This is a genomic window from Vibrio sp. 05-20-BW147 (assembly GCF_013369385.1).
GTDB classification, from domain to species: domain Bacteria; phylum Pseudomonadota; class Gammaproteobacteria; order Enterobacterales; family Vibrionaceae; genus Vibrio; species Vibrio floridensis.
Genome location: NZ_SZTO01000003.1, coordinates 1 through 57671 on the forward strand (window position 1 = coordinate 1; position 57671 = coordinate 57671).

Annotated in this window: 58 protein-coding genes (1 of these 58 running past the window's edge); 36 read left to right on the forward strand and 22 right to left on the reverse strand. The window is 47.1% G+C overall.

Translation table 11 applies throughout. The features are described 5' to 3' along the window. Positions 1–183, forward strand: a 183-nt coding sequence (locus FC652_RS20405) for a hypothetical protein (RefSeq protein WP_217904503.1), incomplete at its 5' end; no start/stop codon positions are given. A gap of 36 nt (positions 184–219) precedes the next feature. On the opposite strand, the gene csdA is transcribed toward FC652_RS20405, so the two are convergent. The 4 genes from csdA to FC652_RS02795 form a co-directional block, all read right to left on the reverse strand. Next, positions 220–1431, reverse strand: coding sequence for a cysteine desulfurase CsdA (gene csdA / locus FC652_RS02780; RefSeq protein ID WP_176297401.1), 1212 nt, complete (start codon positions 1429–1431; stop codon positions 220–222). Beyond that, complete coding sequence (locus FC652_RS02785; RefSeq protein ID WP_118893415.1) at positions 1431–2030, reverse strand: DJ-1 family glyoxalase III; 600 nt, start codon at positions 2028–2030, stop codon at positions 1431–1433. Before FC652_RS02785 ends, csdA begins: the two co-directional genes overlap by 1 nt. Then, positions 2027–2917 (reverse strand): 2-dehydropantoate 2-reductase, encoded by an 891-nt coding sequence (gene panE / locus FC652_RS02790; protein WP_176297402.1) that lies wholly within the window; start codon positions 2915–2917, stop codon positions 2027–2029. The genes FC652_RS02785 and panE overlap by 4 nt, the downstream gene beginning before the upstream one ends. Before the next feature lie 155 nt (positions 2918–3072). Continuing rightward, the gene (locus tag FC652_RS02795) at positions 3073–4287 is read right to left on the reverse strand and encodes a diguanylate cyclase (RefSeq protein WP_176297403.1); all 1215 of its coding nucleotides are present in this window, start codon (positions 4285–4287) and stop codon (positions 3073–3075) included. Between the two features lie 214 nt (positions 4288–4501). Here FC652_RS02795 and dinB point away from each other — a divergent pair, with 214 nt between their 5' ends. Beyond that, entirely contained in the window at positions 4502–5566 is a 1065-nt protein-coding gene (gene dinB / locus FC652_RS02800) for a DNA polymerase IV (protein ID WP_176297404.1), read from the forward strand. A 17-nt stretch (positions 5567–5583) separates the two neighbouring features. Here the strand turns inward: dinB and FC652_RS02805 are convergent, their stop codons facing one another. Then, entirely contained in the window at positions 5584–7521 is a 1938-nt protein-coding gene (locus FC652_RS02805) for an ATP-dependent DNA helicase RecQ (protein ID WP_176297619.1), read from the reverse strand. Between the two features lie 211 nt (positions 7522–7732). On the opposite strand from FC652_RS02805, the gene FC652_RS02810 reads away from it, so the two are divergent. Next, complete coding sequence (locus FC652_RS02810; protein WP_176297405.1) at positions 7733–8476, forward strand: YggN family protein; 744 nt, start codon at positions 7733–7735, stop codon at positions 8474–8476. A 212-nt stretch (positions 8477–8688) separates the two neighbouring features. Continuing rightward, positions 8689–10053, forward strand: a complete 1365-nt coding sequence (locus tag FC652_RS02815; protein WP_045596775.1) for a sodium-dependent transporter — start codon at positions 8689–8691, stop codon at positions 10051–10053. Positions 10054–10180: 127 nt separating this feature from the next. On the opposite strand, the gene FC652_RS02820 is transcribed toward FC652_RS02815, so the two are convergent. The 5 genes from FC652_RS02820 to tsaA all read right to left on the reverse strand — a co-directional run bounded on the left by FC652_RS02820 (position 10181) and on the right by tsaA (position 13993). Continuing rightward, complete coding sequence (locus tag FC652_RS02820; protein WP_013571245.1) at positions 10181–10372, reverse strand: DUF4250 domain-containing protein; 192 nt, start codon at positions 10370–10372, stop codon at positions 10181–10183. 3 nt (positions 10373–10375) lie between these two features. Then, positions 10376–10579 (reverse strand): YaeP family protein, encoded by a 204-nt coding sequence (locus FC652_RS02825; protein ID WP_011079742.1) that lies wholly within the window; start codon positions 10577–10579, stop codon positions 10376–10378. A 120-nt stretch (positions 10580–10699) separates the two neighbouring features. Then, a complete protein-coding gene (locus tag FC652_RS02830) occupies positions 10700–11368 on the reverse strand; it encodes a tellurite resistance TerB family protein (protein WP_176297406.1) in 669 nt (222 codons plus the stop codon). Between the two features lie 122 nt (positions 11369–11490). Continuing rightward, entirely contained in the window at positions 11491–13206 is a 1716-nt protein-coding gene (locus tag FC652_RS02835; protein WP_176297407.1) for a proline--tRNA ligase, read from the reverse strand. A gap of 91 nt (positions 13207–13297) precedes the next feature. Then, complete coding sequence (gene tsaA / locus FC652_RS02840; RefSeq protein WP_072603374.1) at positions 13298–13993, reverse strand: tRNA (N6-threonylcarbamoyladenosine(37)-N6)-methyltransferase TrmO; 696 nt, start codon at positions 13991–13993, stop codon at positions 13298–13300. 120 nt (positions 13994–14113) lie between these two features. On the opposite strand from tsaA, the gene FC652_RS02845 reads away from it, so the two are divergent. The 3 genes from FC652_RS02845 (at position 14114) to FC652_RS02855 (ending at position 16350) form a co-directional block, all read left to right on the forward strand. Beyond that, positions 14114–14374, forward strand: a complete 261-nt coding sequence (locus tag FC652_RS02845) for a type B 50S ribosomal protein L31 (RefSeq protein ID WP_072603376.1) — start codon at positions 14114–14116, stop codon at positions 14372–14374. 3 nt (positions 14375–14377) lie between these two features. Next, positions 14378–14503 carry a type B 50S ribosomal protein L36 gene (ykgO, locus tag FC652_RS02850; RefSeq protein WP_072603378.1) on the forward strand — a complete coding sequence of 42 codons (126 nt, stop codon included), beginning with the start codon at positions 14378–14380 and terminating at the stop codon, positions 14501–14503. A 260-nt stretch (positions 14504–14763) separates the two neighbouring features. Next, positions 14764–16350, forward strand: coding sequence for an AbgT family transporter (locus FC652_RS02855; RefSeq protein ID WP_072603380.1), 1587 nt, complete (start codon positions 14764–14766; stop codon positions 16348–16350). A 96-nt stretch (positions 16351–16446) separates the two neighbouring features. Here FC652_RS02855 and FC652_RS02860 read toward each other — a convergent pair whose 3' ends face one another. Together FC652_RS02860 and FC652_RS02865 are read right to left on the reverse strand one after the other, a co-directional pair. Next, positions 16447–16890 (reverse strand): YaiI/YqxD family protein, encoded by a 444-nt coding sequence (locus FC652_RS02860; RefSeq protein ID WP_017420210.1) that lies wholly within the window; start codon positions 16888–16890, stop codon positions 16447–16449. Then, the gene (locus FC652_RS02865) at positions 16887–17180 is read right to left on the reverse strand and encodes a hypothetical protein (protein ID WP_013571256.1); all 294 of its coding nucleotides are present in this window, start codon (positions 17178–17180) and stop codon (positions 16887–16889) included. Before FC652_RS02865 ends, FC652_RS02860 begins: the two co-directional genes overlap by 4 nt. An 834-nt stretch (positions 17181–18014) precedes the next feature. Here FC652_RS02865 and FC652_RS02870 point away from each other — a divergent pair. Then, positions 18015–18518, forward strand: coding sequence for a GNAT family N-acetyltransferase (locus tag FC652_RS02870; RefSeq protein ID WP_011079755.1), 504 nt, complete (start codon positions 18015–18017; stop codon positions 18516–18518). Here the strand turns inward: FC652_RS02870 and FC652_RS02875 are convergent. Together FC652_RS02875 and FC652_RS02880 are read right to left on the reverse strand one after the other, a co-directional pair. Continuing rightward, positions 18478–18777 carry a DUF3301 domain-containing protein gene (locus FC652_RS02875; protein WP_017420206.1) on the reverse strand — a complete coding sequence of 100 codons (300 nt, stop codon included), beginning with the start codon at positions 18775–18777 and terminating at the stop codon, positions 18478–18480. The genes FC652_RS02870 and FC652_RS02875 overlap by 41 nt on opposite strands. Positions 18778–18780: 3 nt before the next feature. Then, a complete protein-coding gene (locus FC652_RS02880) occupies positions 18781–19818 on the reverse strand; it encodes a DUF3549 family protein (RefSeq protein ID WP_176297408.1) in 1038 nt (345 codons plus the stop codon). Positions 19819–19897: 79 nt separating this feature from the next. Here FC652_RS02880 and FC652_RS02885 point away from each other — a divergent pair, with 79 nt between their 5' ends. After that, the gene (locus FC652_RS02885) at positions 19898–20212 is read left to right on the forward strand and encodes a YqcC family protein (RefSeq protein ID WP_103277366.1); all 315 of its coding nucleotides are present in this window, start codon (positions 19898–19900) and stop codon (positions 20210–20212) included. Then, positions 20212–20949, forward strand: coding sequence for a tRNA pseudouridine(65) synthase TruC (truC, locus tag FC652_RS02890; protein WP_176297409.1), 738 nt, complete (start codon positions 20212–20214; stop codon positions 20947–20949). The genes FC652_RS02885 and truC overlap by 1 nt, the downstream gene beginning before the upstream one ends. Before the next feature lie 94 nt (positions 20950–21043). Here the strand turns inward: truC and FC652_RS02895 are convergent, their stop codons facing one another. The 3 genes from FC652_RS02895 to map form a co-directional block, all read right to left on the reverse strand. After that, positions 21044–21427, reverse strand: a complete 384-nt coding sequence (locus FC652_RS02895) for a DUF3461 family protein (protein WP_011079759.1) — start codon at positions 21425–21427, stop codon at positions 21044–21046. A 183-nt stretch (positions 21428–21610) separates the two neighbouring features. After that, positions 21611–24232: a bifunctional uridylyltransferase/uridylyl-removing protein GlnD gene (gene glnD, locus FC652_RS02900; protein WP_176297410.1), complete on the reverse strand. Its 2622-nt coding sequence runs from the start codon at positions 24230–24232 to the stop codon at positions 21611–21613. A gap of 112 nt (positions 24233–24344) precedes the next feature. Next, a complete protein-coding gene (gene map, locus FC652_RS02905) occupies positions 24345–25223 on the reverse strand; it encodes a type I methionyl aminopeptidase (protein WP_176297411.1) in 879 nt (292 codons plus the stop codon). A 374-nt stretch (positions 25224–25597) separates the two neighbouring features. Here map and rpsB point away from each other — a divergent pair, with 374 nt between their 5' ends. The 21 genes from rpsB to FC652_RS03010 all read left to right on the forward strand — a co-directional run bounded on the left by rpsB (position 25598) and on the right by FC652_RS03010 (position 48166). Further along, positions 25598–26326 carry a 30S ribosomal protein S2 gene (rpsB, locus tag FC652_RS02910; protein WP_176297412.1) on the forward strand — a complete coding sequence of 243 codons (729 nt, stop codon included), beginning with the start codon at positions 25598–25600 and terminating at the stop codon, positions 26324–26326. Positions 26327–26456: 130 nt separating this feature from the next. Further along, complete coding sequence (gene tsf / locus FC652_RS02915; protein WP_176297413.1) at positions 26457–27299, forward strand: translation elongation factor Ts; 843 nt, start codon at positions 26457–26459, stop codon at positions 27297–27299. 162 nt (positions 27300–27461) lie between these two features. Then, entirely contained in the window at positions 27462–28187 is a 726-nt protein-coding gene (gene pyrH / locus FC652_RS02920) for a UMP kinase (protein ID WP_176297414.1), read from the forward strand. 91 nt (positions 28188–28278) lie between these two features. Further along, positions 28279–28836: a ribosome recycling factor gene (gene frr / locus FC652_RS02925; protein WP_176297415.1), complete on the forward strand. Its 558-nt coding sequence runs from the start codon at positions 28279–28281 to the stop codon at positions 28834–28836. A gap of 96 nt (positions 28837–28932) precedes the next feature. After that, complete coding sequence (locus FC652_RS02930; protein ID WP_176297416.1) at positions 28933–29688, forward strand: isoprenyl transferase; 756 nt, start codon at positions 28933–28935, stop codon at positions 29686–29688. A 12-nt stretch (positions 29689–29700) separates the two neighbouring features. Then, positions 29701–30543: a phosphatidate cytidylyltransferase gene (locus FC652_RS02935; RefSeq protein ID WP_176297417.1), complete on the forward strand. Its 843-nt coding sequence runs from the start codon at positions 29701–29703 to the stop codon at positions 30541–30543. A 56-nt stretch (positions 30544–30599) separates the two neighbouring features. After that, on the forward strand, positions 30600–31808 hold the full coding sequence (ispC, locus tag FC652_RS02940) for a 1-deoxy-D-xylulose-5-phosphate reductoisomerase (protein ID WP_176297418.1): 1209 nt from the start codon (positions 30600–30602) through the stop codon (positions 31806–31808). Further along, complete coding sequence (gene rseP / locus FC652_RS02945) at positions 31805–33163, forward strand: sigma E protease regulator RseP (protein WP_176297419.1); 1359 nt, start codon at positions 31805–31807, stop codon at positions 33161–33163. Before ispC ends, rseP begins: the two co-directional genes overlap by 4 nt. Before the next feature lie 46 nt (positions 33164–33209). Then, positions 33210–35624: an outer membrane protein assembly factor BamA gene (gene bamA, locus FC652_RS02950; protein ID WP_176297420.1), complete on the forward strand. Its 2415-nt coding sequence runs from the start codon at positions 33210–33212 to the stop codon at positions 35622–35624. Between the two features lie 26 nt (positions 35625–35650). Then, on the forward strand, positions 35651–36151 hold the full coding sequence (locus tag FC652_RS02955; protein WP_011079771.1) for an OmpH family outer membrane protein: 501 nt from the start codon (positions 35651–35653) through the stop codon (positions 36149–36151). A gap of 8 nt (positions 36152–36159) precedes the next feature. Then, positions 36160–37191 (forward strand): UDP-3-O-(3-hydroxymyristoyl)glucosamine N-acyltransferase, encoded by a 1032-nt coding sequence (lpxD, locus tag FC652_RS02960; RefSeq protein WP_176297421.1) that lies wholly within the window; start codon positions 36160–36162, stop codon positions 37189–37191. Positions 37192–37283: 92 nt separating this feature from the next. Then, complete coding sequence (gene fabZ, locus FC652_RS02965) at positions 37284–37736, forward strand: 3-hydroxyacyl-ACP dehydratase FabZ (RefSeq protein ID WP_176297422.1); 453 nt, start codon at positions 37284–37286, stop codon at positions 37734–37736. 1 nt (position 37737) lies between these two features. Continuing rightward, the gene (lpxA, locus tag FC652_RS02970) at positions 37738–38526 is read left to right on the forward strand and encodes an acyl-ACP--UDP-N-acetylglucosamine O-acyltransferase (protein ID WP_176297423.1); all 789 of its coding nucleotides are present in this window, start codon (positions 37738–37740) and stop codon (positions 38524–38526) included. A gap of 92 nt (positions 38527–38618) precedes the next feature. Then, positions 38619–39761 (forward strand): lipid-A-disaccharide synthase, encoded by a 1143-nt coding sequence (gene lpxB / locus FC652_RS02975; RefSeq protein ID WP_017790041.1) that lies wholly within the window; start codon positions 38619–38621, stop codon positions 39759–39761. A gap of 3 nt (positions 39762–39764) precedes the next feature. After that, positions 39765–40388: a ribonuclease HII gene (rnhB, locus tag FC652_RS02980; RefSeq protein ID WP_158105026.1), complete on the forward strand. Its 624-nt coding sequence runs from the start codon at positions 39765–39767 to the stop codon at positions 40386–40388. A gap of 111 nt (positions 40389–40499) precedes the next feature. Further along, positions 40500–43979, forward strand: coding sequence for a DNA polymerase III subunit alpha (gene dnaE / locus FC652_RS02985; RefSeq protein WP_176297424.1), 3480 nt, complete (start codon positions 40500–40502; stop codon positions 43977–43979). Between the two features lie 37 nt (positions 43980–44016). Next, positions 44017–44976, forward strand: a complete 960-nt coding sequence (accA, locus tag FC652_RS02990) for an acetyl-CoA carboxylase carboxyl transferase subunit alpha (RefSeq protein ID WP_176297425.1) — start codon at positions 44017–44019, stop codon at positions 44974–44976. An 84-nt stretch (positions 44977–45060) separates the two neighbouring features. Further along, the gene (gene tilS, locus FC652_RS02995; protein ID WP_176297426.1) at positions 45061–46371 is read left to right on the forward strand and encodes a tRNA lysidine(34) synthetase TilS; all 1311 of its coding nucleotides are present in this window, start codon (positions 45061–45063) and stop codon (positions 46369–46371) included. Positions 46372–46434: 63 nt separating this feature from the next. Next, positions 46435–46749 (forward strand): cytochrome c, encoded by a 315-nt coding sequence (locus FC652_RS03000; RefSeq protein ID WP_176297427.1) that lies wholly within the window; start codon positions 46435–46437, stop codon positions 46747–46749. A 151-nt stretch (positions 46750–46900) separates the two neighbouring features. Beyond that, the gene (glnB, locus tag FC652_RS03005; protein WP_176297428.1) at positions 46901–47239 is read left to right on the forward strand and encodes a nitrogen regulatory protein P-II; all 339 of its coding nucleotides are present in this window, start codon (positions 46901–46903) and stop codon (positions 47237–47239) included. A gap of 72 nt (positions 47240–47311) precedes the next feature. Continuing rightward, complete coding sequence (locus FC652_RS03010) at positions 47312–48166, forward strand: endonuclease/exonuclease/phosphatase family protein (RefSeq protein ID WP_176297429.1); 855 nt, start codon at positions 47312–47314, stop codon at positions 48164–48166. Here FC652_RS03010 and FC652_RS03015 read toward each other — a convergent pair. From FC652_RS03015 to gloB, 3 genes are all read right to left on the reverse strand, one after another. Next, a complete protein-coding gene (locus FC652_RS03015; RefSeq protein ID WP_072609127.1) occupies positions 48144–48833 on the reverse strand; it encodes a YIP1 family protein in 690 nt (229 codons plus the stop codon). The genes FC652_RS03010 and FC652_RS03015 overlap by 23 nt on opposite strands. Next, the gene (locus FC652_RS03020) at positions 48830–50413 is read right to left on the reverse strand and encodes a LysM peptidoglycan-binding domain-containing protein (protein ID WP_255199124.1); all 1584 of its coding nucleotides are present in this window, start codon (positions 50411–50413) and stop codon (positions 48830–48832) included. The genes FC652_RS03015 and FC652_RS03020 overlap by 4 nt, the downstream gene beginning before the upstream one ends. 71 nt (positions 50414–50484) lie before the next feature. Further along, positions 50485–51243 (reverse strand): hydroxyacylglutathione hydrolase, encoded by a 759-nt coding sequence (gene gloB, locus FC652_RS03025; protein WP_176297431.1) that lies wholly within the window; start codon positions 51241–51243, stop codon positions 50485–50487. Between the two features lie 38 nt (positions 51244–51281). Between gloB and FC652_RS03030 the strand changes: the two genes are divergently transcribed. Next, positions 51282–52049: a class I SAM-dependent methyltransferase gene (locus FC652_RS03030; protein ID WP_072615481.1), complete on the forward strand. Its 768-nt coding sequence runs from the start codon at positions 51282–51284 to the stop codon at positions 52047–52049. A gap of 1 nt (position 52050) precedes the next feature. Here FC652_RS03030 and rnhA read toward each other — a convergent pair whose 3' ends face one another. Next, positions 52051–52518, reverse strand: a complete 468-nt coding sequence (gene rnhA, locus FC652_RS03035; protein WP_011079787.1) for a ribonuclease HI — start codon at positions 52516–52518, stop codon at positions 52051–52053. A 68-nt stretch (positions 52519–52586) separates the two neighbouring features. Between rnhA and dnaQ the strand changes: the two genes are divergently transcribed. The 4 genes from dnaQ (at position 52587) to FC652_RS03055 (ending at position 57221) form a co-directional block, all read left to right on the forward strand. Continuing rightward, positions 52587–53318 (forward strand): DNA polymerase III subunit epsilon, encoded by a 732-nt coding sequence (gene dnaQ, locus FC652_RS03040; protein WP_011079788.1) that lies wholly within the window; start codon positions 52587–52589, stop codon positions 53316–53318. 8 nt (positions 53319–53326) lie between these two features. Then, positions 53327–54580, forward strand: coding sequence for a TIGR03503 family protein (locus FC652_RS03045; RefSeq protein WP_176297432.1), 1254 nt, complete (start codon positions 53327–53329; stop codon positions 54578–54580). Between the two features lie 83 nt (positions 54581–54663). After that, positions 54664–55275: an NAD(P)H-dependent oxidoreductase gene (locus tag FC652_RS03050; protein ID WP_176297433.1), complete on the forward strand. Its 612-nt coding sequence runs from the start codon at positions 54664–54666 to the stop codon at positions 55273–55275. Beyond that, positions 55275–57221 (forward strand): monovalent cation:proton antiporter-2 (CPA2) family protein, encoded by a 1947-nt coding sequence (locus tag FC652_RS03055; protein ID WP_176297434.1) that lies wholly within the window; start codon positions 55275–55277, stop codon positions 57219–57221. Before FC652_RS03050 ends, FC652_RS03055 begins: the two co-directional genes overlap by 1 nt. A 79-nt stretch (positions 57222–57300) precedes the next feature. Here the strand turns inward: FC652_RS03055 and FC652_RS03060 are convergent, their stop codons facing one another. Further along, positions 57301–57671: the 3' portion of an NfeD family protein gene (locus FC652_RS03060; RefSeq protein ID WP_176297435.1), read on the reverse strand. It continues 91 nt past the right edge of the window; only the last 371 of its 462 coding nucleotides appear in the window; the start codon falls outside the window, past its right edge — the gene reads right to left on this strand; the stop codon is at positions 57301–57303.

A 57671-nucleotide genomic window follows, 5' to 3' on the forward strand; every position in this document is an offset into this window, starting at 1 on the left:
GTGTGCTCAGCGCTTGCTGAGAAATGGATTCCCGCCTGCGCGGGAATGACGGATATAGAAAGTAACGAGATTTCTTATCGCCCTCGCTTTTGCTTGTCATCTTCGCGAACGCGGGGACCCATTTTAAAGCGAATGGCGGCGGTGGAGAGTGATCAACATGAGTTGAAATACTTCGGTGAATAAAGATGGGCTAAGACGCTGAAGAACTCAGCCCTTTTTTTAAAGCATATCCACCGCTTTCTCTAACGCTGCAATCAATTTCTCGACGTCTTGCATGGTGTTGTAAATGGCGAAAGAGACTCGGACGGTGCCTTTGACACCTAACGCATCCATGAGCGGATGAGCACAGTGATGGCCCGCTCGCACGGCGATACCTTGCTGATCGAGCAGCGTTGCAATGTCTTGATGGTGAACGCCATCCATGACAAAAGTAATCACCGATGCATTGTTTTGATATCCGATCACACGGATATCCTCCATCTCGCGCAGTGCACGGTATGTTGCCGATTGCAATTGGTGCAGGTGAGATTCCACTTCGTCTCGAGCAAAACCTTGATACCACTCTATTGCTTTAGCAAGCGCAATGGCACCCGCGACATTGGGTGTCCCTGCTTCGAATTTCCCCGGTAGAGCCGAAAAGGTGGTTTTCTCAAACGACACTTTTTCCACCATCTTACCGCCCCCATGCCATGGCGGCATGGCTTCGAGCAGCGCCAGTTTGCCGTAAAGCACGCCAATTCCTGCCGGCGCATAGATCTTGTGGCCGGAGAATACATAGAAATCGGCGTCCAATGTACGCATATCGACAGGTTCGTGAACGATGCCTTGAGCGCCGTCCACCACCACAATGGCACCGTGTTGATGGGCCAACTCGATGATGGACTCGATGGGTTGACGAGTGGCCGTGACGTTGGTGGTTTGAGCGACCGCAACAATCTTAACTCGCTCATTCATCAATGTTTTAAACGATTCGATGTCCAACTGACAGTCGGCGGTCATGGGGATTTTGACCACTTTGGCGCCGGTCTGCTCTGCCACCATTTGCCAAGGCACAATATTGGCGTGATGCTCCATTTCACCAACGAGAATTTCATCGCCAACTTGAAGGGTACTTCGGGCGTAAGTTTGAGCAATCAAATTGAGCGCTTCGGTTGCGCCACGTGTCCAAATAATCTCTTTACTGCTTTGCGCGCCAATAAAATGAGCGACGCAGTCGCGTGCGGCTTCAAATTGACTGGTCGCACTGGCGGTCAAACTATGGCTGCCACGGTGAACGTTCGCATTTTGGCTGCTGTAATACAGGGTGATTGCGTCAATCACACACTGCGGCTTTTGTGTTGTCGCGGCACTATCTAGATAAACCAGTTCGTTTTGATTGACTTGCTGCGCCAAGGCGGGAAATTGTTGGCGAATGGCTTGAACGTCAAACATTACTCTTCACCCAGTTTGTGGTAGTTGAGTACAGGTACCGTCACCATAGGCTCTGCTACTTGGCGCGCGTGCTGTTTGCCAGACAGTAAAATAATCATTTCCATCGCAAATTCCAGCGCGGTGCCTGGCCCTTGGCTGGTAAGGAGATTGTGGTTCACATCGTAAGTAACACGCTTAGGACGCCAGTTTTGCTCGGCAATATGAGACATGAAGTTTGGATGGCAAGTCATGATGGCTTTAGGGTAGAGATTGTGATGTTGCAAAACCAGTGCAGGGGCGGCGCAAATGGCAGCGACCAGTTTTCCTTCATACATATGCTGTTTTACCATCTCAATCAGTATCGGGCTATCGCGGAAGGTTTCCGCTCCCGCGACACCGCCTGAGAGAACAATAACGTCGAACTGTTCGTCGGCCACATCCACCAAACGACATTGTGCGCCGAGGATGACGCCACGAGAGGCTGTTAGGGTTAGCTTGCCATCAAAATCGGCACTGGCGACCGTGACGTCGTAGCCAGCACGAGCCATCATATCGATGACTGTTACCGCTTCCATCTCCTCGGTACCGCAAGCAATAGGCACTAAGATTTTTTTCTTCATTGTTCTGTCCAGCTTTGTTCAATCTGTTTGATGTGTTGATAAAGTTTAGCGTTTTCCGCTGCATCAATCTGGTGTTTATGCGCCGCTTGCAACAAATATCCAGTGATATAGTCGATTTCAGTGCGGCGTTGATGGAAAACATCTTGTCGCATCGAGGAATAGTTTTCCGCCGTCGCATGAATCACGTTCATGATGGTTTGCTGCAAGGTATCGAAAGTAACCTCGATCCCTTCTTCGACCATAACCTCGACCAACTCTTGAGTGATGCGCTCAAGTCGTTGATGAAACTTTTCATCGGCCAGCTCGCCATTTTTACATTGATGAATCGCTGTTAACGGGTTGATGGCGCAGTTGATGGCCAGTTTGGTCCATAGCGCTTGTTGGATATTGGGATTCCATGTGACAGCCGGTAAGGCGTGATCGAGCACCGCTTGCAGGAACTCACATTGCGCACCTTGTGCATTAAAGCCACCCAACTGTGTGATGCCTTGTCCGGTGTGCAAGACCTGCTGCGAATGAGGCTTATACGCGCCATGTGTGGTGGTTGCCACAACGATTGGATTGTGTGCGAGTTTTTCTGCAACCTGAGATGCGGTTCCCATACCGTTGTGCATCAGCAGAATGATGGTATCTGAGTGGATGTGTGGCAATAAAGGCTCAATCGCCGCCATCACCTGCCATGCTTTCACTGTGACCAAAATGAGATCAGCGCTTTGCAAAGAGGGTAGGTGACGATGTTTAAACGTCATGGCTGATGAGTCATCAAGTTGCAACGGTTGCTCAGATGCATCGCTTCTTCCCCACAATGTGACATTGTGCCCTGCGAGTTTGAGTTTTGTCGCCCAAAGTGAGCCCACGGCCCCCGGACCTAAAATGAGGATATTCACCAAACACTCTCAGTAAAAAGGTTTGCTGCAAGGATAATGAGGGAAATAAGGAAAGCAAATAAAAAAGCATCAACAAGTAGAACGAGGAGTTGTTCAGCGCAATGCCGAGGTGCAAACACAGTTCTCATTCAGTGAATCAGGTTGCGAAGTTTTTTCTATTGGCTAACAAGTTGGTTTCGGCCGTTTGCTTTTGCTTGATACAGGCAACTATCTGCTTCACGGATCTGCCTTTCAAGCTCATCACTCATAGAAGATACCCCAATACTGATGGTGATGTGAATTTTGTGCTCTTTGTGAGTGATAGTGGTTTTCTCGATTCGCTGCCTCATTTGCTCTAAGCGAGTGACAAAATCGTCGTAGCTTTGACAGGATTGGATACAAAACTCCTCACCACCAAATCGCGCCACCACGTCATTGGGGAAGTAAATTTTTAGAATGTTAGCGACAGTCTTTAAGGCGATATCGCCACCATCATGGCCATAGGTATCATTCACTTTTTTGAAGTGGTCGATATCTAGCATCGCAATGTGGCGGAAATCACAGCCTTTGCACTCTTGTCCAAAGAGATAGCGCCGATTCCAAAGACCAGTGAGTGCATCTTGGTTGGCCATGCGATACAGTTCGTTGGTCGCTTCTTTCATCTCCATAATTTGGTGGACTCGACAAAAGAACTCCTCTTGATTGAACGGTTTGTAGAGAAAATCGTTTGCTCCGGCTTTAAGAAAGCGAGCCGTCATCGTGCGGTCATCACTGCCGGAAAGCCCCAAAATGGCGAGCTTGTTCTTATCCGTACTTACCCTAATCTCACGAATCATGGTGATGCCGTCCTTCTTAGGCATATCGTGATCGGTAATGACAAAGGTAATTTCTGGGTGCAGTTCGAGCATTTTTAGCGCTTCTTCACCGTTTTCAGCTTCGATCGTATCAATGTATTGGTGCTCTAATAACTGTGTGATGTGTTTTCTTACGACTCTAGAATCATCGACAACGAGTGCTTTGTGTCGGCGATTGTTAGTGAGGCGCTTGACCAAGGGCAAAAGGTAAGAGACCGATGCCATACTGTCTTTCAATATGTAATCGAGCACCCCTTTGGCGAGCACTTTTGCGCGAATTTCTTCGCTAAACATGGCAGTCAAAACAATCACTTTTTGATTGTTTTTCAGTGCGAGATCAATGACCTCACCATCTTGACCATCTGGCAAACAGTAATCGAGTACGGCACATAGGAAGTTATGATGCTGATTGAGATGTGTTTGCGCTTCGGCAACGCTTTCTACGGCAAACACCTCATACCCAGCTTGTGAAAGCTGTTGTTGGAGGTAATTGCGAAAGGCTCGACTATCTTCGACCACCAGTATTTTATTACTCAAGAAGGAGCCTCCGGAGTTCTATTAACTACTAACATAAATATTAAGTAGGACTAACAAAAACGCCACCAACAAGCGATGAATTTGTCTAGAAATTGGGCTGCTTATCAAAATAACGCCATGCATACGGATCGCTCTGCCACGAAAGCCGCCAGTTGAGAAAGTGGAATATCTCTGTATACTGTTTTTTTATCCAGTTGTGTTTTGGCGTGCTTGTATGTCAGCGGAAACGAGAAAAATTATCCATATTGATATGGACTGCTTTTATGCCGCGGTTGAAATGCGTGATAACCCTAGTTTTCGCGGGCGTCCTTTAGCTGTGGGGGGGCATGAGAAACAGCGTGGGGTGATCAGTACCTGTAATTATGAAGCGCGTAAGTTTGGCGTGAGAAGTGCGATGCCGACCGCGCAAGCGCTGAAACTCTGTCCAGGTTTATTGGTGGTGCCAGGACGAATGCAAGTTTACAAAGAGGTGTCGAAACACATTCGAGGCATTTTCTCACGATATACCCACCTTATTGAGCCTCTCTCACTCGATGAAGCCTACTTAGATGTGACGCACGCGACGCAATATCATGGTTCCGCTACTCTGATTGCAGAAGCGATTCGGCGAGACATTTGGAATGAACTGCAACTCACCGCGTCGGCAGGCGTTGCTCCGATTAAATTTCTTGCCAAAGTGGCTTCAGATATGAATAAGCCGAATGGGCAGTTTGTCATTCCACCAGAGCAAGTTCAGGGGGTAATCGATACTCTCCCTCTTGAAAAAATTCCCGGCGTAGGCAAAGTCAGTCTAGAAAAGCTCCATCAAGCTGGTTTTTATTGTTGTGAAGATATAAAAAACAGCGATTATCGTGAGCTGCTGCGGCGCTTTGGACGTTTAGGTGCATCCTTATGGAAGCGTAGCCATGGTATCGATGAAAGGGAGGTGGTGGTAGAGAGGGAACGGAAATCTGTTGGGGTCGAGCGAACCTTTAGCCAGAATATTTCCACCTACCAGCAATGCTGGCAGGTGATTGAGGAGAAGCTCTTTCCTGAGTTAGAGAAGCGTTTAGAAAAAGCCAGCCCTGAAAAAGCGATTATTAAGCAGGGTATCAAAATGAAGTTTGCTGATTTCCAACTAACGACCATAGAACATGTTCATGGTGAGTTGGACCTCGTCTATTTCCGAACCTTGCTGCAAGATATTTTACAGCGCCAGAGAGGTCGTGAAATTCGTCTACTCGGACTGAGTGTGATGTTAAAGCCCGAAGAACAGGCAAGGCAATTGAGTTTTTTTTGACCTTGGTGTTCAACGTATTATTGTTCCCGTTGCCCCATAATGGAGGCAACGTGATCAAAGACTTGTCCGTATGGTGCTTGCTCTAAGCGTCCAAAACCGCTGAGCTTTTTCGCTTTGAACTGAGTCAGTTTCGGTGTCGAAATTCCGCACAGGAAGCGTGTGATCAGCGCGGCAGTCAGCGGTTGTGAGCTTTGTTGTTGTAGCTGTTCGATCCAAATTTGCAGTTGGGGGATCTCGATTGCTAAAAGACGCTCGTTCGGCAGCGATGCCACTTGGCCACGACACACTGAACAATGGCCACAAGATGATGGTGCCTGATGATCAGAAAAATAACTCGCCAGTCGGTAACTCAAACATCGGTCAGATTCAAAGAAGCCCAGCATTTGATGGACCCGCTGAACATCACTGTGCTCTTTTTCTTTAAACAATTGGTACATCGCATCGGCCAGTTGAGAGGAAGACTGATGTACTGTTTTCACCGCATAAACATCAGTCATCTGTTTGCTTTCCAGCTCAATCCAACCTTGTTGATGAAGATATTCGAGTGCGGCAACGCAGCGCGAACGCTCGGCATGATGGGTGATCCACAGTGCTTCGAAATCCGTTTGGCACCAAATGCGAGCCTGCGGTGAGCAGGCAAATAGCGTTTGTAAAAACAGTCGTCGCTCACCGTCAAAGCGTTGAAGAATCTGATTCGCGGGTTGAATGAACTTAAAACGATATTCGGCAAAGTAGGCGTATTGTGGCTCGATTAACCCCGACATCTCTAGGTAAACGAGCAACGTTTTGAGCGGCAGTTGGCGAATGTTGGCGTCGTTTGAGAGGCGCGTAATGATGGTTTCCCATTTGCCTCCTGCGTCGATAATCTGTTTGATGACAAAACGGATATCGTCGCGCTCGGGTGTATCGCCATAGATGAAGTTTTCCAGCACACTTAGCCCATTTTGGTTTGCCAGCAATACACAATCGGATGGTTTACCATCACGTCCAGCACGGCCTATTTCTTGGGCGTAGTTCTCGATGGACTTGGGTAAATCAAAGTGAATAACACGGCGTATATTGGCTTTGTCGACGCCCATACCAAAGGCGATAGTGGCCACAATACAGTCCAACTCATTTTGCATAAATTGGTTTTGAATTGTGTGGCGAATGTCGCTTTCTAACCCCGCATGATATGCTGCAGCGCGGATGCCCTCATCTTGTAACATTGCAGCCACTTGGCTGGCGGTGTGTTGCAACGTGACGTAGACAATGGTGGGAGCGGTTGGGTTTTGTTTGATCAGCGCGGTAAGGGCTTCGCCTTTCTCCGATTCTCGACAGGGTGCCACCGTAATGTCTAAATTAGCACGATAAAAACCAGTCACGACAACGTTGGGTGATTGGATAGCAAACTTACGCTGCATGTCCTCGATGACGTTTGCTGTTGCCGTTGCGGTAAGAAGCAACACTTGCGGTATGTTTAGTGCCGTTTGATAGCTGGGCAACTTTAGATAGTCAGGACGGAAATTGTGTCCCCACTCAGAAATACAGTGCGCCTCGTCGACTACAAGCAGTGAAATTGGTACCTGTGAGATGAACTGTCGGAAGCGTTCGTTTTTGAGTCGCTCAACGGAGATCATCAGAATTTTAAGCTCGCCACTGCTAACGGCCTTCATGATTGCTTGAGACTCTTGTTTGCTCTGACCTGATTCAATCGCCGCTGCAGGAATTCCTTTGCTATGAAGAAAGGATAACTGATCTTTCATCAAGGCAATCAAGGGAGAAACCACCAAGGTTAAATGATGCAGATGTAAAGCGGATAATTGATAGCAGAGAGATTTCCCAGATCCTGTCGGGAAAATTGCAGCCGCCGATTGACCAGAGAGAATAGCCTCTACGACTTGTTGCTGCCCATTACGTAGGGTGTTGAAGCCGAACACATTTTGAAGGGTTAGGTAAGGATCATTCTGATGCATTGAGAAGCTCGGTTTGGCGAAATCAATGTGCATCATACCGATAAATGGTTTCTTTCTCATCTCCAAGCACTGTTGAAAAACGAGACTATCAGTGTTTGCGTGAAAATAGACGGAATGGGTTATGATTTTCTTAAAATCGTTGTGACAATTTACTGACAAAACACACATCACCGGCTGTTATAGTTTGGTGAAAAATACCAAAGGGAAAGTCATGAAAAAGCTAGCCATTTTTATTCCACTGTTTGTTGCCACTTCGGCTCAGGCGTCGCAGTGCCGTGTCGATATCAAAAATGAAGTTCGCCTAGACGGTGAGGTATTGGAAATTCATCAAACCAATGGTGACAAGGCGGTCGTCGATGCGAGCAATAATCTCTATATTCATGGTGAAAAGATTGAGTTGAATGATGACCAGCAAGCGGCCATCGAAGAGTATCGCGAAAACCTTAATGCCTATCTGCCAAGAGCGAAACAAGTTGCGGAAGAGAGCTTAGCGTTAGCCAATGACATCATTGATGATATTGCCGTTAGCCTTGATGCTCCGGACGCATTTGATAATGTAAAAACGGCGGTGAAGGAATTTTTCGCGGATGTGGAGTCGCGTTATTACAAAGATGGTGACTTGATTTTACCTGCGGACAGCTTTGCTTCCATGACAGATTCTTGGAGCGAGGATTTTAAGCGGGCGCAAGATATCTTCAATAAAGAATTTATCAGCAGCGCGTTTGATGCCATGTCGAGCAAAATGAAGCAAGAAGGCGGTTTGAATCTCTCTGCGATGTCGGAAAGCATGACGGAGTTGAAGCAAAAAGTTCAAGAGCGTTTGCAGCAGCACAGCCAAGAAATTGAGCAGCAAACTCAAGAGTTCTGCGACTCATTGGAAGATATGGCCGTTCAAGAGCAAGACTTGCAGCAAAAGATCCCTGAGTTAAAAAACTACCCAGTGTTTACTATCTAGTATCGACAGAAAGAGCACCTTTGCGGTGCTCTTTACTTTATCTACTGCTCTTGGGTCTTGTATGCCCTATTGTTGGTCTGTATTTAAATATTTACGGATTGATTATCTATTATCTTGTCGTATGTTCGAGTTATTGACCTATTTATTATTGTTAAGCCAAACATGTTTCTGTATCGTACTAGGTAACTAGTTCATAAGTGCAGTTAGGTCGTATGTCACAGCAAACAACTTCTCAACCGAGGGAACACTTTGGTTCTCGATTAGGCTTTATTCTAGCGGCAGCGGGTGCGGCTGTTGGCTTAGGGAATATTTGGGGTTTTCCGACACAAGCCGCCTCAAATGGTGGCGGTGCTTTCCTTTTAGTTTATTTAGTCATGATTTTGATCGTTGCTTTTCCAATGCTGGTGGTGGAGATGGCGATTGGTCGTCATGGGCAAGCAAACCCCGTCGACAGTATGCGCGCACTCACCAGTCACCCTGTTGGTAAAAAAGTCGGTGGGCTGGTTGGTTGGATTGGCCTGAGTGTGCCAAGTGCCGTGTTGGCGTTTTATTCGATTGTTGGCGGTTGGATCATCTGTTTTATGCTGGGGGCAATCACAGATCTACTCGGCATGGAAGCGGCGACGGCATGGTTCAAAGGGTTCAGTGTTGAGCGCAACCTTTTTGGTACGATGACTTTTTATGTGCTCACTATTTTGATCGTTCAAGGTGGTGTGAAACAAGGCATTGAAAAGTGGTCAACCCGCTTAATGCCAGCTCTGTTTGTGCTCTTTGCTGTGCTGTTTATCTATATCATGACGCAAAATGGCGCGATGGAAGGGCTAAAACACTATCTAGTGCCTGATTTCGATAAGGTGTGGGATAGAAAACTGATTCTGGCAGCAATGGGGCAAGGTTTCTTCTCGTTAACCATCGGTGGTTGCTCAATGCTGATCTACGGTTCGTACCTCAGTAAAAAAGAGAACTTACCGAAGATGGCCATGAATGTCACATTGGTGGATACTGCGGTGGCCTTTATTGCCGGTTTGGTTGTGCTTCCCGCAATGTTTGTTGCGATGCAAAAAGGGGTGCAAATCTACGCGGAAGATGGCTCTTTACTGAGCTCAGATACGCTGGTGTTTACCGTGCTACCACTGATGTTTGATAGCTTGGGGCTTCTCGGTCAGATATTTGCCGTGGTGTTTTTCTTGCTGCTGACGATTGCCGCACTCACTTCTTCCATCTCCATGCTGGAGTGCCCTGTTGCGCTTGTGGGTGAACGTTTTAATACCAAACGCAGCACCACGAGTTGGGTCTTGGGTGGGCTAATTGCTCTGTTCAGTGTGGTGATTGTGTACAACTTCGGTGCGCTGTTTGGGCTGGTGGCAACCGTCGCGACACAATATCTGCAACCAACGGCCGCATTGCTGTTTTGCTTGTTTGGTGGCTGGGTGTGGAGTCGTCACAGTAAAATCAAAGAGCTTGAGCAGGGCAACCCTGAGTTCACCTTAGGTTGGTTTGGCAAAGTTTGGCCTTCGTATGTGAAGTTCGTTTGTCCTGTGCTGGTGGCTACGGTGATTTGGGCTTCCTTTGGTTAAAGCCAGAGAGCAGTAGATAAAAAAGCTTGATGCGGTGGCATCAAGCTTTTTACGTTAATAGGATCTAGGATCTAGGATCTAGGATCTAGGATCTAGGATCTAGGATCTAGGATCTAGAGGCTCGAACCTATCGAAACTGCCCAGCATCGGGCAAAAACTCAAAACCCGCGGTGGCCAATTTGGTTTCTAATGCCGCACGATCAATATCGAAATAACGCACGAGTTTATCGAGGTCACCGGCAAAATCGTCACGCAGCTTCATGTTGACGATGCTCATCAACATGATCGGATCCATGGATGCAAAGTTTGCCAAGTTCATCAATCAGTCCTCAAAATCTGAAATGAGCAAGTTGGCGGCGGCAAAAGCGGCTTTCTCACGTGTTTCTTTAGGTAGTGATTCATCTGCGGCAATATCATTCAGCGCTTTGACTGCACACGAGATTGCCTGTGGAATGTACCCTTGATCACCACTACCAATTTGAGCATAAAGCTCACGAACTAACTCACAACAGCCGTATACTTGCATGGCGTTTTCCTTGAACTTAAACAAATGATAACTGCTCTCAAATATACACAGTGTGGTTTTGAAACTCAAAGCTCAGAGTTGTTTTGGCGCAAGTTAATTACCCCTCTGAGCAAAGATTCATCAACGCAATTGCTGTTCAAGTTGTTCGATGACTTCAGGCGCCAGTTGTAGCTGCTTCGCTAATTCTTGCAAATACGCTTTTTCCATAAAGCTTTGTTCGTCTGCGATGATCAGCGAGGCAAGGTAAATTTCACTTGCTTGCTGTGGTGATGTCGACAACTTGGCAATGTCGGTTGGGTCGAGTGGTTTTTGCAGCTCTTGTTGAACGAGTTGTCGCACCTGTTCATCGGCGTTCATCTCACTGAGTGCTTGCTCAATTTGGGCCATTTCCTGCTGGTCAATATGACCATCTGCTTTGGCCATCGCAATCATCGCTTTGATGATCAGCACTGAGTGGTGGTTGTCTTTTGGGTCGTAAGCTTCCGTCACGCCAGTGTTTGGTTGAGTTCCTTGCCAGTCGTTGTAAATCTTATAAGCCAACGCGCCTAAGGCAGCGGCGCCACCAATTTTGAGCGCATTCTTGCCAAGCTTCTTGGCCATCTTTCCGCTTTTCTTCGAACCCATCAGCATGCCGATGAGGCCGCCACCCAATGCGCTAGCACCGAGTGTTTTGAGTTGGCTAGCGTTGGTGTTGCTTTTGAGGTTTTGGGTCTGTTTGTTCAATGCCTCTGAACCTTGTTTTAAAAGATCAGAGTTGAGGGCTTGATTGAGAAGGCTTTTTAGATCCATGACGACTCTCCTGACTAAACACAAAACAAGCATAGCGAGAGAAATCTGAACCAAAGATTAATAGAAAAGGGATTGGCCTTGACCAATCCCTTTTAACTGTTGTTATAACACTGAACTCGGTGTTATTTCAGTTGTGCTTTGATGTGCTCAACGATATCCGCCATCGCGACAGGTGTTTTTTCACCAGAACGACGGTTCTTGTACTCAAAGTGACCTTCGTCCATGCTGCGATCGCCAATCACGATAGTGTGAGGGATACCGATCAGTTCCATATCAGAGAACATGACGCCTGGGCGCTCTTTACGGTCATCGAACAGCACTTCGATACCCATCGCTGTCAGCTCAGTGTATAGTTTCTCTGCGGCTTCTTGAACGCGCTCAGATTTGTGCATGTTCATTGGTACGATAGCGACTTGGAAAGGCGCGAGTGCGTCTGGCCAAATGATGCCGTATTTGTCGTTGTTCTGTTCGATTGCCGCTGCAACCACACGAGAAACACCGATACCGTAACAGCCCATCTCTAGGATCACGTTTTTACCGTTTGAATCGAGAACGCCACAGTTCATCGCTTCAGAGTAAACATTGCCTAGTTGGAAGATGTGACCCACTTCGATACCACGTTTCAGCATCAATGTGCCTTTTCCACATGGGCTTGGATCGCCTTCGACGACGTTACGTAGGTCAGCAACTTGGCCAAGCTCTACATCACGACCCCAGTTAATACCGAAGTAGTGTTTGCCATCGATGTTTGCGCCAGCACCGAAATCGCTCATAACAGCAACTGAGTGGTCAACGATAAATGGTAGCTTAAGGCCGACAGGGCCAAGAGAACCTGCACCTGCGCCGATGAACTCGCGCATCTCTTCTTCTGTTGCCATCTCTAGAGGTGCTGCAACTTCAACAAGGTTTTCTGCTTTGATTTCGTTGAGCTCGTGGTCACCACGGATGATCAGTGCAACGATTGGCGCTTCAATTTCATCCGACGCTTTAACAAACAGCGTTTTAACGGTTTTCTCAATTGGTAGATCGAATTGTTCAACCAGTTCAGCGATGGTTTTAGCGTTTGGCGTATCCACTAGCGTCATCTCTTGAGTTGGCGCTGCACGCTCAACCGCAGGAGCAACGGCTTCTGCTTTCTCGATGTTGGCGGCGTAATCGGATTCAGTTGAGAAGGCGATGAGGTCTTCACCACTTTCAGCCAGTACGTGGAACTCTTGAGAGCCGTTACCACCGATCGCACCTGAGTCTGCGAGTACTGGACGGTACTCAAGACCCATGCGGTCGAATGCTTTACAATAAGCATCGTGCATCGCTTGGTAAGATTTTTCTAGGCCAGCTTTGTCGATATCGAAGCTGTACGCATCCATCATGCAAAATTCACGTGCACGCATCACACCAAAACGTGGACGACGCTCATCACGGAATTTGGTTTGGATTTGGTATAGGTTCAGCGGAAGTTGCTTGTATGAGCTCACTTCGTTACGAACTAACGCGGTGATCACTTCTTCTGCTGTAGGGCTTAGTACGAACGGACGAACATGGCGGTCAGTAAAGCGAAGAAGTTCCGGGCCCATTTTTTCAGAGCGGCCAGTCTCTTCCCATAGTTCAAACGGCTGCACAACGGGCATCAAGGTTTCGATTGCACCTGCATTGTCGATCTCTTGACGAACGATGTTTTCGACTTTACGCAGTACACGTAGACCAGTAGGCAGCCAGGTGTAAAGACCTGAAGCCAGCTTACGGATCATACCTGCACGTAGCATGAGCTGATGGCTCACTACTTCTGCGTCGTTTGGAGTCTCCTTCAGAGTAGAAAGAAGATATTTACTGGTACGCATTCTATGGTATCCGTTTCATCATGGTTTGAATAACCCCTCAAAAGTGAGGGAACAAAATTAAGCTGACTATGATATCAGCCATTTGTGATTGTCAAAAGCGTTCGATGCGGCTAACCGCCACTATCTTATCTTGGACAATGAATTTGACGTTCAAATCGAACAAATTTACCGCATATTCTTTCTCATCCGGTTTGTTTTTCTTATAGGCAGGGCGAGGATCTTGTGCCAAAACTTGCTCAATGACCTGTTTCTCTAGCGTTCCATTGGGTCGTGTCGCCAATAGCGCATCCGCTTCACTGGAGAAGATCACGAGTGAGCGCTCGGGTTCTGACTCTGCGTAGCCACCGACGGCATCGAGAATCGCGTCGGAATAGGGGATGTAAGGTTTGATATCAATGATGGGGGTCCCGTCCACCAAATCCACACTGCCAAGATCGAGATAGACCTGATCGCCTTGTTTAGTTATCCCTTTCATTTCCACCGCTGACATGCCAATACCGTTGGGGCGAAACGTTGAGCGGGTGGCAAATACACCCATGCGCTCATTGCCACCTAGGCGAGGAGGGCGAACGGTGGGTTTCCAACCCGCGGCCAAGTTTTGATCAAACAAAAACAGCAACCAAACGTGGGAAAATTGCGCCAAACCTCTTACTGACTCGGGCGTGTTGGCACTGCCAACCAGTTTTACCCGTGCTGTCGCAGCAGGAACCAAGCGAGGTTGTCTGGGGACCGCGAATTTCTCTTTATAGGGGCTCTCAACAAAGCCAATAGGATCAATGGAGTGCATAGTGAGTCAAATAAAAAACAACAGGTGGACTGAAAAATATCACAGTTTTCTCTTGCATTTCTTGTTGATAATAATTATTAATTAATATGTTATAACATAACAATTGTTGGAGAGAGACAAATGAAACTAGGAATCCATCCTGAATATCGCAAAGTCGTGTTCCACGACACCAGCGTCAATCACTATTTTGTGGTTGGTTCGACCTTGCAAACTGACCGCACCATCGAATGGGAAGATGGCCAAACCTACCCTTACTTCACCATTGAAGTCTCCTCGGAATCACATCCGTTTTACACCGGTAAACAAAGAGTGGTGCAAAAAGAGGGTCGAGTGGCGAACTTCAATCGTCGTTTTGCTCAGTTTGGTTCGAAAGAAGGTTAAGAAATGAAAGTACTTAAGTCACTGAAGAGCGCAAAAACGCGTCATCCAGATTGCCAAATCGTCAGACGACGTGGTCGCTTATATGTCATTTGCAAGAGCAACCCACGTTTTAAGGCGGTGCAAAAATAATTACATTGGCAGTAAAAACGTGAGAAAACGATGATTCCTATATCGTATGGTGTTGGTTTGGTAGGTTATTTATAATTCCAGTTAATAACAACAAACTGGCTTATAAGGCTAAATTTTAAACGTTAGTTGGTTGATAATATCGCTATCTGAAAAGTTTTGTAACATTTGCAATTTCATTTTCCCTCTCTTGTCGAGTAACCTGCGCTCGCTTTTGACATTTTTGTCACAAATGCACAGGAAAAACTACAAGGAGGGAACAGATGAGTTCATCTGATTCAATTAAGCAAACTTCACCGAAGAAACCGCTCTTTACGCGCTTTCTAGATACGGTGGAATATTTGGGGAACTTGTTGCCCCACCCAATCACACTTTTTGCCATTTTCTGTTTGGCAATTTTAGTTTCTTCAGGCATCGCGGGCTATTTTGAAGTCTCCGTTGTCGATCCTCGCCCTGAGGGTGCCAAGGGTCGCGCTGCTGACGGTATGATTCACGTTGTGAGCTTACTGAACGCAGACGGACTAGAGCTGATCGTGACCAATCTCGTTAAAAACTTTGTCGGCTTTGCTCCTTTAGGCACAGTACTGGTGGCCATGTTGGGTGTTGCAATTGCAGAACACTCAGGTCTACTTTCTGCAGCCATGCGTGGCATGGTGATGGGTGCGTCTAAGCGCATGGTGACCGTCACTGTGGTCTTTGCAGGTATCATTTCGAACACCGCATCTGAGCTTGGTTATGTGGTTCTGATTCCGCTTGCGGCGATGTTGTTCCACTCACTCGGTCGTCACCCTCTTGCTGGCTTGGCTGCTGCGTTTGCGGGTGTGTCTGGTGGTTACTCGGCAAACTTGTTGATCGGTACGGTGGATCCACTGCTTTCAGGTATTACTGAAACGGCAGCAAAAATGATCGACCCTACATACACGGTTGGCCCTGAAGTGAACTGGTACTTCATGTTTGCTTCGACCTTTGTTATTGCAGGTTTGGGTGCGTTTGTTACCGAAAAAATCGTTGAGCCTAAACTGGGCAAATACAACGTTGAGGAAGCTGCAGAAGATCTTTCAAACGATAAGATGGGCCGTCTCACTGACGTTGAGAAAAAAGGTCTGAAACTGGCGGGTGTTGCGGTACTAGTAGTATCAGCATTACTTGCTTGGACGATTGTTCCAGCTGACGGTGTGTTGCGCTCTGACGCAGGTACGGTAGCGGGTTCACCATTCCTTAAGAGTATCGTGGCGTTTATCTTTGTCTTCTTTGCTGTCCCTGGTTTTGTTTACGGCAAAGTCGTTGGCACGATGAAGAATGATCGCGATGTGATTGATGCGATGTCAAAATCCATGTCTTCAATGGGTATGTACATTGTGTTGGTGTTCTTTGCTGCTCAGTTTGTTGCTTTCTTTAAGTGGACTAACTTCGGTCAAGTTTTCGCGGTGGCGGGTGCCGATTTCCTACAGACCATTGGTCTTACTGGCCCGATGCTGTTCTTTGCCTTCATCCTTATGTGTGGCTTCATCAACTTAATGATTGGTTCGGCCTCTGCTCAGTGGGCGGTCACTGCACCGATCTTTGTTCCAATGTTGATGCTGGTGGGTTACGCGCCTGAAACGATTCAAGCGGCATACCGTATCGGTGATTCCGTGACGAACATCATCACGCCGATGATGAGCTACTTCGGTCTGATCCTCGCGGTTGCCACTCGCTACATGAAGAACATGGGTATCGGTACACTGATCTCTGTGATGCTGCCATACTCTATCGTCTTTATGGTGGGTTGGAGCTTGTTGTTCTACGTATGGGTATTTGTGTTTGGTTTGCCAGTCGGCCCAGGCGCGGCAACGTACTACACGCCATAAGCCTTAACTCGACATCTCGACTCGAAACAAAAGCCTGCGAATATCGCAGGCTTTTGTATTGGATGAACCAAGGCTAGAGCTGAGCTTGATAACGAATTATCGCTTAGCCAAAATGCGATCCAAATGATTGGCAAATTCGCGGCGTTCGGTTTGCGAGAGAGCCGCAGGGCCGCCAGTTTGGATTCCACTTGAGCGCATGGTTTCCATAAAGTCACGAATGTTAAGGCGCGCTTTGATGGTGTCTTTAGTATACAACTCACCACGTGAGCTTAAGGCAAGTCCGCCTTTGGTGATCACTTCATCGGCGAGCGGAATATCAGAAGTAATCACCAAATCGTTTGGTTCCACACGTTTGACGATCTCGTTATCCGCAATGTCGAAGCCGGCAGGCACTTGCAAACTGTGGATGTTGGGCCTTCTTGGTACTGGTACAACGTGATTAGCGACAAAGGTGCATTCGACACCGGTTCGCTCTGCTGCGCGGACAATGGTTTCTCGAATCACTTTTGGACAGGCGTCGGCATCAACCCATATCTTCATTGGTTTTTCTCTTTTAGTTGTGCTTCTAATGCATCGATACGAGCTGCCAGCTTCAGGACGGTCGCTTCGAGTTGGGCAATGCGTTCCGCATCTTGATTGGTTTGACTTGCCACTTCGATCTTCGGTACGCGCTGGGCGCTCTTCCAGCTTTTGATCGCGGCTATGATCGCAGGCATGGGGATCGATGTTTTTAATCGTGCTTTCACGAGCGCGACAGACGGCTCTTTTCCTTGCTGCTGAAGCTGTTCAAGCACCGCTTCCAGCTCTTTGGTGACATCTTGAGTTAACATTTTTTCTTCCTGATAACGATATGTTTATCATGATACGTGGCACTAAGGTTTTTGGCGAATAGCAATTTCGGTAATCGCGTGTGAGAGATCTCTTACACAGCTTGTGCGAGAAAGCTAATTCATCGTAAGAGGAATGGTTGTCAAAAGATCCTAACCTAATGATTAATAAGGAATGTTAATGCGATGTAATGGTTTGCATAAGCGTTTTTCTTTGCCGGTGGATTGCTCCGTTCAAGAAAAAGAGTAAATTAAACCTTGTCGGAAGGATGCTGACACGGAACAGGAAACGCCAAGGATATGGTTATCGTCAGGAAGACGATTTGGTTGCTCAGGATGAGGAATCAAGCAAGGAGCGAAGGACATTGTAGGAAGCAATCACTAATAGGATGTTGGTGACGAAGGAACGACAATGGACACCTCGAGGATGGAGGTCAGGACAGTATCAGGACGATACCAGGGACACCGCTCAAGGAACAAGTGATGTGCGCTAACGGGGATAGTTAGCTGTCAGGAAGATTAGGACACCGCTAGGACGGCGAAGTAAGGAATAGCTGAAGGATTCAGCCACTATTATGGATGATGCAGGGAGCATTATTAGTAGCCGGACTGCTGCGAGTAAGACTATAGCCCCGATACGAAAGTGTCGGGGCTTTTCTTATCGTCATCTCTTCACACTCTCTACCGTCAGATCGATATAACTATTTTATAAACAACGTTAAAAAACAATCTGGATCAATAACTCTTTGTTCAAGTTGGTTTAATTTTTCGGCTTCTCAATTGGGCGTAACGAATTTGCAACGCGCTAAATCGGTATCGCCATATCAAGGATAGAATGTGACCATAGTAACTCGAAGGACATTACTCCTTCCTTACAATGAATCATTAAAGCTCGAATTCGTGATGCTAAATTGCTGTGCGAAGAATCGTGCGCAGCTCAATGGTCCATACACGGTTGCCAATGCCAAGCTTCTGTTTGATAAAGTATTGAATGATAAAACGATCCATGCCAGAGCCGTATTGGATAACTACAATCGCGAATACATGGGGCATGTCTATATCGCGCATTTAGATAGTCAACCGGAACTGGAGTTCATGTTTGATAAATCGTACTGGGGTAAAGGGATCGCCAGCGAAACATTGAAGGCGTTTGTGCCCAAAGCGATGCATGAATTGCAGTTGGAGAGCTTAACGGCACACATCAAACCTCAGAACATCGCTGCAATCAAAGTGCTCACCAAGCTGGGCTTTTATGATGTTTCCCAGCTTAGTCAGTGTAATGCGCTCGTGACAATGCGTTTTACATCCGATGAGGTGGCAGGAAAAAGTTCAGCGGCCTGAATCCTGTCATCATCAGTTGCCCTTGATAGCAGTCGTCACCGAGTGCTGAAAATTCAAACAAATAGACAGTATGCCAACGCCAGCTTCCCTCTGGCGTTTTTAATTTGTGCCCGCCAAACGCAACACTAATGAGTTGTAACTCCAGTTGGTCGCATTTGCGTGCTATCGCAGCCTTGGCCAGTTCCGATTGGCGACGTTGTTGCCAAAAGAGAAAACAGAAGAAACACAATCCTAAAATGGCAAACAAATCACCGACCATGGTTTATCCTTTTGTAGCCTGTTGTAGATTTAAAAGTGCATTGGCCAGTTCTGGTGATGGGCTGGAGTGCAGCAGAGGCAATAGCACCATTCTGAGCTGTGGAAGCATCACTAAGTCGGCAAACAGCTGGTTGAACAGGTTTTGATTACCCGTTTGTGCCAAACGAACCAAAAAGAGCTGTGCGACCTCCGTTTCAGCCAACCAATGCCAAGCGCGACCGGCAATACCAATCAACACTTCCTGATGGCTCAATCTAGGGCTGGCGAGCAGTGTGTTCAGCAGGGGCTTCACTTGTGCTTGCTCTGCGCCTGACAGCGCACGAATTAGCGCTGAGAGCAAAAACAGATCAGGGTGTGGCTTGGCGATTTCGCCTTCAGTGAGCTCGATTAAGCGGGCTGTTAGCTTTTCAGGCAAGGTGACATGCTCTAACGCACCAAGCAGAGCATACAATGGGGTTGAAGGAAGGTGCGTCAGCGCCTTACGTATTAGCACGCCATTTTGCTCTTGATCCAATCGAGCACAGATGTCGGTAATGCCCTGCAAGCCAACGGTTTGCCAGTTGTCCCACCCCAATTTCCCTTGGAAATAGATTTGGGCGTGTTCGTAATATTGGCTGGTCGGTAACTGCAGTTGCGCGCGCACCAAGCTATGAAACACCGCCATTTTGTCTTCAGAAGGCTTAAACGTATAAGGATTATTCGCCAACTTCTGTTGCTGTTCTTCACTCATTTCTTGCGATAAACGCGTTCCCATCGCTTCAACGACAAATTTAATGAAGTTGCCGATGTCTGCTTGCTTCAATAGACCACGCTCGTCGAGTTCAAATTTCAAAAACCAAATCCATGGCTGCTTTTGCTCATTCCAATACACAATCGCCAAATTGGCTTTACGTTGCAGAGGGTAAGGATAAGGCGCTGAGCCTTTTTCTATCTCGGCAAATTGCGTTTGGCTGATTGGATTGATACGGCGGCCCAAATCATAAATGGCGTATTGGCAGTCGCTGGCGGTAAGGAGTTGACTGAGAGTGTGTATGGTATCCATGAAGCATGTTGTCCTAACTTTATTTCTTCAATAAATGGTATCATTCGCGGCTAATTCAAGGTTCGGAATGTAAAGATTAATGACAAACACCTCAACTTTGACGGGATTATTGCGACAACTTGAGCTGGAGCTGAAACGTTTAGGCTGGTGGGATGAAATACCCCCAGAGCCTGCATTGTTGCAAAGCGAAATGCCTTTTGCGGTCGACACGTTAGCGCCGCAACAATGGTTGCAGTGGATCTTCATCGCTCGCATACAGCAGATGATGGTACAAGGAGCGTCACTGCCGAAGGGGTTTCTGCTCACCCCTTATTTTGAAGAAGCTTGGAAAGAACAGCGTGATACACAAACGTTGTTGAGTATTTTGCGTACGATTGATGAGGTAAGCCAGTAATGCTGGAGATTGTGTATCAGGATGAATATTTTGTGGCCGTGAATAAACCGGCGGGCATGCTTGTGCATCGCAGTTGGTTGGATAAACATGAAACGCAGTTTGTAATGCAAACATTGCGTGATCAAATTGGTCAGCATGTTTTTCCGCTTCATCGCCTGGATCGTCCAACCTCCGGGGTGTTGGTTTTTGCACTGTCCTCTGAAGTCGCATCTCAGGTTATGCCCATGTTTGCCGGACAGGAGATGAGCAAAACCTACCATGCGATTGTGCGTGGCTGGATAGAGGAAGAAGGGGAGCTAGACTACGCGTTGAAGGTTGAACTGGATAAGATTGCGGATAAGTTTGCTTCGCAAGAGAAGGAAGCGCAAGACGCGATTACGCTTTACAAACCACTGGCCAAAGTGGAAGTACCTTATTCGACGGGCAAGTTCCCAACGACCCGCTATGGGTTAATGGAGCTCAAGCCGAAAACCGGTCGTAAGCATCAACTTCGTCGCCATATGGCGCATCTTCGTCATCCGATCGTGGGGGATACCACCCATGGTGATGGCAAACACAACAAGCTGTTCCGTGAAGAGTTTGAAGCGCCGAGGTTGCTGCTGCACGCCTCTGAACTCAGATTTGTCCATCCGTATACAGAGCAAGAAGTGGTGATTCGAGCAGAGGTTGATAAAGTTTGGCAACAGTTGTTTGAACGTTTTGAGTGGCCAAGCACCTTGCTTACCGCAAGTCACTAATGCACTCATATTATGGTGATCACAGTAAAAAGGGTTGATGTCATATCAACCCTTTGCCATTTAGGCAGTTTTAAACCAATGAGGCGAGCTTCGCTTATTTGAGTTTTTCGAGATCCGCTTCAATTTCGGCAATTTTGCTCGCCACCACTTTCTCAAGATGCTTCAGATCGGTAAGGATCTTTTGTTTGATATCCACATCTTCTTGTTTGGGTGGCTTGGTGATTTTATTTAGCTCATCAATGACTAAAGTGAGGTTGCGATTAATTTCCGTGACTTCTTTATATTGATGACTACCGCTATCAACCAAGACATTTTTGACTTGTCGTGGATACTTGAATTTCACGCTTTTGGCAAAAAATTCGCCTTTTTGCTTGTGGAAATAGATTTTTAATACGTCTTTGTGCGCTTCCTGACGTAGTGAATAGCGTTCAATCTGGCTAGGATCATGAATACCCAGTCCAGTGAGGTGTGGATACATAAGCGACCTCTATTTAGGTATGACTGTTAAGATTCAATGTAGCAGTCAAATCATGTGGTAGATAGCTGATAATCCGACCAATTGACTAAGTTGTGCACGAGATCGCGCTCGGTATCCTTGGTGAAAAAATCCCTCAGCAGAGCATGCTGAGGGATTTATCAAAAGCAGAATTTTATGATGAGGTTAAGGGGCGAGTTCGGCGATGTTGTGAATCAGTTTTTCACGTAGCTGAAGTTCTTGCTCTTCACTGAGTCGTCCGCCATTCTCACTTGTCAGAATAAATAAGTCTTCCGCTCGCTCACCTATGGTGGTGATTTTTGCCCCATGCAAGTTAAATCCCATATCAGCGAAGGTCGCGCCTGTAATCGCAAGTAGCCCCGGTGTATCGAGCGCCACCAATTCCATCAAGGTGCGTTTTTTACTCTTCGTGGGTAGGAAATCCACTTTGGTCTTAACTTTAAAGTGCTGCAGTTTATGAGGCGTACGGCGCGTTTTGACTTTTGTCGGTCTGCCATCGGATAACACATGCACCAGATGTTTAATGACAGCCCTATGGCTGTCGACATCGATCGCTTGGCCGTGTTGGTCAAGTACCATAAAAGTATCAAGAACATAGCCATCTTTACTGCTCATGATTTGCGCGTCGTGTACGTTAAAATTACGACGGTCTAGCTCTGCCACCACGGTGGCAAAGAGTGCATGTTGGTCTTTGGTGTAGACAAAAACTTCTGTACCGCCACGAGTGGCCTTTTTACTCATCAGCACTAAAGGCTGCTCAGGATCATCCATGCGCAGAATATGTTCGCAATGCCAGGCGATCTGTTTGTGGGTGTGACGGAGAAAATAATCTGCTTTAAAGCGTTGCCACAACACTTCGATTTCACGCGCGGTAAAACCTTCTTTGCGCAGCAAAGCGGAAGCCAATTGCTGGTTGTGGCGAATACGCTCGCGCGCATCGACCGGATTTTCTAATCCGCGTCGTAAGGCTCTTTGGGTGGAGTAAAACAGTTCCGCTAGTAAGGTGCGTTTCCAACTGTTCCAAAGTTCTGGATTGGTTGCACAAATATCCGCAACGGTCAGGCAGACCAAATATTCCAAACGTTCTTCATCGCGTACTTGTTTGGCGAACTCAGTGATCACCTCTGGGTCATAGATATCTCGGCGCTGAGCGGTGACCGACATCAGCAGATGGTGTCGTACTAGCCAAGAAACCAGTTTGGCTTCGGGCTTGGAGAGGCCGTGCTCAATACAGAAATCGTATGCTTCTTTTTCACCGATCTCTGAGTGATCGCCGCCACGTCCTTTGCCAATATCGTGAAAAATCGCTGCTAGAATCAATAACTCTTTCTTTTGCAGTCTCGGATAGAGCTCACAACAGATGGGGTGTTTATCGTGGTTTTTCGCGTAACCGAAGGTATTGATGTGATTGAGCAGTCGTACACTGTGTTCATCCACGGTATAGACGTGGAAAAGATCAAACTGCATCTGTCCAACAATTTGGCTCCATTGGGGAAGGTAGGCGGCTAAGACTCCAAGTTTATGCATTAAGCTAAAGGCTCGATGAAGCGCATTGGGGTGGCGAACCAGCTCCATAAATTTTTCACGCGCTTCCGGAATGGTATGAAGAAATTTGTTCAAACGTCGGCGAGCGGTACGCAATTGACGCAGTGTCGGAGGGCTAACACTCTCAATCGTGGAGTCATTGGCAATGTGCAAAAACATATCAAGAATCGTTTCTGGGCGCGCTTGGAACAACGCAGGTTTACGCGCCTCGATTAAACGGCCTCGGCGTTGAAAATCTTCATTGATGATGACCGCTGGCTCGGTTTCCCCACCATTAATAATGGCTTGATCAAACAGCTTGAGCAGCATTTTATTGAGTTCTGCTACACGGCGTAGCGTGCGATAGAACTCCTTCATCATCATTTCAATACCGCGGTTGCCTTCACCTTTAAAGCCTAGATGCTCAGCGACCTGCAACTGATGAGCGAAGGTCAATCGATTGTCGTAACGTTTTAGCTCAATATGTAGGGCAAAGCGAACTCGCCACAGAAAATCTTGGCATTCCACTAGTTCGCGATACTCGGCATCGGTCAAAAAGCCGTAGCGGCTCATTTCTAACAGTGAGGTTGCGCCGAAATGACGTCGAGCCACCCAACTTAACGTGTGAATGTCACGAAGTCCGCCAGGTGTGGATTTAATGTCGGGCTCCAGATTATAAGTGGTATCGTGATAACGTGCATGGCGATCGCGCTGTTCTTGAATCTTGGCACGGTAGAAGGTCTCACTGGGCCAAAAGGAGTCAGAGAGCACCACTTTTTTTAAATCTTGGAAGGTGTTTTCACTGCCACACAACAATCGAGCTTCCTGCAAATTGGTGGCAACGGTCAAATCTTCACGACCTATTGCAGCGCACTCTTCAACCGTGCGTACGGCATGACCAACCTCTAAACGTAAGTCCCATAGCAGTGTAATGAACTCACTTACTTTTGGCTCCAGTGAGGTTGGCAGCTTATGTTTCGACAGCACTAAGATATCAATATCTGACAGCGGATGGAGCTCACCACGACCATACCCACCTACGGCAACCAGCGCGATATTGTGAATGTCGTTGAAACCGAAGTGTCTCCATAGCCTCGTTAGAAGCAAATCCATGTATTCTGCACGAGCGAGGACCAAATCGGTCACCGGATGGTGATTAAGAAACGCTTGTTTTTGTTCACTAGCGAAGAGATCGAGCCCTGCTTTCAGTTGGGTAACCGACAGTTGTTCTTCCGTGAAAGTTAAAGGGGATTGAAAAGCCATGATTTTGCTATCCGTGCAATCGTTATCTGCGTAAGAATGTAACAGAGTTGCGACTGATAAAAAATATCCCCGCATGAGCGGGGATGGGAAAAATGATTTAACTCAGTGAAGATTAGATATTCTTCATCAAGCGAGGAATGGACTCTTCACTGCGCAGAGTGAGCACTTCACAACCGTCTTTAGTGACGAGAATAGTGTGTTCCCACTGTGCTGAGTTTTTGCCGTCACCAGTGTATACCGTCCAATCATCTTCAGCATCAACGGTACAACCAAACTTGCCTGCGTTTATCATCGGTTCGATAGTGAAACACATACCTTCTTTTAATACACTGCGGTCGCTATTGCGGTAATGAACGACTTGAGGTTCTTCATGGAACTCATCACCGATGCCGTGACCACAGAAATCTTTCACAATAGAGAACTTATTACGTGGGTTGTTTTTGTTGTTGTCCTTGATGTATTTCTCGATCGCGGTACCAATATCACCCACGGTCGCACCCGGTTTGACTTGACGCATACCGATGTACAGGGCTTCTTGCGCCACCATGCATAGGCGTTTGTTGGCTGGAGAAACATCACCAACCAAAAACATTTTTGATGTATCGCCGTGGAAACCTTGAGGACGCACAGACAAATCGGCTTTGTCATCGTCAGGCACAATGACGGTGATATCAACGTTTACGATATCGCCACTTTTCAGTACGGCAGGTTTCATTTGACCATTGCTGCCGATTTCATCTTTCGATGCTGGAATGCCGTGGCAAACAATATGGTTGATAGACGTACAGATCGACTTTGGAAAACCGTGATAATCCAGCGGAGCAGAATAAGCACCTTTCTCTAGGGCGTAGTCGTGACAGATTTGGTTCAGCTCGTCCGTTGTCACCCCTTCCTTGATGTATGGCTCAATCATTTCCAGGATTTCAGCGGCTAGCTTACCCGCCATTCTCATACGCTCGATTTGTTGAGCGGTTTTAATCTTAATTGACATTGGCTTTCTCTACTTAAATTCGGGGGCACATCAGGGTGTGCTGATGCGGCATTCTAACAGGAAGAAATGAGAATGTGTATTTGTCTGAAAAACGAGAGCATACCTAGGGCCAATTTTTAGGGGATGGGTTCATTTGGCTTCGTTGCTAAATGCATTTTTTTTTGCCTTCAATAGGCAAAATATGGTATAAAGCGCGCCGGAAATGAGGACTGTTCTCTTCGTTAAGGTTTCCTTAATGGCGAAGCAAGCTTCTTCCAAACATACTTTTTCTTTAAATCACACACATTCCGACACATGTTCCGGGGTGCCCAGCGATTAGGCTAGGGTCGGATACATGGGGGATGTGGAGGCCTAACCCCATAGAGGATTTTAAAATGGCAACTGTATCAATGCGCGATATGCTGAAAGCGGGTGTACACTTCGGTCACCAAACTCGTTACTGGAACCCAAAAATGAAGCCATTCATTTTTGGCGCTCGTAACCGCGTTCACATCATCAACCTAGAAAAAACTGTACCAATGTTCAACGAAGCTCTTGCTGAGCTAGTTAAAGTTGGCGAGAAGAAAGGTAAAGTTCTTTTCGTAGGTACTAAGCGCGCTGCATCTGAAGCTGTTAAAGAAGCTGCAATCGCAAGCAACCAGTACTACGTAAACAACCGTTGGTTGGGTGGTATGCTGACTAACTACAAAACTGTTCGTCAGTCAATCAAACGTCTAAAAGAGCTTGAAGTTCAGTCTACTGACGGTACTTTCGACAAGCTTACTAAGAAAGAAGCTCTAATGCGCACTCGCGAAATGGAGAAGCTAGAGAAGTCTCTTGGTGGTATCAAAGATATGGGTGGTCTTCCAGACGCTCTATTCGTAATCGATGCTGATCACGAGCACATTGCTATCAAAGAAGCGAACAACCTGGGCATTCCAGTATTCGCAGTAGTTGATACAAACTCTAACCCAGACGGCGTTGATTACATCATCCCAGGTAACGATGACGCTATCCGTGCAGTTCAACTATACCTGAACGCTGTGGCAGCATCTCTTGCTGAAGGCCGTAACAAAGACGTTGCAGCTGTAGCTGAGAAAGACGGTTTCGTAGAAGCTGAATAATCGCGGCTCTGTGTCACACTTAGTCGATGTGCAACCTAGTTGTCGCATAAACTAAGTTATAGTTAGCATCAGGGGCCGAAATACTGGCCCCTGATTTTTACCGTATCCAGAATTAACTGAGGAATAGAGAATGGCTGTTACTGCTGCTCTAGTAAAAGAACTGCGCGAACGTACTGGCGCAGGTATGATGGAATGTAAGAAGGCGCTTGTTGAAACTAACGGCGACATCGAACTGGCAATTGAAAACATGCGTAAGTCTGGCGCAGCGAAAGCAGCTAAGAAAGCTGGTAACGTTGCAGCTGAAGGCGGTATCTTCATCAAAGAAGAAAACGGTGTTGCAGTTCTTCTTGAAGTAAACTGTCAAACTGACTTCGTTGCTAAAGACGGTAACTTCACTGCATTCGCTGGCAAAGTTGCAGCTGATGCTCTTGCATCTAAAGCATCTATCGAAGAGCTACAAGCGAAATTCGAAGAAGAGCGTGTTGCTCTAGTTGCTAAGATCGGTGAAAACATCAACATTCGTCGCGTTCAGTACGTTGAAGGTGCTGTTCTAGCGTCTTACCGTCACGGTGAGAAGATTGGTGTTGTTGTTGCTGGTGACGGTGAAGCTGAAACTCTAAAACACGTTGCGATGCACGTAGCGGCTTCTCGCCCAGATTACGTGAACCCAGAAGACGTACCAGCTGACGTTGTAGCGAAAGAGCGTGAAGTTCAAGTAGAAATCGCTATGAACGAAGGTAAGCCAAAAGAAATCGCAGAGAAAATGGTTGAAGGCCGCATGAAGAAATTCACTGGCGAAGTTTCTCTGACTGGTCAGCCATTCGTTATGGAACCTAAGAAATCTGTTGGTGAAATCCTTAAAGAGCGTGGCGCTTCTGTTGTTACTTTCGTTCGCCTAGAAGTTGGTGAAGGTATCGAGAAAGCTGAAGGCCTAAGCTTCGCAGAAGAAGTTGCACTGGCTCAAAAAGGTTAATCCCTAGAGATTGTGCAAAGATTAGACCGTAGCCAAGGCTACGGTCTTTTTACGAATAAGCGGTAAATTTATTTTTAGCCGTCATGAGTTGAGATTGGTTGCAAAGCACAAGTCTCAATCCATGACTGTTAATCAACAACTCTCTTTTGTAAGGTATACTCCATGACGACTAACCCTAAACCTGCGTATCAGCGTATTCTGTTAAAACTGAGTGGCGAAGCTCTGCAAGGCTCAGAAGGCTTTGGCATTGATCCTACTGTACTTGACCGTATGGCTCAGGAAGTAAAAGAACTGGTAGAGCTGGGTGTGCAAGTGGGTGTGGTTATCGGCGGCGGTAACTTGTTCCGTGGTGCAGGTTTGGCGCAAGCCGGAATGAACCGTGTAGTGGGTGACCACATGGGTATGCTAGCAACAGTAATGAATGGCCTAGCGATGCGTGATGCATTGCACCGTGCTTACGTAAACGCGCGCGTGATGTCTGCTATACCTCTAAATGGTGTGTGTGATGACTACAACTGGGCCGATGCTATCCGCGAACTTCGTCAAGGTCGTGTGGTTATTTTCGCCGCAGGTACTGGCAACCCATTCTTCACCACCGATTCTGCAGCTTGTTTACGCGGTATTGAAATTGAAGCGGATGTAGTGCTAAAAGCGACCAAAGTGGATGGTGTATTTACGGCTGACCCGGTAGCCAACCCAGACGCAGAGCTGTATGATAAGCTTTCTTACGCCGATGTTCTTGAAAAAGAACTGAAAGTGATGGATTTGGCAGCATTTACTTTGGCTCGTGACCACAAAATGCCAATCCGCGTATTTAATATGAACAAGCCGGGGGCTTTGCGCCGTGTGGTAATGGGTGAAGCAGAAGGCACGCTAATTACCGCTTAAGCTGATACTACGCCATTGCTGGCAACACAATGGCGTAAGCGAACCCCGAACAAGCTTTCTAGTAGAAAGACGACATTTTTAAGGTGAAACCGTGATTAACGATATTAAAAAAGACGCGCAAGAGCGCATGGAAAAGAGTGTTGAAGCGCTTAAAAACGGCCTGTCTAAAGTTCGTACTGGTCGTGCGCACCCAAGCCTGCTGTCTGGCATCTCTGTAGATTACTACGGTGCAGCAACGCCATTAACCCAAGTAGCGAACGTAATAGCGGAAGATGCGCGTACACTGGCTATCACTGTATTTGATAAAGAGCTGACTCAGAAAGTTGAAAAAGCAATCATGATGTCTGATCTTGGTCTAAACCCAATGTCAGCTGGTACAGTCATTCGTGTTCCACTTCCACCATTAACGGAAGAGCGCCGTAAGGATCTTGTTAAAATCGTTCGTGGTGAAGCTGAAGGTGCTCGAGTAGCCGTACGTAACATCCGTCGTGACGCAAACAGCGATCTTAAAGCTCTACTGAAAGACAAAGAAATTTCTGAAGATGAAGATCGTAAAGCGCAAGACGAAATTCAAAAATTAACAGATGCTGCAGTGAAGAAGATCGATGATGTTCTTGCTGCGAAAGAAAAAGAGTTAATGGAAGTTTAATATTTCTATTGATATCACTGTTGGAAAGCGCTGTGTTCGCAGCACAGCGCTTTTTTGTGTTACTCTACCCAACTGATGGAACTCAGTTAACTCTTTATGCAAAATTCTCAACTCTTCTCAGAATCTCTTCCCAAGCACATTGCCATTATTATGGACGGCAATGGTCGATGGGCAAAATCCAAAGGTAAACCTCGCGTTTTTGGGCATAAGAAAGGCGTCAATGCGGTTCGTAAAACCATCGTTGCGGCTTCCAAACTCAATATTCAAGCAATCACTTTATTTGCTTTTAGTAGTGAAAACTGGCGCCGTCCTGAAGAAGAGGTCGGATTGTTGATGGAACTTTTCATTACCGTGCTTTCTAGCGAAGTAAAGAAGCTACATAAGAACAATCTGCGTTTGCGAATCATCGGCGACACCACACGCTTTAGTGAGCGCCTTCAGAAGAAAATATCAGAAGCCCAAGAGTTAACGGCGAGTAATACTGGAATGGTGATTAATGTTGCTGCCAACTATGGTGGTAAGTGGGACATCACCCAGGCGGTACAAAAAGTAGCTAAGCAAGTTGAAGCAGGGGCACTGTTGGCTGATGCCATTACAGAAGATGAGATTGCTAAACATCTGACCATGTCCGATCTGCCAGAAGTGGACTTGCTGATTCGCACCAGTGGCGAATGCCGTATTAGTAACTTCATGTTATGGCAGATGGCCTACGCTGAAATGTACTTTACGCCCGTATTTTGGCCTGATTTTGGTGAAGATAGCCTGATTGAGGCGATCACTTGGTTTGTGAATCGAGAGCGACGTTTTGGTTGCACGGGTGAGCAAATAAAAGCCCTGATGAGTGCTCAATAAGGAACCAATAGTTTGAAACAAAGAATAATTACTGCACTAATTCTTGCGCCTCTGGTAGTGCTTGGAATTTTTGAGTTACCACTTTCCCTATTCATTACCGCATTGGTCGCGGTGACCTTATTAGGTTTTTGGGAGTGGACTCAGTTTGTTGACACACAGTCACGTATTAAAGCCATGGTGCCAGCGGTTGTCGTCACTATCGGCAGCCTATTCTGGATTGATGGCGATTCAGCCAGCCAGAATCAAATTGGCTTGCCGCACTATTTGATGCTAGCTGCGGGTACAGCCTGGTGGCTCTATGCCAGTGCTTTGGCTATTACTTACCCCAAATCAACACAGAGTTGGCAAGGCCACAAACCTCTTCGTCACCTTTTTGGCTTGCTTACCCTTATCCCTTTTATGTGGAGCGTGATTTTATTGCGTGCGGTTGACGTGGAAAATGCCCCTTATTTTGGTGCAAAACTGGTGATGTTTGTGTGCCTCTTGGTTTGGGCGGCAGACAGTGGAGCATACTTTGCTGGCAAGAGCTTAGGCAAACGTAAAATGGCACCCAAAGTGAGTCCAAATAAAACCATCGAAGGCTTAATTGGCGGAGTCATCACCGCGGTCATCGTAGGTTGGGCGTTTTCTGGTTGGTTTGATATACCGTTTTCCAGCCCTCTGCATATGGTTTTGATTACACTTGCTACGGTTGTAATATCAGTGTTAGGCGACTTAGTGGAAAGTATGTTTAAGCGAGAGTCTGGAATTAAGGACAGCAGCAACATTATTCCGGGACACGGTGGTATTCTCGATCGCATTGATAGCCTTACCGCTGCATTCCCAATTTTTGCTCTTCTTTATTTCTTGTTCTGACAATAACAAGGGGAAGTGTCACCATTTCCCCTTGTTTCTTTATTCGGTCATCAGTTATGCAAAAGCTCACGATTCTTGGTGCAACAGGCTCAATTGGTGCCAGCACGCTAAAAGTAGTTGAACAAAACCCTGATAAGTTTTCTGTGGTTGCCTTAGCCGCAGATTCTAACGTGGAAAAAATGCAGCAGCTTTGTGAAAAATGGCAACCTGAATACGCAGTGATGGCGAATAAGGACGCTGCTTTACGTCTTGAACGAGTATTAGCCAGTTCGGCGATACACACCAAAGTACTTGGTGGAGAAGATGGGCTCAGTTATGTGGCGACGTTATCAAACGTCGACAGCGTAATGGCAGCAATTGTTGGTGCTGCTGGCTTGGTTCCAACCATGGCTGCGGTGAAAGCGGGTAAGCGCATTCTGCTCGCCAACAAGGAAGCGTTGGTGATGTCAGGGCAATTGTTTATTGATGAAGTGGCCAAATCAGGTGCGCAACTACTGCCTGTCGACAGCGAACACAATGCGATATTTCAGTGTTTGCCGGAAGCGGTTCAAATGCAGCTCGGCCGCTGTGATCTGTCTGAACATGGTATCAATCATATCTTATTGACAGGATCGGGTGGTCCATTTCGCTACACTGAAGTGGAACAGTTAGAGCTTGTTACACCAGAACAGGCGGTTGCTCATCCAAACTGGTCGATGGGACCGAAAATTTCCGTCGATTCGGCGACGATGATGAACAAAGGGCTGGAATACATCGAAGCGAAGTGGTTGTTTAACGCGCAGAGAGAGCAGCTCAAAGTTATTGTTCATCCACAGTCGGTGATCCACTCAATGGTGCAATATATCGATGGCTCTGTACTGGCACAATTGGGCGAACCAGATATGGCCACACCCATTGCATTAACGATGTCTTATCCAGAGCGAGTGCGTGCAGGTGTTAAACCACTTGATTTTACACAGGTCGGTGAGTTGACATTTTTGCAACCAGACTTTGCGCGTTACCCATGTTTAGAGTTAGCTATAGAAGCGTGTTACATGGGGCAACATGCCACCACTGCATTGAATGCGGCCAACGAAGTTGCGGTGGCGGCATTTCTTGAACGTCAAATGAAATTCACCGATATCGCGCGAGTGAACTGCTCAGTTTTAAACCAAGTCAGTAAGCAGACGTTTACAGCAGGCCTGGATAGCTTGGAAAGCCTTCTAGAGCTCGATAGAATGGCAAGAAAGTTGGCCAATCAAGTCATTAGAGAGCGTACACAATGACAGATATTTTATGGAATCTAGTTTCTTTCATCGTTGCACTGGGCATTTTGGTGGCCGTGCACGAGTTTGGTCATTTTTGGGTCGCGCGTCGCTGTGGCGTGAGAGTAGAGAAATTTTCAATTGGCTTCGGTAAATCCATTTGGAGTAAGGTTGGCCAAGACGGCACCGAGTACAGTATTTCCGTGATTCCTTTAGGGGGCTACGTCAAAATGCTGGATGGACGCGTTGATGAACTCAATGACGATGACCGTCAATATGCTTTTGATAGCAAACCGTTATGGAAACGCACTTCCATCGTAGCTGCTGGGCCGATATTTAACTTCTTGTTTGCGATTTTTGCCTACTGGTGGGTCTTTATTATCGGTGTGCCTGCCGTTAAGCCTGTTATAGGGCAAGTGACACCGCACTCGATTGTTGCAAAGGCGGGAATTGAAACGGGAATGGAACTAAAAGCCATTTCAGGTATCAAAACTTCGAACTGGGAATCTGTCAACATGCAACTCATCTCTCATATAGGTGATGATCAGATGACAGTTACCGTGGCACCAGCCGATGAAATTGGTTTTGAGCGTACCGTTGCACTAGATATTCGTGATTGGAAGTTTGATCCGGAAAACGAGTCAGCCATGCTGTCGCTAGGTTTCAGACCCTATTCACCTGAGATTTATACTCGTTTGGTCAATGTCTCACAAGGTGGAGCAGGCGAACGTTCAGGCCTTGAAGTTGGCGATAAATTACTCTCAATTAATGCTCAGGCGATTGAGCATTGGGAAAATGTCGTCGAGTGGATTCGTTCCAACCCAGATACACCGTTGTCTATCACGGTAGAGCGTGCGGGAGAAAGGATTGAACTAACTCTTACGCCAGACAGCAGAACCCTTTCAGATGGGAGTGTGATCGGATTTGCAGGTATTGCTCCTGAAGTCGCAGAATGGCCTGAAAGTTATCGCTTCGATCTCCAATTTGGTGTATTCGAATCAGTAGGTAAAGCGGTAGAGAAAACGGGGCAGGTCATAGACCTCACTGTTAGCATGTTGAAAAAACTGGTAACGGGTGATGTGGGTTTGAATAACCTTAGCGGACCTATCTCAATTGCTAAAGGGGCAGGCGCTACCGCAGATTATGGTTTAGTCTATTTCCTTGGTTTTTTGGCTTTAATCAGCATTAACCTAGGAATTATTAACTTAGTGCCTTTGCCTATGTTAGATGGTGGGCACTTGTTGTTTTTTGCCATTGAGGCAGTCATTCGACGCCCTGTGCCAGAGAAGATTCAGGAAATGGGATACCGCATTGGCGGTGCCGTTATTTTCTCACTGATGGCGCTGGCATTATTTAATGATTTTACACGTCTGTGATGGTTCAGAGACGATAGAGCAGTAGCAAGGAATAATTAAAACAATTATGGCGATCAAGCAGATTCTGTTCGCAACATTATTGGCAACCAGCGTGTCCGCAAACGGAGCCCAAGACTTTGTTGTACAAGACATTAAAATTGAAGGTTTGCAGCGTGTAGCACTCGGTGCTGCATTGCTGAAAATGCCTGTGCGCGTGGGCGATACGGTCGAGCAAAAAGATGTTTCTGCCATTATTAAAGCACTGTACGCTTCAGGGAACTTTGAAGACGTTAAAGTGCTTCGTGATGGTGATGTGCTCATCGTGCAAGTGAAAGAGCGTCCAACGATTGCGAGCATTTCGTTTTCTGGCAACAAAGCGATCAAAGAGGAGCAACTTCAGCAGAACCTCGAGGCATCGGGTATTCGTGAAGGTGAATCACTCGATCGCACCACGATCAGCAATATTGAGAAAGGTCTAGAAGACTTTTATTACAGTGTTGGTAAATACAATGCGACAGTAAAAGCGGTTGTGACACCACTTCCTCGTAATCGCGCTGATTTAAAGTTCGTTTTCACCGAAGGTGTGTCCGCTAAGATCCAACAAATTAACTTTATCGGCAATACCGTGTATTCCGATGAAGAGCTGTTGTCGCGTTTCAACTTGAACGTGGATGTGCCGTGGTGGAACTTTCTTGCTGATGAGAAATACCAGAAACAAGTGTTGTCTGGTGATATCGAAGCGTTACGCTCTTTCTACCTTGACCGCGGCTATTTGAAGTTCAATGTTGAATCAACCCAAGTTGCTATTTCACCCGATAAAAAAGGCGTCTACATCACTCTTGTGCTGGATGAGGGCGAACCTTATAGCGTCAAGGATGTTAACTTCCGTGGTGAACTGATTGGTAAAGAGGAAGAGTTTAAGGCTCTCGTGCCTTTCGAAACGGGTGAAACGTATAACGGTTCTGCCGTCACCACGCTTGAAGAAAACATCAAACGTGTGCTTGGAGAAGCGGGTTATGCCTATCCGAAAGTAGGTACGATTCCAGAGTTCGACGATGAGAACAAACAAGTATCGCTGCTTGTGCATGTCGAGGCTGGAAATCGAATCTATGTTCGTGACATCCGTTTTACCGGCAACAACTCAACGCGCGATGAGGTTCTTCGCCGCGAAATGCGCCAAATGGAAGGCAGCTGGCTGAACTCAAAAGCGATTGATACAGGTAAAACGCGTTTGAATCGTCTTGGTTTCTTTGAAACGGTGGATGTTCAAACGGTTCGTGTACCAGGTAGCGACGATCAAGTGGACTTGGTTTACAACGTCAAAGAGGCGAACTCAGGCAGCGTAAACTTTGGTGTTGGTTACGGTACTGAATCAGGCGTGAGTTTCCAAATCGGTTTACAGCAAGATAACTTCATTGGCAGTGGTAACCGCGTTGGTATCAGCGCGATGATGAACGACTACCAAAAGAACGTGAGCTTAGATTATCGAGACCCATACTGGAACCTCGATGGCGTGAGTCTAGGTGGTAAGATCTTCTATAACGAGTTTGAAGCATCTGAAGCGGGTATTGTTGACTATACCAACGAAAGCTATGGAGCCAACTTGACGTGGGGTTTCCCCTTTGATGAGTTGAATCGTTTTGAAATTGGTGTGGGTTATACTCACAACAAGATTGGTAACTTGTCACCTTACTTGCAAGTAGAACAGTTCCTACAAGCACAAGCGTCGAATATTGACTCCGATGGGGCTTTAAATACCAATGACTTTGATGTCACACTGTCGTGGACACGTAACAACCTGAACCGTGGTTACTTCCCAACTGCAGGTAACCATCAGCGCGCATTTTACAAGATGACCGTACCTGGCTCTGACGTTCAGTACTTCAAAATGCAGTACGATGTGAGACAGTATGTTCCGTTAACGAAGAAACATGAGTTCACTTTGTTATTCCGTGGTCGCTTGGGTTACGGTAATGGTTATGGTCAAACGGATGGCAATGATAACTTGTTCCCATTCTACGAAAACTACTACGCCGGCGGCTTTACCACCTTACGTGGTTTCGGTTCCAACTCTGCGGGTCCGAAAGCGGTGTATCGTGAGTACAGTGGTTCAAACAACGGTTCGGATACTGCGACTGACGATTCTGTCGGTGGTAATGCGGTGGCATTAGCCAGTATTGAGCTGATTGTCCCAACACCGTTTGCTTCTGAGGAAGCGCGCAGTCAAATTCGTACCAGTGTTTTCTACGACATGGCGAGTGTTTGGGATACGGAGTTTGACTACCGCAGTTCTGGTGCCGATTATGGCAATCAGTACTATCATGACTACTCCGACCCCACCAATTACCGTTCATCTTACGGTGTAGCGTTGCAATGGATGTCGCCGATGGGACCTTTGGTCTTCTCGCTAGCGAAACCTATTAATATTTACGAAGGTGACGACGAAGAATTCTTCACTTTCACAATCGGCAGAACCTTCTAAAAACAGAGGAAATGATTTTGAACAAAATGATCAAAGCGGCTGGTGTTGGCCTTCTAGTACTAAGTTCTTCTATGTTTGCAACGGCAGCTGAAGCTGCTCAGAAAGTTGCTTACATCAACACCGCGCAAGTTTTCCAAGCACTACCCCAGCGTGAAGTAGTGTTGCAGAAAATGCAGGAAGAGTTCAAAGACAAGGCCGCTGAACTGCAAGCGATTCAAGCGGAAGCAAAGACTAAAATTGAAAAGCTAAAGCGCGATGGCGAGCTTTTAGGGCAAGAAGAAGTTGAGAAACTACGTATTGAGATTGGTCAGCTAGACAGCAAATACAAGATCAAAGCCCAAGCACTAGAGCAAGCGAGCGCGCGCCGCGAAGCGGAAGAGAAGCAAAAACTGTTTAAGGTGATTCAGGACGCAGTCAAAGTGGTTGCGGAAAAAGAAGGCTACGACATGGTCATCGACATCACTGCACTGCAATATGGCAAGCCTGAGTACAATATTTCTGAGAAAGTGATTAAATCCATTAAATAATTATTCTTATGATGACACTGACATTAGCTGAATTAGCAAAAATTACCGGGGGAGAGTTGCACGGAGATGAAACGGTTTGCGTTTCGCGTGTGGCTCCAATGGATAAAGCGGGTGAAGGAGACGTCACGTTTCTTTCCAATCCAAAATACGCAGTACATCTAGCCGAGTGCAAGGCGACGGTTGTGATGCTGAAGGCGGATCAACGTAAGCATTGCTCTGGTCATGTTCTCGTGGTCGGCGATCCTTATGTTGCTTTTGCAAAAGTAGCACAAGCTCTGGATACCACCCCAAAACCCGCTGATGGCATTGCGCCATCCGCAGTGATCGCCTCTGATGCGATATTGGGACAGAACGTTTCGATTGGTGCAAATGCAGTGATCGAAACAGGGGTGACGCTTGGTGATAATGTTGTCATCGGTGCGGGTTGCTTTATCGGTAAAAATGCCACAATAGGTCAAAACACCAAGTTGTGGGCTAATGTCACTATCTATCATCAAGTTCAAATTGGTACCGACTGCCTAGTTCAATCTGGCACCGTGATCGGTTCGGATGGTTTTGGTTATGCGAACGACCGTGGCGAGTGGATTAAGATTCCGCAGTTGGGTTCCGTGCGTATCGGTAACCGTGTGGAAATTGGCGCATGTACCACCATCGACCGTGGTGCGCTTGATGATACGATCATCGAAGACAATGTGGTGTTGGATAACCAACTGCAAATCGCGCACAACGTGCACATCGGATATGGTACCGTGATGCCTGGTGGTACAGTAGTTGCCGGCAGTACCAAAATTGGTAAGTATTGTGCGATTGGTGGTGCATCGGTGATCAACGGTCATATTACCATTGCTGATGGTGTCAATATCACTGGCATGGGCATGGTGATGCGTAGTATCGAAGAAAAAGGTGTCTATTCTTCGGGCATTCCGTTGCAAACCAACAAAGAGTGGCGTAAAACCGCCGCTCGAGTCCATCGCATTGAAGAAATGAATAAGCGTTTGAAGGCGGTTGAGAAAATCGTCGAGCAGAAAAAGGAAGATTAATTCCAATTTCTTGCAAAAGGCTCGCCAAAAGCGAGTCTTTTTCTTCTATAATGACGCGCTATATTTCCAAGAATTAATATAGGAATAAGACTTTGACTACTGAAAAGAAAACGATGAACATCTCTGAAATTCAAGAGTTATTACCTCATCGCTACCCATTCTTGATGATCGACCGTGTTGTAGATTTCCAAGAAGAAAAATATCTTCATGCGATTAAAAATGTGTCGGTTAACGAACCTCAGTTTACAGGTCATTTCCCACAACTTCCGGTTTTTCCGGGCGTACTGATTCTTGAAGCGATGGCTCAAGCTACGGGATTACTGGCGTTTAAATCATTCGGTGCACCGTCTGAGAACGAGCTGTACTACTTCGCTAGTGTGGATGGTGCTAAGTTCCGTAAACCCGTAGTGCCAGGTGACCAACTGGTCATCGAAGTTGAGTTTATTAAAGAGCGTCGTGGTATTGCTGCTTTCACTGGTGTGGCGAAAGTGGATGGCGATGTAGTTTGTTCTGCTGAACTAAAATGTGCTCGTAGAGAGTTTTAATATGATTGATGCAACTGCGCAAATTCACCCAACCGCGGTGGTAGAAGAAGGCGCTGTGATTGGTGCCAATGTAAAAATAGGTCCTTTTTGCTATGTGGATAGCAAAGTAGAAATTGGTGAAGGCACGGAGCTGCTTTCTCATGTCGTCGTCAAGGGACCGACTAAAATTGGTAAAGAGAATCGCATTTTTCAGTTTGCATCAATTGGTGAAGCGTGTCAGGACCTCAAATTTGCGGGTGAAGATACGCAGCTCGTGATTGGTGATCGCAATACCATTCGTGAAAGTGTCACCATGCACCGTGGTACGGTTCAAGACAAAGGCATTACCATCGTTGGTAGTGATAACCTATTCATGATCAATGCGCACGTTGCCCATGATTGTGTGATTGGCGACCGCTGTATTTTTGCCAACAACGCTACCTTAGCTGGGCACGTCAAAGTCGGTAACCAAGCGATTGTTGGTGGTATGTCCGCGATCCATCAGTTCTGTCATATCGGTGATCACTGTATGCTGGGTGGTGGTTCTATTGTCGTTCAAGATGTGCCGCCATATGTGATGGCACAAGGCAATCACTGCGCACCGTTTGGCATCAATGTGGAAGGTTTGAAGCGCCGCGGCTTCGAGAAGAAAGAAATTCTTGCTATTCGCCGTGCATACAAAACGCTTTACCGCAGTGGTTTAACCCTAGAAGCGGCAAAAGAAGAAATCGCGAAAGAGACGGAAGCGTTTCCTGCGGTTAAGCTGTTTTTGGAGTTTTTGGAAAAATCACAGCGTGGCATTATTCGCTAGTCGCTCGGATTTGACATACTGTACAAAAGATCGCCGTCTCTGATGGCGGTCTTTTTGTGTTTTTAGCGTGGAACAAAAAAGGTCTGTAAACCATGAGCAACAAGCCATTGCGTATTGGAATTGTCGCTGGAGAGCTCTCTGGTGATACGCTAGGTGAAGGCTTTATTAAAGCAATCAAAGCCGTTCATCCTGATGCAGAATTTGTCGGTATCGGTGGGCCAAAGATGATCGCTCAAGGCTGCCAGTCGCTGTTTGATATGGAAGAGTTGGCGGTGATGGGGCTGGTGGAAGTCTTGGGGCGCTTACCTCGCTTACTGAAAGTGAAAGCGGAACTGGTGCGTTACTTTACCGAAAATCCCCCTGATGTATTTGTCGGTATTGACGCGCCAGACTTTAACTTACGCCTTGAGTTAGATCTGAAAAACGCCGGAATTAAAACGGTGCATTATGTGAGTCCTTCGGTTTGGGCTTGGCGTCAAAAACGCATTTTCAAAATTGCGAAAGCCACCCATTTGGTATTGGCATTTCTGCCCTTCGAAAAAGCGTTTTACGACAAATTTAATGTCCCTTGTGAGTTTATTGGCCATACTCTCGCCGATGCTATTCCGTTGGAATCAGACAAAGCGCCAGCTCGTGAGTTGCTCGGGTTGGAACAAGATAAGCAATGGCTGGCAGTGCTGCCAGGCAGCCGCGGTAGTGAGTTGAAAATGCTGTCGCAGCCATTCATTGAAACGTGTAAGAAACTGCAGCAGGCATTCCCAGAACTGGGGTTTGTTGTCGCGCTAGTCAACCAAAAACGCCGCGAGCAGTTTGAACAAGCGTGGAAAGAATACGCGCCAGAGTTGGATTTCAAACTGGTGGATGATACCGCGCGAAATGTTATTACTGCCTCAGATGCGGTCATGCTGGCCTCAGGTACCGTGGCACTCGAATGCATGTTACTTAAGCGTCCAATGGTGGTGGGCTATCGTGTCAATGCTGTGACGGCTTTCCTCGCTAAGCGCTTGCTTAAAACCCAATACGTCTCGTTGCCAAACATTCTGGCCGACACTGAGTTGGTAAAAGAATATCTTCAAGATGACTGCACGCCAGACAATTTGTTTGGCGAGGTATCTCGCTTGTTAGAAGGTGACAACCACCAAATGTTGGATAAGTTCACCGAGATGCATCATTGGATCCGCAAAGATGCCGACCAACAAGCGGCTAATGCAGTGTTAAAGTTAATTGAGAAATAGAAGATGGCAGCAAAAGAAACCAAAGAGTTACCTCCTTTTGAATATCCTCAGGGCTATTACTGCATTGCGGGGGTGGATGAAGTGGGGCGAGGTCCACTGGTGGGGGATGTCGTCACCGCTGCGGTGATTTTAGATCCGAACAATCCGATAGAAGGGTTGAACGATTCAAAAAAACTGAGCGAAAAAAAACGCTTAGCCTTGTTGCCAGAAATTCAAGAGAAAGCGCTGGCGTGGGCTGTTGGCCGCTGTTCGCCAGAAGAAATCGACCAGTTGAACATCTTGCAAGCAACCATGGTGGCGATGCAACGCGCGGTTGAAGGACTGGCTGTTAAGCCTGATCTGGTGCTTATTGACGGCAACCGTTGCCCAGCTTTACCAATGGACAGCCAAGCTGTGGTCAAAGGTGACTTACGCGTAGCTCAAATCAGTGCGGCTTCGATCATCGCCAAAGTAGTACGTGACCAAGAGATGGAAGAACTCGACAAGCAGTACCCACAATTTGGTTTTGCTCAGCACAAAGGCTACCCAACCAAAGCGCATTTTGAAGCGATAGAAAAGCATGGTGTGATTGATCAGCATCGTAAGAGCTTTAAGCCAGTCAAAAAAGCCTTGGGTATTGAAGAGTAAGCGCTTACCAGTCGTCCAAACTACACGTTTTCCCAAGAGTTAAGGGTGTCACTTGACCCTTTTATTGGGGTAAAATCACCAGCAAATAGAAGTTTAAAATGGTATCACGTCATGTCTGACCCTAAATTTGTCCACTTGCGAATACACAGCGATTTTTCGATGGTGGATGGCATCAATAAAGTTCCGGCTCTGGTCAAACAGGTGGCGGCGCTGGGTATGCCAGCAATGGCATTGACAGACTTTACCAACCTATGTGGCTTGGTGAAATTTTATGGCGCGGCCCATGGCAACGGAGTCAAGCCAATCATTGGCGCTGATTTCAAAATGCAATCGCCCGAATTGGGTGACGAACTTACCCAGCTAACGGTCTTGGCTGCCGATAATACCGGCTACAAAAACCTGACCCTGCTGATTTCCAAAGCCTACTTGCGAGGTCATATTCAACATCAACCTGTTATCGATAAAGAGTGGTTGATTGAGTTATCAGAAGGATTAATCATCCTTTCAGGTGCTCGTAACGGTGAAATAGGTAAGGCACTGCTGAAAGGCAATCAAAAATTGGTCGAAAGCTGTGTGGCGTTTTACCAGCAACACTTTGCCGACCGTTTCTACCTAGAGTTGATCCGAACGGGCCGTTCAGATGAAGAAACCTACCTTCATTTTGCCATCGAACTGGCAGAGCAATACGATCTCCCTGTGGTGGCCACTAACGAAGTGGTCTTTATTGGACAAGAGCTGTTCGACGCTCACGAAATTCGCGTTGCGATTCATGATGGCTATACGTTAGAAGATCCACGTCGTCCTAAAAATTACAGCCCTCAGCAATATTTACGCACCGAAGAAGAGATGTGCGAGCTGTTTGCCGATATTCCTGAAGCGCTTGAAAACAGTGTTGAGATCGCCAAGCGCTGCAACGTCACTGTGCGTCTTTGGGAATACTTCCTTCCAGCATTTCCGACCGAAGGAATGCCGGAAACCGATTTCTTGGTGATGAAATCCAGAGAAGGTTTGGAAGAGCGTCTTGAGTTCTTGTTTCCAGACCCAGAAGTGCGCGCTAAACGTCGCCCAGAATACGATGAACGCCTACAAATTGAACTCGATGTGATTAACCAAATGGGCTTTCCGGGTTACTTCCTGATCGTAATGGAGTTCATCCAGTGGTCGAAAGACAACGCCATACCTGTTGGTCCTGGCCGTGGTTCTGGTGCGGGTTCGTTGGTGGCATACGCATTGAAAATCACCGACCTTGATCCGTTGGAATATGATCTGCTGTTCGAACGTTTCTTGAACCCAGAACGTGTATCCATGCCCGATTTCGACGTCGACTTCTGTATGGATAAGCGTGACCAAGTGATTGATCACGTGGCCGAAATGTATGGCCGAGATGCGGTATCACAGATCATCACCTTCGGGACCATGGCAGCCAAAGCTGTTATTCGCGATGTGGGCCGAGTACTTGGCCACCCGTTTGGTTTTGTTGATCGCATTTCAAAATTGGTGCCGCCCGATCCAGGTATGACGCTGGAAAAAGCCTTTAAGGCGGAACCGGCATTACCTGAGCTGTATGAAGCTGATGAGGAAGTGAAAGAGCTCATCGACATGTGCCGCATTTTGGAAGGCTGTACACGAAATGCCGGTAAGCACGCGGGTGGGGTGGTGATCTCCCCAACCACGATCACCGATTTTGCGCCGATTTACGCCGATGCGGAAGGTAATTTCCCCGTTACTCAGTTTGATAAAAACGACGTTGAAACCGCCGGTTTGGTCAAGTTTGACTTCTTGGGACTGCGCACTTTAACCATTATCGACTGGGCTTTGGGGCTGATTAACCCGCGCTTAGGACGTGAAGGCAAAGCGCCAGTTCGCATTGAGTCGATCCCGCTCGACGATCCGGCATCGTTCCGTATATTGCAAAACTCGGAAACGACAGCGGTTTTCCAGCTTGAATCGCGCGGCATGAAAGAGCTGATCAAGCGCCTTCAGCCGGACTGTTTTGAAGACATCATCGCACTGGTGGCGCTGTTCCGTCCGGGGCCGTTGCAATCGGGCATGGTAGATAACTTTATCGACCGTAAACATGGCCGAGAAGCCATCTCTTACCCGGATGAAAAGTGGCAACATGAGTCGTTAAAAGAGATTCTTGACCCAACCTACGGCATCATCCTGTATCAAGAACAGGTAATGCAAATCGCTCAGGTACTCTCTGGTTATACCCTTGGTGGTGCGGATATGCTGCGCCGTGCTATGGGTAAGAAAAAACCAGAAGAGATGGCCAAGCAACGCGCTACCTTTGAAGAAGGCGCGGTGAAAAATGGCGTCGATGGCGAGTTGGCGATGAAAATCTTCGACTTGGTAGAGAAATTTGCGGGCTACGGTTTCAACAAATCGCACTCTGCTGCCTACGCTTTAGTGTCATACCAAACCCTTTGGCTGAAAACGCATTATCCAGCCGAGTTCATGGCCGCGGTAATGACCGCCGATATGGATAACACCGAAAAAGTGGTTGGCCTGGTGGACGAATGTTTCCGCATGAAACTCACGGTATTACCACCGGATATTAACTCAGGCCTATATCGTTTCAACGTGGACGAAAATGGCGCGATTGTTTACGGTATTGGCGCGATCAAAGGGGTTGGTGAAGGCCCGATTGATGCGATTCTCGAAGCGCGTACCAAAGGTGGGCACTTCAAAGACTTGTTTGACTTCTGTGCGCGCATTGACTTGAAGAAAGTCAACAAGCGTGTGATTGAGAAACTGATTTACGCAGGTGCGTTGGACCGACTTGGCCCGCATCGTGCTGCATTAATGGCGTCATTGGATGACGCGGTGAAAGCGGCGAGCCAACACCATCAAGCGGAAGCATTTGGCCAAGCCGATATGTTTGGTGTATTGACCGATGCGCCGGAAGAGGTGGAACACAAATACATTCAAGTGGAACCTTGGCCAGAAAAAGTGTGGCTTGAAGGGGAACGTGAAACGCTGGGCCTTTATTTGACAGGGCACCCAGTTAATGCGTATCTCACGGAACTCAATAAGTACACCAGTTGTCGATTAAAAGACGCCACCCCAACGCGTCGTGATCAATCACTGACACTGGCTGGCTTAGTGATCGCCGCCCGTGTGATGACCACTAAGCGTGGTACGCGTATCGGTATCATGACATTGGATGATCGCAGCGGTCGTATGGAAGTAATGTTGTTCTCAGATGCGTTAGAACGGTATGCAGATCTACTGGAAAAAGATAAAATCTTGGTGGTTTCTGGACAGGTCAGCTTTGATGACTTCAATGGTGGCCTTAAAATGACGGCTCGCGAAGTTATGGACCTCGGTTCTGCGCGTGAAAAATACGCCAGAGGGGTGTCTGTTTCGATTGCTGCCTCACAGATTGATGACCAGTTTTTTGAGCGCTTTAGTCGGATCTTAGAACCGCATAAAGCCGGAACGATTCCTGTCAATGTATACTACCAGCGTGCCGACGCCAGAGCGCGGTTAACATTGGGCACGGAATGGCGAGTAACGCCTAGTGATACATTACTTGATGAATTAAAAATGTTGCTTGGTAAAGACCAGGTAGAACTCGAATTTAACTAAATTTGGCTAACCGAGCCGAATCAACAAGGATTCACAGATGAGCCTGAACTTTCTAGAATTTGAAAAGCCGATTGCAGAACTAGAAGCAAAAATTGAAGCCCTGCGTGATGTTTCTCGTCATGGTGGTGATTCAGCCATTGACCTTGGCAAAGAGATTGAACAGCTTGAAAAGAAAAGCCTAGAGCTGAAAAAGAAAATCTTCAGCGATCTAGGCGCATGGGAAACGGCGCAGTTAGCTCGCCATCCTCAACGCCCTTATACGCTCGACTACATCAAACACGTATTTGAAGAGTTTGATGAACTAGCGGGTGATCGTGCTTATGCCGATGACAAAGCGATCGTTGCAGGTATTGCCCGTTTAGAAGGTCGCCCTGTGATGATCATTGGCCACCAGAAAGGTCGTGAGACTCGTGAAAAAGTGAAGCGTAACTTTGGTATGCCAAAACCAGAAGGCTACCGTAAAGCACTTCGTCTAATGAAAATGGCAGAGCGTTTCCAAATGCCAATCATCACTTTTATTGACACTGCTGGCGCATACCCTGGCGTCGGTGCGGAAGAGCGTGGTCAGTCAGAAGCGATCGCCACCAACCTAAAAGAGATGGCGGGTTTAACCGTGCCAGTGATCTGTAACGTGGTTGGTGAAGGTGGTTCTGGTGGCGCATTAGCCATTGGCGTGGGCGACTACGTGAACATGCTTCAATACTCGACTTACTCTGTTATTTCACCAGAAGGTTGTGCTTCTATTTTGTGGCGTGATTCTGATAAAGCCCCACAGGCTGCAGAAGCGATGGGCCTGGTGGCACCTCGCCTAAAAGAGCTTGAACTGATTGATGAAATCATCGAAGAGCCACTTGGTGGCGCGCATCGTAACCATGTACAAATGGCAGCGAATATGAAAGCAACACTACTACGTCAATTAGCGGAGCTAGAACAGTTCCCTCAAGACGTGTTGCTTGAGCGTCGTTACCAACGCCTAATGAACTACGGATACTGCTAAACCGTTGTTTTAGGTTACAAGACGCATCGTATACAATAAGGGGCTGAACCGTGTGTTCAGCCCCTTTTTTAATTTGGAGTCACTATGGACGCTCTCTATTCTCACTTCTCTCAAGTATTGGAACAACAACGTAAAGCGAACACTCGCTTAGTGGTTGCCTTTAGTGGAGGAGTAGATTCAAGGGTGCTGCTCGAGTTGGCTCATCGTTACGCTCAAGAGCACCTGTTGCCGTGCTGTGCGGTTCATGTGCACCATGGTTTGAGCCACAACGCAGATCAATGGGCCCAAAGCTGCGCAGCTTGGTGCCAAGAAAAAAATATTCCACTGACAGTGGAGCGAGTTCAATTGGATTTGACCCAAGGGAACAGCCTCGAGGAAGAAGCGCGTAACGCGCGATACCAAGCTTTACGTGCGCATATTAACGCCGATGATCTTCTTCTCACCGGTCAGCACGCGGATGATCAGGTGGAAACCTTTCTTCTGGCGCTAAAACGAGGCAGTGGCCCCAAGGGACTGTCGTCCATGGCGCAACAAATGCCCTTTTCTCAAGGACGGTTGATTCGTCCACTGCTCGACGTTCGACGCCAAGAGATTGAACGATGTGCGCATGACATCGGTTTACATTGGGTGGAAGATGAGAGCAATCAAGACACGCGGTATGACCGTAATTTTCTTCGCCAACAAATCCTTCCCGCGTTGTCTGAACGATGGCCAAGTTTTGCGGCGTCTGTTCAACGCAGTGCCACTCTCTGTTCGGAGCAAGAAGCGTTACTGGATGAGCTGCTGTTGCCGGTATTTGAGCAACTGTTTGGCGAAGACCAGAGCTTAGCTATCACGCAGTTGTCACAGCAAAGTGAGCTGGCTCGTTTCAAGTTGCTCAGAATGTGGCTGGCAAAGCTTGGGCATCCTATGCCAACGCGCCATCAGTTGTCACTCATTTGGCAGCAAGTCGCCCTTTCTCAAGCAGATGCCAATCCAATATTGCAACTGAGCCAAGGGCAAGTGCGCCGTTTCAATCAGCGCCTTTATTTGGTTGCAGACAACCAAGATCTCTCTGCTTGGCATGCGCCGATCACGCTCAATACACTGCTTGCTTTGCCGGACGGTTTAGGGACGATTGAGTTAACGCTAAGCCGTGGTTTTGGTCAAATCGCGCTTCCAGAGCAAAGCGAGGCGTTGTGGATAAGCTTTAACCCAGAGGGGCTAAGTGCCCATCCGGCGGAGCGAGGCCACAGTCGGAAGTTGAAAAAGCTGTTTCAAGAATACCAAGTACCAAGTTGGTTGCGCCGTCGCACGCCAATTTTGATGTATCACCAACAGGTTGTGGCGGTGGCGGGATTGTTTGTGGATCGCCAGTTTATTGGTCAAGATTGTGAGCTGTTTTGGCGCAAGTAATCCAAATTCATGTAAAAATCGTATGGATATAATAACCATCATGGATATAAAAAAGGAAAAGCAATGAAGAAAGTCGCTATGGGTTTGGCTCTAGGATTAGGCCTGATGAGTGGAAGTGTTCTGGCTGCTGGTGATGTTGCTGCAGGGCAAGCAAAAGCAGCTGTCTGCGCTGCGTGTCATGGCGCAAATGGTATCGCAACCATTCCAGGCTACCCCAATTTAAAAGGTCAAAATGAGCAGTATCTCATTACCTCAATCAAGGCATACAAAAACAAGGAACGTAACGGTGGATTGGCGATGGTGATGCAAGCTCAAGCATCTATGCTCAATGACGCTGATATTGCAAACCTTGCTGCTTATTATTCAAGTTTGAAGTAAGACCAGTTTGATATATCGACGAATGGTGATACAAGCCAGAGTAGCACTCTGGCTTTTTCGTTTTCATCACAGTGAATGGATTTTTTTGTGATTGAATGTTGTCGAGCGCTCACCGATAATAGGTTAACAAGTTGAAGTTTAAGGGATGAACATGAAAAAAATTGAAGCAATTATCAAGCCGTTTAAGCTTGACGATGTTCGTGAAGCGCTAGCTGAAGTCGGCATTACGGGAATGACCGTTTCCGAGGTGAAAGGGTTTGGCCGTCAAAAAGGTCATACAGAGCTTTACCGTGGTGCGGAGTACATGGTCGACTTTTTGCCAAAAGTGAAACTGGAAATTGTCGTAACAGAAGATGTGGCGGATAAGTGCGTTGAAACCATTGTCGAAACGGCGCAAACTGGCAAAATTGGTGATGGTAAGATTTTCGTCACAAACGTCGAACGCGTGGTTCGTATCCGTACCGGTGAAGAAGACGAAGACGCGATTTAATCACGCAAAAAGGGAGCCTAAGGCTCCTTTTTTTTGCACAAGTTCTTGGTTACAACAAGTAGACATTACACTATGAAGAAGCGCTATTGGCTTGCTTTACCTCTCCTTTTAGCGGGTGGAGGACTGTTGGCTTTCCATTCGATATTCACCATTCCAGCTCAAACTGAAATTACGACAATTAGTGATGGTGCGTTCAATCAACAATTACACTGTTTCGAAAGTAAAAGCCGCGCTGCGATTGATCACAATGGAGAGCTGAATCTTCTTGTGTGGAATATCTACAAACAAAACCGCAATCACTGGCAACGAGCGCTTAGTGAGTTTAGCGATAATAAGCAACTGTTGTTATTTCAAGAAGCTATGCTCAATGACGATTTAAAACGGTGGATTGGTTCAGGTGGGTGGAGCGGTGAACAAGTGAACGCGTTTAAAGCGTTTGATAAAGCGGCTGGCGTCTTGACGTTAGGCTGGCGTAAGCCCCGCTTGGCGTGTGGCTACACCCAATTGGAGCCGTGGATTCGCTTGCCTAAATCTGGATTGTATTCTGAGTACCCGCTCTCCGATGGCCAAGTGTTGATCGTGGTTAACCTGCATGCCGTCAATTTTACTTGGGGTGTGCAAGAATATCAGCAACAAGTCAACGATCTGATTGCCACGCTAACAGAACACTCAGGGCCAGCAATTGTCGCGGGCGATTTTAATTCGTGGAGCGAAAAACGTTTGCAAGCGGTCACGGAACGATTGGAAAACGCTGGGCTTATCGAAGTGGCGTTCTCACCCGATCAGCGTACTCGTTTTATTACCGGTTTGCCGCTTGATCATGTGTTTTACAAAGGCTTAGTGGTACAAAAAGCAGAGGCGCCTCAAACGGACGCCTCTGATCATAATCCGCTGTTGGTCAGCTTTACATTACCAACAGATAAATAGCCCAAATCAAGTAGTATCCCACCCAAGGAAGGGCAGCGATCACCAAAGCTTGTCCACGTTCAAATTCTGTCCATGTCAGCACGGCTGCATAACCAAGCACAATGTACCAAGGAAGTAGCAAAGGCATTGAACTGGCAAACTGAGACCATTCGTTTGTCAATGGCAGCTTGATCAACCCATTGAGACTATTAAGATCGGCGGCGTAAATCACCACTTGACCATGCTTCAATATTAAACTCGCATAGCTAGCGAAGTCGCCCAACACCGCTGGGAAGGTGATCACCGCGGCAGCGGCAAACCATTTCCAAAACCCGTGTTTATGCTGGCTGGGCTTGGTTGCCAGAGTGAACCAAAACGCCAACATCAAAATCGTCAAGGTTCGTCCAAACACATCGCTAATGATCTCACTCGCCATCAAGGTGTTTGGATCGTCCAAGAATTTTAATTGTTCTGGATTAATTTGTTGAAATTGCGGGGTTAAAATTTGGCTCAACCACTGAAAATCCACATTAGAAAAATACGCTCCCCAAAACAGGAATGGGGTTAGAATGAGAACGATGTACGGCTGCCAGCCCCAAGCACCACGCTGATAAAGCGCAAGAAAGCATGAGGTTGGAGAGCGAAATATGTCAAGCATCATGACAAACGGGTTACTGGAAGGGGTCATACACTTACCTTAGTTACATCCACGTAGAGTTTTAATTGTTGCCCTGGTTTCAGGTACTTTTGATTTTTTAGCGCGTTCCATTTCACGATGTCGTTGCTTTTGACTTTAAACTTGGTCGCGATGCCACTGATGGTGTCACCCGAACGTACTTTGTAGAACACGGTACGGATAATCGCGCCTTCAGAGCTCTCTTTCCAAATCACCAGATCTTGCCCAACGCGCAACGTGTCACGTGGCCCCATGCCATTCCATTTCGCTAATGCTTGGTGATCCACTTTATTGGCTTTGGCAATGCTCCACAAACTTTCCCCCGATTGAACGGTATGCGTGAGCTTGTACTTTCCACGTACGGTTGCTTGAGTCTTGGCAAGACGGTTGGCGGCAGAAAGGGTATACGCACCGGCGTCTTTCTGAGAGGTCGGGATAAGCAGATACTGGCCGACACGAATGGTATTGTTGTTAAGACCATTAGCTGTACGAATCACCTCGCTGGTGGTGTTGTACTTCGATGCCAAAACACTCACGGTATCGCCTGATTGCACTTTATAGCGTACCATTTTCATGCCTTTGCCTCGGTTCTCTTCGACCTTAGCAAGAAATTCTTCAGCTTTATCAACGGGGATAAGTAATTGGAACGGGCCTTCTGGGGCCGTCGACCATTGATTGTAAGCTGGGTTGTAGTTTTGTAGCTCTTTCACATTTAGCCCAGCATATTGGGCAGCGATAGCCAGATCAAGCTGCTCTTGTGGGTCTACCAAGGTTAAGACTGGCTGGTTAGGAATAGCGGGAATGTTGATTCCATATTTCTCTTGATTAGCAACAATATCGGCGAGTGCGAGCAGTTTTGGCACATAGCCACTGGTCTCTTTGGGCAAATCTAGTGAGAAGAAATCGATAGGTTTACCCAGTTTGTTGTTCTTTCGGATTGCGCTTGATACACGACCACCGCCACTGTTATACGCTGCGATTGCGTGATTCCAGTTGCCGTCAAAACGCTTATTGAGGTAGGTCAAATAGTCCAGAGCCGCATCCGTCGCTGCTGCCACATCTCGGCGACCGTCATACCAAAAATTTTGCTCTAAACCGTACATTTTCCCCGTGCCTGGGACAAACTGCCATAGGCCAGCGGCACTGCCATGAGAATAGGCAAATGGGTCAAATGAGCTTTCCACAACAGGTAAAAGTGCCAGTTCAAGAGGCAGTTCACGAGCTTCAATTTTCTCTGTGATCAAATAAAGAAAAGGCGTTGCTCGTTCAGAAACGGTTTTAAGATGATTTGGGTGCTTGAGATACCAAGTGCGGTAATAATCGACCTTTTCATGATCGGGGACTTCCAGAGAAAGTTGCATGGCGATGCGTTGCCAAACGTCTTCCTGAGTTTGAGGTGTGACGACAGGTTGCTCTGGGGCAACGTTCTCAAGCGTTTTGTCACTTGGTTTTACTTTTTTCGCAGTTTGCTGCGGCGATTTTGCTTGCGAGGCATTGGTCTCAGGCGCGGCACTGGTATTGCTCTCTGTTTGTAAACTTTGACAGCCAGAAAGCAATAGTAGTGCAAACACCCAACTAAACTTAAAACGCATGGTTTCAGCCTGTTTAACTTTGGGCTGCTGATAATACTTGCCTCCTTGGTCAGGAGACAAGCATCAAAAAGTTAAAATTCGTTCTTCCACTCACGTAATGCTGTAAAAACCGAGAGTGGATCGCTATTTTTCGTTCTGCTAGAAACCGAGTGAATAACACTGGGTTGCAGATATCGAAGAAATGGATTGATCCATTTTTCTTGTCTTAATGTGGTTGGAATGGTAGGCAGATTTTGCGCACGCAGTCGATTGACGGTATCACGGTATTGGTGAAGTAACTCGTTATCCGGTTCTACGGCTAAGGCGAAAGCAACATTGCTGGCGGTATATTCATGAGCGCAGAATACTTCCGTCTCCTGAGGAAGGGCGAGGAGCTTGTTGAGTGAGTCAAACATTTGTTGCGCGGTACCTTCAAAAATACGGCCACAGCCAGCAGAGAAGAGCACATCGCCACAAAACAGTTTGCCGTCTCCAACATAACCAATATGACCCAAGGTATGGCCACCTAAACCTAACACTAAGAAGGTTTCATCGAATAACTCAAGTCGGTCGCCATCCTCCACGGGGTGGGTGAGCGTTGGAATTGGTTCTGCTTTCGGTCCTACAACGTTAACGTTAGGAAAAGCGCGCACCAAATCGGCCACGCCGCCAATGTGATCATTGTGGTGGTGGGTGATAAGAATCGCTTCTAAAGTTAGCTGATGTTGCTCGATGTAGTGAAGGACAGGCTTGGCGTCGCCTGGGTCGACCACAGCACAACGCTGATCGCTATTTTGAATCAACCAGATGTAATTGTCGTTGAATGCAGGTATGCTTTTGATCTCTAACACGATGGATTCTCCGCTCGTTCGAACTAGTCAGGTGGTTAATGAAGCCAGCACTAAGCAGTAAAGTTATCCAGCATCCCTATACATGGGAAGAAATGAACAACGGACAATGGGTTCGTGAATCGATTCAAACCCGTTTAGACGAATGGTGCCCGAAACTGTTTGGTTACCATTTGCTGAAACTGGGTGGGCTGAGCTGCGAGTTAACCAGTGCAATATGTAACATTCAACACCAAGTTAACTTAGATATCCAGAACCCTTTGCACAATGTCATCGCAGATGGTTACGAATTGCCCTTTCTCGAAAAAAGCTTTGATGCGGTGATCTTGGCGCATCAGTTGGATTATGCCAGTGATCCCCACCGATTGCTGCGCGAAGTGGATCGAGTGATGATGGACGACGGCTATCTGGTGATCACAGGGTTTAATCCGGTGAGCTTCACCGGGCTGGCCAGTTTAATGCCTTGGCGAAAAAACAACTTGCCTTGGAGTGGGCGAATGTTCACCACCAATCGAATTAATGATTGGCTGGGAGTGTTGAATTATCAAGTCGTGCACTGCGATCGCTACGCATTGTTTCCGATGAAGAAGTACCGAACCATGTGGACTTGGCTTGAAAACAGCCTTGGTGACTGGGCATCTCCCGCGGGCAGTCTCTATTTTATTGTCGCAAGAAAACGCACGTATCCACTCAAACCCATCAAACCGCATTGGCAGTTAAAGCGTCGTTTATCACCACTCGGGGTGATGAACTGTCAGCGTGATTTGCTGAGCAAGCGCAAAAGCTGCGCTTGCAGAGGAAGAGAGTAGTTTACTCGGCAGGCTGATAACCGGTGTCGTCAAGGGTTGGGTTTTCGGCCGCGGCACGCGCCAACTCGTCACACATTTCGTTTTCACGATGGCCTGCGTGTCCTTTGACCCAACGCCAGTCAATCGTATGGCGAGTGGTTTCTTTATCAAGCGCTTGCCAAAGATCGGCATTTTTGACCGGTTTTTTATCGGCGGTTTTCCAACCGCGCTTTTTCCAATTGTGGATCCACTGAGTAATACCTTGTCGAACATATTGACTGTCGGTTGTGAGAATCACATTACAAGGTTCTTTCAAGGCCTGAAGAGCAACGATGGTGGCCATCATTTCCATTCGGTTGTTGGTGGTGAGTCTATAGCCTTGTGCTAAGGTTTTTTCGACCTGTTTGTAACGCAAGACGACACCGTAACCACCTGGTCCAGGATTACCGAGGCAAGAACCATCAGTGAAAATTTCAACTTGTTTTGTCATGTTTTGGTACTATTAGCGAAAGCCATGTTTAAAGCATACGTTCTGCATAGTCTGACACACATATCATTATGAATACCAGTAACAATTCTGAATACGATCGTATCGTTGTGCTCGATACGGAAACCACGGGTATGAACCGTGAAGGTGGTCCACACTACATGGGGCACAGAATCATCGAAATCGGTGCGGTGGAGATCATCAACCGTAAGCTGACCGGGCGGCATTTCCATGTTTACCTTAAGCCAGACCGTGAAATTCAACCCGATGCGATCGATGTTCACGGTATTACCGATCAGTTCCTAGTCGATAAACCGGAATATCGTCAAGTTCACCAAGAGTTCCTAGAGTTCATTAAAGGGGCTGAGCTGGTGGCTCATAACGCGCCCTTCGACGTGGGCTTTATGGATTATGAGTTCGGTAAACTCGACGCTGCCATCGGCAAAACCGATGACTACTGCAAGGTGACCGACACGCTGGCGATGGCGAAGAAAATCTTCCCTGGCAAGCGTAACAATCTAGACGTTTTGTGTGAACGCTACGGCATTGATAACTCACACCGAACACTACACGGAGCATTGCTCGATGCGGAGATTCTGGCTGATGTTTACCTGCTGATGACCGGTGGGCAAACCAGTTTGGAGTTCAACGCCAACTCGCAAGAAGGCGGTGGTGAAGACATTCGCCGAGTGGCGGGGCGAAAATCTCTTAAGGTTTTGCGTGCAACGGCCGATGAATTAGAAGCGCACCAATCTAGATTGGATATTGTAGAAAAAAGCGGAACTTGCCTCTGGCGTCAATAGGAGAATCTATGTTGAGGACATTGTCAGTCGTATTATTGTTATTGGTTAGTTGTGTAAGCCATGCTGCGACAGAGTCGACCATGTCCTTGCTGGATAACCGCTTTCGAGTGGATCCAACCATCGATCAAATCACTTTCTTGATTTATCGCGAAAATCCCTCTCAGCCCGTGGTGCTAGTGCGACCAGATGGTCGAAAATACTACGCCTTCAAAAGCTACCCTAACGTTCGCTGGTATCAAGAGCCAGCCATGGACATCATCTCTATCGACCATCCGATGCCCGGCCCTTGGCAGGCAGTGGGTAAAGTGAGCCCGAAAAACAACATTCGGCTGATTTCTCACCTGACGCTTTCAACGGATGTCTTCCCCAGTCGTTTGTATCATGGCGAAGTGATGAAGTTCACCGCACGGCTCGCATCGGATGATAAGCCGTTAGTCCTGAGAGATTTTCTTGATCGCGTCAATCTAAAAGTGACTTTCACTAAGTATGTTGAAAACGAGCAAGAGTTGATTAAGGAAGCCCGCCCAGTACCCGTTGTGATTGGTGACTTTAGCGATGATGGCACGGGGTTAGATGAAAGAGCGGGCGATGGTGTCTTCACCGTTCAGTTACCCATCGATGTGGAACCAGGTAAATATCGAGCACGTATCACATCGGGCAACGGAGTATTCTTGCGTGCCAAGGAACAGGAAGTGCTGGTCTATCCGCGTCCTGTGAACCCGACGTTTATTCAATCTCGTGCAGAGGGCACTCCACACAACTTGGTGGTTTCTGGTGAGCAGGGGATGATACAACCGGGATCTTTGGCGGTTCACATTGAGCAAAGTGCACCAGACAACTTTGTTAATTATGTACAAGGGCAGGCAGAGAAAGAGAGTTTGAAGGTATCTTTGTCGCTTGATAGTAGCCAAATGATCGGCATTTATGGCTGGAAAGGGGATATTTTTGCCACCGATGCGGCGACACAACGCCCGTTAATGTTCCACATTGCGCAACATACGTTTAGCGTGGTCAAAGAAGTCGATATCGAAGCAGCGCGCAAAGCCAAAGAAGCCGCGTTGGCAGAGCAGCGCCGTGTTGAAGAAGAACAACGACTTTTGGCACAGCGTGAGGCAGACCGTAAACAAGCGATCATGATGATAGGAATTGGTAACGTTGTGGTCATCTTGCTTGGGCTAGTGGTGTGGTTTATCTGGGGTAAGTTACGAGTGAAACGTCAAGCCATTCCCGAGATGCAGCTAGAAGTGCCAAAGAAAAAATGACATTAACTTAGCAGTTTAGTGCAGCGAAAACGGTATTTTTAATGAGTCAAGACCTATAAATGCTGATAAACGGATGGTAGTGAATGAAGAAAAAAGTATTAGTGCTGTATGCTCATCCCTCACAGCATCGATCAGAAGTCAACGCGCCTCTCTTTCATGCAGCGCACGCGATTGAAGGCGTCACATGTGTCGATCTTTATGCAGAGTATCCTCAGTTCGACATCAACATCGACAAAGAACAAGCGCGGCTGCTGGAACATGATGTGATCGTGTTTCAATTCCCGCTGTACTGGTATTCCACCCCTGCATTGCTGAAAGAGTGGCAAGACTTGGTGCTGGAATACGGCTTTGCTTATGGGACAGATGGAACCGCTTTGAAAGACAAACTGATGCTCTGTGTGGTTTCTGCCGGAGGCAAAGAAGAAGCTTACAAAGCGGAGGGGTATAACCACTTTACCATTCGCCAATTGCTGGCACCGATTGAACAAATGGCCGCGCTGACGCATATGCATTATTTGCCCCCATTTGCGATATTCGGTGCGCGTACGGCGTTAGAGGAAAATCGTATTGACCAGCATGTCGAGGGCTACCTCACTCTGCTGCGTGCCTTAGTGGAAGATCGAGTCAATATCCACGCTGCCAATCATTTGAACAAAATCACTCATGCCCTACCTCAAATTATCAAGGAGGCCTGATGACACAAATATTTTTACAAGCCTTTATCTACCTCATTGCCGCAGTGATTGCCGTGCCATTAGCAAAACGCTTCGGCCTAGGTTCTGTGCTTGGATATCTTATCGCTGGCGTAGTGATTGGCCCCATCGTTGGTTTGGTCGGGGAAGAAACCACCACCATTCAGCATTTCGCCGAGTTTGGCGTGGTGATGATGCTATTTTTGGTCGGTTTGGAGCTTGAACCTAAAATGCTCTGGGCAATGCGTAACCGCTTATTGGGGCTAGGTGGCTTACAAGTGGCGGGTACCACTGGGATTATTGTGGCGATTGCTGTCTATTTTGGCCAAGTGTGGACCACGGCCTTGGCGATTGGATTGATTTTCGCCTTATCATCAACGGCGATCGTGTTGCAAACCTTTAACGAGAAACGATTAAGCAAGACGGAAGGGGGAAAAAACGCGTTTTCTGTGCTGTTGTTCCAAGACATCGCGGTCATTCCAATGTTGGCTTTCATCCCACTGCTCGCCCTGCCTGAATTGGTCGAGCAAGCTCAGCAATCCATCCAATCGGCCGCGGAGCATCATGAGCAGTTGAGCCTAGTTGCCGGCTTACCTGGCTGGGCCTATGGTATCGTCATTACACTGTCCATTGGCGTGGTGATCGTCGGTGGGCATTACCTTAGTCGCCCGATCTTTCGTTACGTGGCAGATTCCGGCTTAAGAGAAATCTTTACCGCTGCTGCATTGATGCTGGTGATTGGCATTGCGGCGTTGATGAGTTTAGTGGGACTTTCTCCTGCGTTGGGCACATTTTTGGCGGGCGTCATGCTGGCAAACAGTGAGTTTCGTCATGAGCTTGAATCGAACATTGAGCCTTTCAAAGGGCTGCTTTTGGGCCTGTTTTTCATTACGGTCGGAGCGGGCATCGATTTTACCATTCTCTTCAACAAGTTCGGCACTATCATCGGTTTAACGTTGGCGGTGATGCTCCTGAAAGCCTTAGTGTTACTGGCGTTGTCGTTTATTTTCCGCATTAAAGGCAGTGATCGCTGGTTGTTTGCATTGAGCTTGGCACAGGCGGGTGAATTTGGTTTTGTGCTGCTGAGTTTCTCAGTACAAAATCACGTGATATCGACGTCTCTCTCCCAGCAACTTTCGCTGGTGGTGGCGATCTCCATGTTTCTCACTCCGGGTCTATTTATTCTCTTTGATCGAGTTATTTTGCCGAAGTTTGCCACTAAGTTTAATGAAAGAGCCGATGATGACATTGATGAAAAAGGCACAGTGATCATCGCCGGTATTGGGCGTTTTGGACAGATAGTCAATCGCTTATTGTTGTCTAACGGAATTAAAACCGTGGCACTTGATTACCAAGCGAATCAGGTAGATGTAATGCGACAGATTGGCACTCAAGCTTACTTTGGTGATGTGACTCGCCCCGATATTCTGCACACCGCGGGAATTGAAGAAGCGGCCGCGATTGTGGTGGCTATTGATAATCGCGATGCCAGTGTAGAGTTAGTCAAGCAGGTTAAGCACGCTTACCCTAGCGTGAAAGTCATCGCCAGAGCATTTGACCGTGGACACGGTTATCGTCTGCGCCAAGCTGGGGCGGATGTGATTGAGTCAGAGACTTATCATTCGGCATTAGAAGTGGGTGGGCAAACCATGAAACTATTGGGGGTCCATCCGTTTTTTGTTGAGCAACAAAAGATGAGATACAAGCGCGTTGAAAATCGTAAGTCAGATTCATTGTACAGTGCTTGGTTAGACGATTCAGAAGGTGAACGTTTCGACAACAACTATAGAAAACTGTTTATGCAGCTTGAAGAAAAAATGATGTTGGAAATGCAAAAAGATCGCCATACCAATCTTTCTCGCTCCGAGCGTGGTTGGACACCACCACCCAAAGATTACGCAGACGATCTGCAAGAGCTAAATCATTCAGATGACATCACTTTCAAGTAAGGTCTGAATATTTCCTAAGTGTAAAGATACCCATTGTGCTTGCAATGGGTATCTTTTTTGTCAGTGTTGAGGACAAACGCTAAGAGTTGGGCTCAGAAATGACGATTTTCAACACAATTCCTTCCACAGCAATTACTTTAATCTTGCAACCCGCAGCAATATCCACATCGGAATGCGCAGACCATGTGGTATCGCCAACATGAAGTCGGTTCATGCCGGCGTGGATATCTTCTTTCAGTATGATCTCTTGGCCTATCAACTGTTTTTGTTTTTGGTTGAGGTCGCGTGAGGAGTCATCTTGTTTGTCTTTAGAAAGCTGCTTACGCCACCAAAGCCATGTGGTCATCAATGAGAAGACGACAAAGGCACTGCATTGCAACTGCCAACTCATAGGTATGAGTGATAGCAGCAGACCCACGATGAGCGCGGATAAACCAAGCCAAAGAAAGT

Bases quoted from the DNA above. Each gene is read 5' to 3' on its own strand.
- FC652_RS02815 (WP_045596775.1), top strand. From the start codon at position 8,689: ATGTCACAGCAAACAACTTCTCAACCGAGGGAACACTTTGGTTCTCGA.
- FC652_RS02805 (WP_176297619.1), bottom strand. From the start codon at position 7,521: ATGCATCAGAATGATCCTTACCTAACCCTTCAAAATGTGTTCGGCTTC.
- lpxA (WP_176297423.1), top strand. From the start codon at position 37,738: ATGATTGATGCAACTGCGCAAATTCACCCAACCGCGGTGGTAGAAGAA.
- rpsB (WP_176297412.1), top strand. From the start codon at position 25,598: ATGGCAACTGTATCAATGCGCGATATGCTGAAAGCGGGTGTACACTTC.
- FC652_RS02825 (WP_011079742.1), bottom strand. From the start codon at position 10,579: ATGCAAGTATACGGCTGTTGTGAGTTAGTTCGTGAGCTTTATGCTCAA.
- bamA (WP_176297420.1), top strand. From the start codon at position 33,210: ATGGCGATCAAGCAGATTCTGTTCGCAACATTATTGGCAACCAGCGTG.
- glnB (WP_176297428.1), top strand. From the start codon at position 46,901: ATGAAAAAAATTGAAGCAATTATCAAGCCGTTTAAGCTTGACGATGTT.
- FC652_RS02885 (WP_103277366.1), top strand. From the start codon at position 19,898: ATGACAAACACCTCAACTTTGACGGGATTATTGCGACAACTTGAGCTG.
- tilS (WP_176297426.1), top strand. From the start codon at position 45,061: ATGGACGCTCTCTATTCTCACTTCTCTCAAGTATTGGAACAACAACGT.
- accA (WP_176297425.1), top strand. From the start codon at position 44,017: ATGAGCCTGAACTTTCTAGAATTTGAAAAGCCGATTGCAGAACTAGAA.
- FC652_RS02830 (WP_176297406.1), bottom strand. From the start codon at position 11,368: ATGGATCTAAAAAGCCTTCTCAATCAAGCCCTCAACTCTGATCTTTTA.
- dinB (WP_176297404.1), top strand. From the start codon at position 4,502: ATGTCAGCGGAAACGAGAAAAATTATCCATATTGATATGGACTGCTTT.
- FC652_RS02955 (WP_011079771.1), top strand. From the start codon at position 35,651: ATGATCAAAGCGGCTGGTGTTGGCCTTCTAGTACTAAGTTCTTCTATG.
- glnD (WP_176297410.1), bottom strand. From the start codon at position 24,232: ATGGCTTTTCAATCCCCTTTAACTTTCACGGAAGAACAACTGTCGGTT.
- FC652_RS02835 (WP_176297407.1), bottom strand. From the start codon at position 13,206: ATGCGTACCAGTAAATATCTTCTTTCTACTCTGAAGGAGACTCCAAAC.
- lpxB (WP_017790041.1), top strand. From the start codon at position 38,619: ATGAGCAACAAGCCATTGCGTATTGGAATTGTCGCTGGAGAGCTCTCT.
- FC652_RS02860 (WP_017420210.1), bottom strand. From the start codon at position 16,890: ATGAAGATATGGGTTGATGCCGACGCCTGTCCAAAAGTGATTCGAGAA.
- FC652_RS03015 (WP_072609127.1), bottom strand. From the start codon at position 48,833: ATGACCCCTTCCAGTAACCCGTTTGTCATGATGCTTGACATATTTCGC.
- FC652_RS03055 (WP_176297434.1), top strand. From the start codon at position 55,275: ATGACACAAATATTTTTACAAGCCTTTATCTACCTCATTGCCGCAGTG.
- rnhA (WP_011079787.1), bottom strand. From the start codon at position 52,518: ATGACAAAACAAGTTGAAATTTTCACTGATGGTTCTTGCCTCGGTAAT.
- FC652_RS03030 (WP_072615481.1), top strand. From the start codon at position 51,282: ATGAAGCCAGCACTAAGCAGTAAAGTTATCCAGCATCCCTATACATGG.
- tsaA (WP_072603374.1), bottom strand. From the start codon at position 13,993: ATGCACTCCATTGATCCTATTGGCTTTGTTGAGAGCCCCTATAAAGAG.
- FC652_RS02845 (WP_072603376.1), top strand. From the start codon at position 14,114: ATGAAACTAGGAATCCATCCTGAATATCGCAAAGTCGTGTTCCACGAC.
- dnaE (WP_176297424.1), top strand. From the start codon at position 40,500: ATGTCTGACCCTAAATTTGTCCACTTGCGAATACACAGCGATTTTTCG.
- FC652_RS03020 (WP_255199124.1), bottom strand. From the start codon at position 50,413: ATGCGTTTTAAGTTTAGTTGGGTGTTTGCACTACTATTGCTTTCTGGC.
- FC652_RS02895 (WP_011079759.1), bottom strand. From the start codon at position 21,427: ATGTATCCACACCTCACTGGACTGGGTATTCATGATCCTAGCCAGATT.
- rnhB (WP_158105026.1), top strand. From the start codon at position 39,765: ATGGCAGCAAAAGAAACCAAAGAGTTACCTCCTTTTGAATATCCTCAG.
- FC652_RS03010 (WP_176297429.1), top strand. From the start codon at position 47,312: ATGAAGAAGCGCTATTGGCTTGCTTTACCTCTCCTTTTAGCGGGTGGA.
- FC652_RS02865 (WP_013571256.1), bottom strand. From the start codon at position 17,180: ATGTTAACTCAAGATGTCACCAAAGAGCTGGAAGCGGTGCTTGAACAG.
- ykgO (WP_072603378.1), top strand. From the start codon at position 14,378: ATGAAAGTACTTAAGTCACTGAAGAGCGCAAAAACGCGTCATCCAGAT.
- FC652_RS02880 (WP_176297408.1), bottom strand. From the start codon at position 19,818: ATGGATACCATACACACTCTCAGTCAACTCCTTACCGCCAGCGACTGC.
- FC652_RS02820 (WP_013571245.1), bottom strand. From the start codon at position 10,372: ATGAACTTGGCAAACTTTGCATCCATGGATCCGATCATGTTGATGAGC.
- lpxD (WP_176297421.1), top strand. From the start codon at position 36,160: ATGATGACACTGACATTAGCTGAATTAGCAAAAATTACCGGGGGAGAG.
- rseP (WP_176297419.1), top strand. From the start codon at position 31,805: ATGACAGATATTTTATGGAATCTAGTTTCTTTCATCGTTGCACTGGGC.
- FC652_RS02875 (WP_017420206.1), bottom strand. From the start codon at position 18,777: ATGGTCGGTGATTTGTTTGCCATTTTAGGATTGTGTTTCTTCTGTTTT.
- FC652_RS02785 (WP_118893415.1), bottom strand. From the start codon at position 2,030: ATGAAGAAAAAAATCTTAGTGCCTATTGCTTGCGGTACCGAGGAGATG.
- csdA (WP_176297401.1), bottom strand. From the start codon at position 1,431: ATGTTTGACGTTCAAGCCATTCGCCAACAATTTCCCGCCTTGGCGCAG.
- ispC (WP_176297418.1), top strand. From the start codon at position 30,600: ATGCAAAAGCTCACGATTCTTGGTGCAACAGGCTCAATTGGTGCCAGC.
- map (WP_176297411.1), bottom strand. From the start codon at position 25,223: ATGTCAATTAAGATTAAAACCGCTCAACAAATCGAGCGTATGAGAATG.
- FC652_RS03050 (WP_176297433.1), top strand. From the start codon at position 54,664: ATGAAGAAAAAAGTATTAGTGCTGTATGCTCATCCCTCACAGCATCGA.
- FC652_RS02855 (WP_072603380.1), top strand. From the start codon at position 14,764: ATGAGTTCATCTGATTCAATTAAGCAAACTTCACCGAAGAAACCGCTC.
- FC652_RS03045 (WP_176297432.1), top strand. From the start codon at position 53,327: ATGTTGAGGACATTGTCAGTCGTATTATTGTTATTGGTTAGTTGTGTA.
- pyrH (WP_176297414.1), top strand. From the start codon at position 27,462: ATGACGACTAACCCTAAACCTGCGTATCAGCGTATTCTGTTAAAACTG.
- tsf (WP_176297413.1), top strand. From the start codon at position 26,457: ATGGCTGTTACTGCTGCTCTAGTAAAAGAACTGCGCGAACGTACTGGC.
- FC652_RS02930 (WP_176297416.1), top strand. From the start codon at position 28,933: ATGCAAAATTCTCAACTCTTCTCAGAATCTCTTCCCAAGCACATTGCC.
- FC652_RS03000 (WP_176297427.1), top strand. From the start codon at position 46,435: ATGAAGAAAGTCGCTATGGGTTTGGCTCTAGGATTAGGCCTGATGAGT.
- FC652_RS02810 (WP_176297405.1), top strand. From the start codon at position 7,733: ATGAAAAAGCTAGCCATTTTTATTCCACTGTTTGTTGCCACTTCGGCT.
- dnaQ (WP_011079788.1), top strand. From the start codon at position 52,587: ATGAATACCAGTAACAATTCTGAATACGATCGTATCGTTGTGCTCGAT.
- truC (WP_176297409.1), top strand. From the start codon at position 20,212: ATGCTGGAGATTGTGTATCAGGATGAATATTTTGTGGCCGTGAATAAA.